Annotated in this window: 59 protein-coding genes and 8 pseudogenes; 18 read left to right on the top strand and 49 right to left on the bottom strand. The window is 43.1% G+C overall.

The genetic code is table 11. The annotated features are described in order from the left end of the window. Positions 1-106: 106 nt before the first annotated feature. The 16 genes and pseudogenes from CICURV3402_RS05405 to CICURV3402_RS06880 form a co-directional block, all read right to left on the bottom strand. Complete coding sequence (locus CICURV3402_RS05405) at positions 107-391, bottom strand: prepilin peptidase (RefSeq protein WP_158380157.1); 285 nt, start codon at positions 389-391, stop codon at positions 107-109. Positions 392-661: 270 nt separating this feature from the next. Beyond that, a complete protein-coding gene (locus CICURV3402_RS06910) occupies positions 662-844 on the bottom strand; it encodes a transglycosylase SLT domain-containing protein (protein WP_235667693.1) in 183 nt (60 codons plus the stop codon). A 404-nt stretch (positions 845-1,248) separates the two neighbouring features. Next, positions 1,249-1,410, bottom strand: coding sequence for a hypothetical protein (locus CICURV3402_RS06905; RefSeq protein WP_235667692.1), 162 nt, complete (start codon positions 1,408-1,410; stop codon positions 1,249-1,251). A 28-nt stretch (positions 1,411-1,438) separates the two neighbouring features. Then, positions 1,439-1,657, bottom strand: a complete 219-nt coding sequence (locus CICURV3402_RS06900; protein WP_235667691.1) for a hypothetical protein — start codon at positions 1,655-1,657, stop codon at positions 1,439-1,441. A 22-nt stretch (positions 1,658-1,679) separates the two neighbouring features. After that, positions 1,680-1,871 carry a hypothetical protein gene (locus CICURV3402_RS06895; protein ID WP_235667690.1) on the bottom strand — a complete coding sequence of 64 codons (192 nt, stop codon included), beginning with the start codon at positions 1,869-1,871 and terminating at the stop codon, positions 1,680-1,682. After that, positions 1,868-2,323: a type II secretion system F family protein gene (locus tag CICURV3402_RS06890; protein WP_235667689.1), complete on the bottom strand. Its 456-nt coding sequence runs from the start codon at positions 2,321-2,323 to the stop codon at positions 1,868-1,870. Before CICURV3402_RS06890 ends, CICURV3402_RS06895 begins: the two co-directional genes overlap by 4 nt. Before the next feature lie 575 nt (positions 2,324-2,898). Beyond that, positions 2,899-3,093, bottom strand: a complete 195-nt coding sequence (locus tag CICURV3402_RS05385) for a hypothetical protein (RefSeq protein ID WP_158380156.1) — start codon at positions 3,091-3,093, stop codon at positions 2,899-2,901. A 201-nt stretch (positions 3,094-3,294) separates the two neighbouring features. Further along, a complete protein-coding gene (locus CICURV3402_RS05380; RefSeq protein WP_158380155.1) occupies positions 3,295-3,429 on the bottom strand; it encodes an ATPase, T2SS/T4P/T4SS family in 135 nt (44 codons plus the stop codon). A gap of 9 nt (positions 3,430-3,438) precedes the next feature. After that, positions 3,439-3,846 (bottom strand): P-loop NTPase family protein, encoded by a 408-nt coding sequence (locus CICURV3402_RS05375; protein ID WP_158380154.1) that lies wholly within the window; start codon positions 3,844-3,846, stop codon positions 3,439-3,441. A gap of 334 nt (positions 3,847-4,180) precedes the next feature. Continuing rightward, complete coding sequence (locus CICURV3402_RS05370) at positions 4,181-4,324, bottom strand: hypothetical protein (protein WP_187306977.1); 144 nt, start codon at positions 4,322-4,324, stop codon at positions 4,181-4,183. A gap of 1,191 nt (positions 4,325-5,515) precedes the next feature. Then, complete coding sequence (locus CICURV3402_RS05360; protein WP_187306976.1) at positions 5,516-5,686, bottom strand: hypothetical protein; 171 nt, start codon at positions 5,684-5,686, stop codon at positions 5,516-5,518. 886 nt (positions 5,687-6,572) lie between these two features. Further along, a complete protein-coding gene (locus CICURV3402_RS05355; protein WP_187306975.1) occupies positions 6,573-6,899 on the bottom strand; it encodes a hypothetical protein in 327 nt (108 codons plus the stop codon). Between the two features lie 783 nt (positions 6,900-7,682). Next, positions 7,683-7,928 (bottom strand): type IV pilus biogenesis protein PilM, encoded by a 246-nt coding sequence (pilM, locus tag CICURV3402_RS07720; RefSeq protein ID WP_407079082.1) that lies wholly within the window; start codon positions 7,926-7,928, stop codon positions 7,683-7,685. Positions 7,929-7,943: 15 nt separating this feature from the next. Continuing rightward, positions 7,944-8,132 (bottom strand): type IV pilus biogenesis protein PilM, encoded by a 189-nt coding sequence (locus CICURV3402_RS07715; protein ID WP_187306974.1) that lies wholly within the window; start codon positions 8,130-8,132, stop codon positions 7,944-7,946. A gap of 637 nt (positions 8,133-8,769) precedes the next feature. After that, the gene (locus CICURV3402_RS05340) at positions 8,770-9,039 is read right to left on the bottom strand and encodes a cag pathogenicity island Cag12 family protein (RefSeq protein WP_158380150.1); all 270 of its coding nucleotides are present in this window, start codon (positions 9,037-9,039) and stop codon (positions 8,770-8,772) included. A gap of 329 nt (positions 9,040-9,368) precedes the next feature. Further along, positions 9,369-9,803 (bottom strand): annotated as a pseudogene (locus CICURV3402_RS06880) (type IV secretory system conjugative DNA transfer family protein). Between CICURV3402_RS06880 and CICURV3402_RS05325 the strand changes: the two are divergent. Beyond that, positions 9,802-9,960: a hypothetical protein gene (locus CICURV3402_RS05325; RefSeq protein ID WP_187306972.1), complete on the top strand. Its 159-nt coding sequence runs from the start codon at positions 9,802-9,804 to the stop codon at positions 9,958-9,960. The pseudogene CICURV3402_RS06880 and the gene CICURV3402_RS05325 overlap by 2 nt on opposite strands. A 374-nt stretch (positions 9,961-10,334) precedes the next feature. Here the strand turns inward: CICURV3402_RS05325 and CICURV3402_RS05320 are convergent, their stop codons facing one another. The 11 genes from CICURV3402_RS05320 to CICURV3402_RS07705 all read right to left on the bottom strand — a co-directional run bounded on the left by CICURV3402_RS05320 (position 10,335) and on the right by CICURV3402_RS07705 (position 18,295). Continuing rightward, on the bottom strand, positions 10,335-10,562 hold the full coding sequence (locus CICURV3402_RS05320) for a type IV secretory system conjugative DNA transfer family protein (RefSeq protein WP_158380147.1): 228 nt from the start codon (positions 10,560-10,562) through the stop codon (positions 10,335-10,337). Between the two features lie 426 nt (positions 10,563-10,988). Then, positions 10,989-11,156 carry a hypothetical protein gene (locus CICURV3402_RS05315; protein WP_187306971.1) on the bottom strand — a complete coding sequence of 56 codons (168 nt, stop codon included), beginning with the start codon at positions 11,154-11,156 and terminating at the stop codon, positions 10,989-10,991. A gap of 113 nt (positions 11,157-11,269) precedes the next feature. After that, positions 11,270-11,650, bottom strand: coding sequence for an ATPase, T2SS/T4P/T4SS family (locus tag CICURV3402_RS05310; RefSeq protein ID WP_487249581.1), 381 nt, complete (start codon positions 11,648-11,650; stop codon positions 11,270-11,272). A 482-nt stretch (positions 11,651-12,132) separates the two neighbouring features. Next, on the bottom strand, positions 12,133-12,600 hold the full coding sequence (locus CICURV3402_RS05305) for a TrbG/VirB9 family P-type conjugative transfer protein (protein ID WP_158380146.1): 468 nt from the start codon (positions 12,598-12,600) through the stop codon (positions 12,133-12,135). 428 nt (positions 12,601-13,028) lie between these two features. Beyond that, positions 13,029-13,193 carry a VirB8/TrbF family protein gene (locus CICURV3402_RS07710; RefSeq protein ID WP_158380164.1) on the bottom strand — a complete coding sequence of 55 codons (165 nt, stop codon included), beginning with the start codon at positions 13,191-13,193 and terminating at the stop codon, positions 13,029-13,031. A 336-nt stretch (positions 13,194-13,529) separates the two neighbouring features. Further along, on the bottom strand, positions 13,530-13,712 hold the full coding sequence (locus CICURV3402_RS05295) for a hypothetical protein (RefSeq protein ID WP_158380145.1): 183 nt from the start codon (positions 13,710-13,712) through the stop codon (positions 13,530-13,532). 520 nt (positions 13,713-14,232) lie between these two features. Continuing rightward, positions 14,233-14,445, bottom strand: coding sequence for a hypothetical protein (locus CICURV3402_RS05290; RefSeq protein WP_158380144.1), 213 nt, complete (start codon positions 14,443-14,445; stop codon positions 14,233-14,235). A 779-nt stretch (positions 14,446-15,224) separates the two neighbouring features. Continuing rightward, entirely contained in the window at positions 15,225-15,353 is a 129-nt protein-coding gene (locus CICURV3402_RS05285; protein ID WP_187306969.1) for an EexN family lipoprotein, read from the bottom strand. A 797-nt stretch (positions 15,354-16,150) separates the two neighbouring features. Further along, entirely contained in the window at positions 16,151-16,444 is a 294-nt protein-coding gene (locus CICURV3402_RS05280; protein WP_158380143.1) for a hypothetical protein, read from the bottom strand. A gap of 603 nt (positions 16,445-17,047) precedes the next feature. Next, positions 17,048-17,176 carry a hypothetical protein gene (locus CICURV3402_RS07245; protein WP_268904315.1) on the bottom strand — a complete coding sequence of 43 codons (129 nt, stop codon included), beginning with the start codon at positions 17,174-17,176 and terminating at the stop codon, positions 17,048-17,050. A gap of 807 nt (positions 17,177-17,983) precedes the next feature. Further along, on the bottom strand, positions 17,984-18,295 hold the full coding sequence (locus tag CICURV3402_RS07705) for a helix-turn-helix transcriptional regulator (protein WP_158380142.1): 312 nt from the start codon (positions 18,293-18,295) through the stop codon (positions 17,984-17,986). 535 nt (positions 18,296-18,830) lie between these two features. Here CICURV3402_RS07705 and CICURV3402_RS05270 point away from each other — a divergent pair. Together CICURV3402_RS05270 and CICURV3402_RS06875 are read left to right on the top strand one after the other, a co-directional pair. Then, the gene (locus CICURV3402_RS05270) at positions 18,831-19,124 is read left to right on the top strand and encodes a hypothetical protein (protein ID WP_222837052.1); all 294 of its coding nucleotides are present in this window, start codon (positions 18,831-18,833) and stop codon (positions 19,122-19,124) included. Positions 19,125-19,802: 678 nt separating this feature from the next. Further along, on the top strand, positions 19,803-20,012 hold the full coding sequence (locus CICURV3402_RS06875) for an Rpn family recombination-promoting nuclease/putative transposase (RefSeq protein WP_235667688.1): 210 nt from the start codon (positions 19,803-19,805) through the stop codon (positions 20,010-20,012). A gap of 706 nt (positions 20,013-20,718) precedes the next feature. Here CICURV3402_RS06875 and CICURV3402_RS06870 read toward each other — a convergent pair. The 3 genes from CICURV3402_RS06870 to CICURV3402_RS05250 form a co-directional block, all read right to left on the bottom strand. Next, positions 20,719-20,817, bottom strand: a complete 99-nt coding sequence (locus CICURV3402_RS06870; RefSeq protein WP_235667687.1) for a hypothetical protein — start codon at positions 20,815-20,817, stop codon at positions 20,719-20,721. A gap of 603 nt (positions 20,818-21,420) precedes the next feature. Then, positions 21,421-21,663 carry a hypothetical protein gene (locus tag CICURV3402_RS05255; protein WP_158380141.1) on the bottom strand — a complete coding sequence of 81 codons (243 nt, stop codon included), beginning with the start codon at positions 21,661-21,663 and terminating at the stop codon, positions 21,421-21,423. 560 nt (positions 21,664-22,223) lie between these two features. Continuing rightward, a complete protein-coding gene (locus tag CICURV3402_RS05250) occupies positions 22,224-22,400 on the bottom strand; it encodes a hypothetical protein (protein WP_187306966.1) in 177 nt (58 codons plus the stop codon). Between the two features lie 1,350 nt (positions 22,401-23,750). On the opposite strand from CICURV3402_RS05250, the gene CICURV3402_RS05245 reads away from it, so the two are divergent. After that, complete coding sequence (locus CICURV3402_RS05245; protein WP_158380140.1) at positions 23,751-24,692, top strand: replication initiator protein A; 942 nt, start codon at positions 23,751-23,753, stop codon at positions 24,690-24,692. A gap of 1,189 nt (positions 24,693-25,881) precedes the next feature. Here CICURV3402_RS05245 and CICURV3402_RS06860 read toward each other — a convergent pair. The 4 genes from CICURV3402_RS06860 to CICURV3402_RS05230 all read right to left on the bottom strand — a co-directional run bounded on the left by CICURV3402_RS06860 (position 25,882) and on the right by CICURV3402_RS05230 (position 28,937). Beyond that, positions 25,882-26,076 carry a hypothetical protein gene (locus tag CICURV3402_RS06860; protein WP_235667686.1) on the bottom strand — a complete coding sequence of 65 codons (195 nt, stop codon included), beginning with the start codon at positions 26,074-26,076 and terminating at the stop codon, positions 25,882-25,884. Positions 26,077-26,410: 334 nt separating this feature from the next. After that, on the bottom strand, positions 26,411-26,860 hold the full coding sequence (locus CICURV3402_RS05235) for a replication initiator protein A (RefSeq protein ID WP_320410074.1): 450 nt from the start codon (positions 26,858-26,860) through the stop codon (positions 26,411-26,413). A 146-nt stretch (positions 26,861-27,006) separates the two neighbouring features. Then, positions 27,007-27,228 (bottom strand): replication initiator protein A, encoded by a 222-nt coding sequence (locus CICURV3402_RS07240; RefSeq protein WP_268904314.1) that lies wholly within the window; start codon positions 27,226-27,228, stop codon positions 27,007-27,009. 1,550 nt (positions 27,229-28,778) lie between these two features. Then, positions 28,779-28,937, bottom strand: coding sequence for a hypothetical protein (locus CICURV3402_RS05230; protein WP_187306968.1), 159 nt, complete (start codon positions 28,935-28,937; stop codon positions 28,779-28,781). Positions 28,938-29,082: 145 nt separating this feature from the next. On the opposite strand from CICURV3402_RS05230, the gene tnpB reads away from it, so the two are divergent. From tnpB to CICURV3402_RS05205, 5 genes and pseudogenes are all read left to right on the top strand, one after another. Next, entirely contained in the window at positions 29,083-29,280 is a 198-nt protein-coding gene (tnpB, locus tag CICURV3402_RS05225; RefSeq protein ID WP_320410073.1) for an IS66 family insertion sequence element accessory protein TnpB, read from the top strand. Further along, positions 29,253-29,489: pseudogene (locus CICURV3402_RS07700) on the top strand (hypothetical protein); the annotation flags it as partial. The gene tnpB and the pseudogene CICURV3402_RS07700, both read left to right, overlap by 28 nt. Positions 29,490-29,795: 306 nt before the next feature. After that, positions 29,796-31,592 (top strand): allophanate hydrolase, encoded by a 1,797-nt coding sequence (gene atzF, locus CICURV3402_RS05215; RefSeq protein ID WP_158380162.1) that lies wholly within the window; start codon positions 29,796-29,798, stop codon positions 31,590-31,592. 2 nt (positions 31,593-31,594) lie between these two features. Next, positions 31,595-35,212, top strand: a complete 3,618-nt coding sequence (gene uca / locus CICURV3402_RS05210) for an urea carboxylase (protein WP_158380138.1) — start codon at positions 31,595-31,597, stop codon at positions 35,210-35,212. A 338-nt stretch (positions 35,213-35,550) separates the two neighbouring features. Beyond that, positions 35,551-35,727, top strand: a complete 177-nt coding sequence (locus CICURV3402_RS05205; protein ID WP_187306966.1) for a hypothetical protein — start codon at positions 35,551-35,553, stop codon at positions 35,725-35,727. Positions 35,728-37,012: 1,285 nt separating this feature from the next. Here the strand turns inward: CICURV3402_RS05205 and CICURV3402_RS05200 are convergent. Next, entirely contained in the window at positions 37,013-37,186 is a 174-nt protein-coding gene (locus tag CICURV3402_RS05200) for a hypothetical protein (RefSeq protein WP_187306965.1), read from the bottom strand. A gap of 1,253 nt (positions 37,187-38,439) precedes the next feature. Here CICURV3402_RS05200 and CICURV3402_RS06855 point away from each other — a divergent pair. After that, a complete protein-coding gene (locus tag CICURV3402_RS06855) occupies positions 38,440-38,715 on the top strand; it encodes a hypothetical protein (protein WP_235667685.1) in 276 nt (91 codons plus the stop codon). 1,038 nt (positions 38,716-39,753) lie between these two features. On the opposite strand, the gene CICURV3402_RS07235 is transcribed toward CICURV3402_RS06855, so the two are convergent. From CICURV3402_RS07235 to mutL, 3 genes and pseudogenes are all read right to left on the bottom strand, one after another. Beyond that, complete coding sequence (locus tag CICURV3402_RS07235) at positions 39,754-39,888, bottom strand: hypothetical protein (RefSeq protein WP_268904313.1); 135 nt, start codon at positions 39,886-39,888, stop codon at positions 39,754-39,756. A gap of 353 nt (positions 39,889-40,241) precedes the next feature. Beyond that, complete coding sequence (locus CICURV3402_RS05190; RefSeq protein ID WP_187306983.1) at positions 40,242-40,400, bottom strand: hypothetical protein; 159 nt, start codon at positions 40,398-40,400, stop codon at positions 40,242-40,244. Beyond that, positions 40,372-41,355, bottom strand: a pseudogene (gene mutL, locus CICURV3402_RS05185) (DNA mismatch repair endonuclease MutL); the annotation flags it as partial. The pseudogene mutL and the gene CICURV3402_RS05190, both read right to left, overlap by 29 nt. 298 nt (positions 41,356-41,653) lie before the next feature. Between mutL and CICURV3402_RS05180 the strand changes: the two are divergent. Then, positions 41,654-41,887, top strand: coding sequence for an RpnC/YadD family protein (locus CICURV3402_RS05180; RefSeq protein WP_158380137.1), 234 nt, complete (start codon positions 41,654-41,656; stop codon positions 41,885-41,887). Positions 41,888-42,064: 177 nt separating this feature from the next. On the opposite strand, the gene CICURV3402_RS05175 is transcribed toward CICURV3402_RS05180, so the two are convergent. The 10 genes and pseudogenes from CICURV3402_RS05175 to thiC all read right to left on the bottom strand — a co-directional run bounded on the left by CICURV3402_RS05175 (position 42,065) and on the right by thiC (position 50,398). Continuing rightward, positions 42,065-42,226: a hypothetical protein gene (locus CICURV3402_RS05175; protein ID WP_187306964.1), complete on the bottom strand. Its 162-nt coding sequence runs from the start codon at positions 42,224-42,226 to the stop codon at positions 42,065-42,067. A gap of 134 nt (positions 42,227-42,360) precedes the next feature. Beyond that, the gene (locus CICURV3402_RS07695; RefSeq protein WP_407079083.1) at positions 42,361-42,549 is read right to left on the bottom strand and encodes a hypothetical protein; all 189 of its coding nucleotides are present in this window, start codon (positions 42,547-42,549) and stop codon (positions 42,361-42,363) included. 729 nt (positions 42,550-43,278) lie between these two features. Continuing rightward, on the bottom strand, positions 43,279-44,082 hold the full coding sequence (gene thiD, locus CICURV3402_RS05170; protein ID WP_158380136.1) for a bifunctional hydroxymethylpyrimidine kinase/phosphomethylpyrimidine kinase: 804 nt from the start codon (positions 44,080-44,082) through the stop codon (positions 43,279-43,281). Between the two features lie 341 nt (positions 44,083-44,423). Beyond that, a pseudogene (thiI, locus tag CICURV3402_RS05165) lies at positions 44,424-44,738 on the bottom strand (thiazole biosynthesis protein); the annotation flags it as partial. 64 nt (positions 44,739-44,802) lie between these two features. Continuing rightward, a complete protein-coding gene (thiH, locus tag CICURV3402_RS05160; RefSeq protein WP_187306980.1) occupies positions 44,803-46,005 on the bottom strand; it encodes a 2-iminoacetate synthase ThiH in 1,203 nt (400 codons plus the stop codon). Next, entirely contained in the window at positions 46,002-46,787 is a 786-nt protein-coding gene (locus CICURV3402_RS05155) for a thiazole synthase (protein ID WP_158380133.1), read from the bottom strand. The genes thiH and CICURV3402_RS05155 overlap by 4 nt, the downstream gene beginning before the upstream one ends. Positions 46,788-46,790: 3 nt before the next feature. Further along, positions 46,791-46,991 carry a sulfur carrier protein ThiS gene (gene thiS, locus CICURV3402_RS05150; RefSeq protein ID WP_158380132.1) on the bottom strand — a complete coding sequence of 67 codons (201 nt, stop codon included), beginning with the start codon at positions 46,989-46,991 and terminating at the stop codon, positions 46,791-46,793. Further along, positions 46,988-47,794 (bottom strand): HesA/MoeB/ThiF family protein, encoded by an 807-nt coding sequence (locus tag CICURV3402_RS05145; protein ID WP_158380131.1) that lies wholly within the window; start codon positions 47,792-47,794, stop codon positions 46,988-46,990. Before CICURV3402_RS05145 ends, thiS begins: the two co-directional genes overlap by 4 nt. Positions 47,795-47,850: 56 nt before the next feature. Then, positions 47,851-48,498 carry a thiamine phosphate synthase gene (gene thiE, locus CICURV3402_RS05140; protein WP_158380130.1) on the bottom strand — a complete coding sequence of 216 codons (648 nt, stop codon included), beginning with the start codon at positions 48,496-48,498 and terminating at the stop codon, positions 47,851-47,853. Next, positions 48,488-50,398, bottom strand: a complete 1,911-nt coding sequence (gene thiC, locus CICURV3402_RS05135) for a phosphomethylpyrimidine synthase ThiC (protein WP_158380129.1) — start codon at positions 50,396-50,398, stop codon at positions 48,488-48,490. Before thiC ends, thiE begins: the two co-directional genes overlap by 11 nt. Before the next feature lie 272 nt (positions 50,399-50,670). Between thiC and CICURV3402_RS05130 the strand changes: the two are divergent. Next, a pseudogene (locus CICURV3402_RS05130) lies at positions 50,671-51,141 on the top strand (dehydroquinate synthase/iron-containing alcohol dehydrogenase family protein); the annotation flags it as partial. Between the two features lie 265 nt (positions 51,142-51,406). Here CICURV3402_RS05130 and CICURV3402_RS06850 read toward each other — a convergent pair. Further along, positions 51,407-51,743: pseudogene (locus CICURV3402_RS06850) on the bottom strand (recombinase family protein); the annotation flags it as partial. Between the two features lie 383 nt (positions 51,744-52,126). Here CICURV3402_RS06850 and CICURV3402_RS06845 point away from each other — a divergent pair. The 6 genes and pseudogenes from CICURV3402_RS06845 to CICURV3402_RS06820 all read left to right on the top strand — a co-directional run bounded on the left by CICURV3402_RS06845 (position 52,127) and on the right by CICURV3402_RS06820 (position 57,648). Further along, positions 52,127-52,357: a hypothetical protein gene (locus tag CICURV3402_RS06845; protein ID WP_235667684.1), complete on the top strand. Its 231-nt coding sequence runs from the start codon at positions 52,127-52,129 to the stop codon at positions 52,355-52,357. A 2,109-nt stretch (positions 52,358-54,466) separates the two neighbouring features. After that, positions 54,467-54,739 (top strand): annotated as a pseudogene (locus tag CICURV3402_RS07690) (relaxase/mobilization nuclease domain-containing protein). A gap of 456 nt (positions 54,740-55,195) precedes the next feature. Then, positions 55,196-55,438: a hypothetical protein gene (locus CICURV3402_RS06835; protein WP_235667682.1), complete on the top strand. Its 243-nt coding sequence runs from the start codon at positions 55,196-55,198 to the stop codon at positions 55,436-55,438. A 161-nt stretch (positions 55,439-55,599) separates the two neighbouring features. Then, positions 55,600-55,737 (top strand): hypothetical protein, encoded by a 138-nt coding sequence (locus tag CICURV3402_RS06830; protein WP_235667681.1) that lies wholly within the window; start codon positions 55,600-55,602, stop codon positions 55,735-55,737. 442 nt (positions 55,738-56,179) lie between these two features. Then, positions 56,180-56,524, top strand: coding sequence for an HU family DNA-binding protein (locus tag CICURV3402_RS05115; RefSeq protein ID WP_320410072.1), 345 nt, complete (start codon positions 56,180-56,182; stop codon positions 56,522-56,524). 753 nt (positions 56,525-57,277) lie between these two features. After that, positions 57,278-57,648 (top strand): annotated as a pseudogene (locus CICURV3402_RS06820) (reverse transcriptase N-terminal domain-containing protein). Positions 57,649-57,671: the final 23 nt, after the last annotated feature.

Genomic DNA, 57,671 nt, shown 5'->3' with positions numbered 1-57,671 from the left:
TGCTCGATGATTTTTTGAATATGTGACCTCAACATAAGTTCCTGTCTGTTTGACATATGCAATCGCTGCCACGCCACATAAAAAGGGAGCAAATGGTGCAGAACGATCATTGACGTTTTCTTGCCACTGAAACAGATGACGTGCTCTTCTTGCTAGCAACCCCCCCTGAAACGGCGGAAACACTGATAACCCAGACAACAGCAGGGAAGGAAAACCACATGCCAAAACCTGCTATCAGGTATACGTCTCCCACACCAAACTGTGTGCGATCATCACGACGATAAGAGAGGGTTCGTAGTGCCCATAGCACACCAAATATACTTAACACGGTGAGCAGGGCGGGTAATCTGCTCTCCGTGGACAATAGAAAACGACAGACGGCTCCGGTCATACCAAAGGCCAGCAGTGACTATCAGCCTTCTACCGATAGCTAATAGGGGCGCTCGTGATGAACATAAAGACAATGCCTGGCGACAATGACCACACTGCTTTGCATGAGAACGGCGCAGAGTCCCAGCCACACGAGACTCACCACGCTCACAGTTTTCTCCTGTCACCGCTGACCACCGGCCTGTAGTGTGCATAAATCTATTGAGCATAGTGCAGACAGTTTCTTGTTATTCAAGGAGTGGAAGCACGCGTTCTATGATCCCAGACAGTCCTAGTTCACGCCACATTCACGAAGACGTTTCACCAGTATCCAAGCGCCGATCTTAACGTTAAGGTAGGACTGATTAAGCAAATCCTCATGATGGCGGATCACCCCCATTTTCTGTAGTCTGTGGATATGCGTGGAATTCACCTGCATCAGCCCGTAATCCACGCTCAATACACACCCATTCACCGCTTTCGCAGACAGGCGACTTTCCTTCTGTGCAATGGCTGTAAGCAGTTTGGGTCAATCTGGTATATAAAACCCTCCCTTTATAAAATAAAATTCCTGTACCGCCGTGATCATGCTTATGGCAACCTAGAACGTCATCATTATCACGACATCTGCTCCTGAAATGCAGAAAAAGCCACCCATGCACTTTCTGCATCAAACGGCATTAAACATGAAATAAAGAATGGATTAATGATTAGATTTAAAGATGAGGCTATTCGCGCTGACAAAGCCGTTATCGGGTTTGCATTACGCCCCGGCTTTTTCTGCGGTAACTCTTCCCACGTTATGACTGATAGAAATTGTATCATGCACTGCCACTGAGTTTGGTTATAATCACGCTACAAGCTTCCTGCAGCACATTTTTATAGGTAACCCGTGTTATTAACAGAGCCATACACCTTTTCTGTCGCAATCATCACCTCACCGCCACAGCCGTTGGTGATTTTTGCCTCTCCCTTTGATTTCTCACCGTTAATGGTCATGTTGCTGTGCACACCGCCAAACTGCACTAGGGTGACCGTCATTTTTGCGCCATTGCTGAAGGGATATTCCCTATGTTTTTAACATGCTTTGTGATTGTGTCACTAATGCCTGTACGTTCTCAATTTCATCATTGAACGTGCTTTTATTAAACAGACTCGACACTGCCCCCACTGCTAGGACAATCGCAACAGTAATAATCGCCAGCACGCCCATCATTTTAAGACTTAAAATCCCAGATATAGTGTTGACTTGTTTTTCATACTGTCCTCTTGGGTGTGCTGATAACATGCCATTGAATTATTTTTCATTTTTACTTCATTTGATTGACCAGGGTACTCAAATCTCTGCTAGCCAATAACAACAGCAATATGTAACCGAACACCAATAAGCAGCAGAGTCTGGTTAAATAACGTGATGTTTTACTGACCTGTTGAATGGTGATAGACAACCATTGGTCGGCATACTGCTCAAGGCTATTTTCTGCACCCGTGCCCAGGTTCACAGCATCATCTGATTGACACAATCCCGTGAAGGAAAGTGGTCATCTGTACTTTTTAAGGCCAGCCCCATATGTTCGCCATGTCGCATATAATGTATAGTTTCATTGATGCGCATTTCCAGCCATGGACTAGTGGTTTCGCCGAGCATATGGACCGCCTGCATCACTGGGATATTGACCCGTAGCAACGCGGCGATGTTTAGCAAAAAGTAAACGCCCTGTACGACGCAACACACGGACCACGGCAGCATACTGTCGGCGATTTTTCGCCTTGTCCAATGCCACATTGACCAGACGATAAATACGCTTAGTGCCAGTAACCCGAACAGCAGTAACCATGCAAAGTGAACCATAAACTCCGAAATACTAGTTAACAGGCTTAATGCGCCCTCCTGTTTCTCACGCGATACCAGTCTGGCTAGCTTAGCTATAACATTCTCACACACCATATGCATCATCAGCACTACGATACCCATTAGCAAGCCGGGGTGGCGAGTGCGCCGAACATGGCGGAGACCATGGTTGTCCTGCCTTCAACAATCTGGCCGACAAGGCGAAGGGCATCTAAGATGCTTTCCGGATAGCATACCTAATCCAAGTGGATTCCTGAACCGGCACCCACTCGAGCAATACCTTCTCAAAAGCGCATTGCCCCTCATCCAGTGCAGACAGAGACAATCAGTCAACAGCACACCTACAAAGGATGATATTTACGGCAAAAATCGGTGACCACGTTACGCATATCGATAAAGGCGTGCTGTAAACGATTTGTTCTTAGATTTCTTATGATCCAGCAAAAGGCCAGCATGTCGTAGAAGGCAATGCGGTCTTTGGCTGAAAAGGTTTTCTGATAAATCCCTCTCACGATGCAAGTAATTCGAGGTTTGACGGTCATAATCAGCGAATTTAATGATGACCACATGATTTTTTTCTCAGGTTGAGTGGTCTATTTCACTGTCTCAAGACAACAACGTATAACTGTCTTTATCAAGCGGACAAATCAAATGGTCGGCCAGTGTGTCAACTGCTCCTACATGGATGTAGTGAAAAAGGTACTGATTACGCGTAATACCACCCATTTTACAATGCCAGTAGGTTTGCGCGACCGATTTACTTTTTGTCCGGTACAGTTCAAAAATGGGGCATCCGGAGTAATCACTTCGGCCACTACAATCCGCCCATTAATCCCGTGATAACAGTGTGCGCTGACTTCAACATGGCGCATAAACACCTTTTCAGAATGAAAGTGGTATTCAATCAGATTGAGATCGTCTATCTCAAGCTACCCGTCTACCCGCTGATAAGAGACTTTGTAGGGCGGGCATAAGCGCTGAACAAAGCGTTGACTTATCAGCCCCAATCAACAACTGCGGATCGGCCAGTAGCAGGGCGGATACCCCTTCTATTTACAGTCGCTAAAGGATATTCAGGCCATCATTGGCGGTGCAGTGTCGTCAAGATGCCAGGTCATGGCCGCTTTCAATGCGGTGAAGGCGGATTCCAAATCACGTATTTCACCGTTTAAAATCACATCCGGATCACATCGCAAGGCATAGGCCATCGACCGCAGCTATGCGCGTTTGATTTCTTTGGTGTTTTTCTTGTCCGAGATAATCTTGGACTGGATTTCGCCATCAATACGGCCTTCGGGTGGATATTCAATGGTTAACAGTCGTCGTACCAGTACCTGTTGATATAGCCCCATAGCGCAAGATAGGCGGCGGAGGCGGTGTCGAGCGTACTGGATTTCCCGGAGGTGCCCGGATAAAATAATCATGCCCTCTAGACGGTGCAACAGACGTTTCAGCACCCTAATTTGATCAGGCAAAAAGCCAAATGATTCAAAATCTGGGACGTCTTCGCCGTCCTCCTTAATCAGGCGCATCAACACATACAGATCCCCGACGGCAGGCATATGCGCATAACGTGCGCCAAATATCCCTAGTGGCTTTAAAAGCCGTTCAGCAACGGCTGCCATCCTGATGAAAATAGGGTAAAACTATTTTCCTGTGACATCAACACATCGACAGAATAATTGTGTACGCTAGCGCCATCTATTCGTCCTTGTCGATGCAGTCCAGACAGCACAGTTCACCGTGAACACGCGCCTCAATATGGCACACCTCCCATCCATCACGCCCAACGGTAAAATGCACGTCAGACGCTGATAGCACAATGGCCTTGCAGAAGTGGCTTGATGCACGCTGCTGGTTAACGCTGTGTGACGGGGTATCACCCGATGGCAGGAGGGAGACGTGGGCGATTTCATCCAGCGACAGGCTGACCCAGCGGGTACACACAGGAAATGCTTTCTATACCCTGCTGACAAAATGTTGAACCTTGAATTTTTTGCGGTAATTATCCGCAATAATAATATCAATCATGCCGTCCTCGGCCTGTGTTACCAGCACAAAACGGGCGATATCAGCATCTGGCTGCGGAAGGGGATTGGCCATCGGAAATCACTAGACACGCCATCAGCTGCTGACCCATGATGTAAATTTCCTCCACTGACGGGGTAATCCGCTATCGCGCTGTAATATTAAGATTTCCCGGTTATTGAGCAGTCAATTGGATCTATACTACTGTCTTCCAGTTCGTGCCTGAATCCGGGCGCAGGTCGCTTTCGCTTCCAGCAGGACGGTTTCGGCCTCTATCTGCTCTCAATGCGTTGCGGGATGTTGTCCTCTTCCATCAGGAGGCAACAACAATAACGGGGGTTTTCAGCATAGGTGGCTATGCTTAGCCACGAGGCAATAAACAGAGCACATTTATGATTGTGCATGTAATTTTCCTTCTATCAGGTAACGTAATCGCCCCTGAGTGAGCGTGATCTTGATGACGTGGAGGTGTAACCCAGATCATCCAGTTCATCAAACAACAGAGGGGTAGCGATTTAGAGTGAAAAACTAAAACTATGCCACGGCAAAATCCGCTCTTCCCCCTAAGCACTGAGCTAACGGTTGTCGTCTGCCTGCAGGTGAATCGGCCTTCGCATCCGTTGCACAAAGGTGGTGAATCGCTGTATCTGTCTATCGGCCTACAGCAAGGTGCGTCTATCCTTTGAGGCGATGAAAGTCACGGGTTGACTAAACCCGCCGGTATCGCCCTGACTAAGGAAATTGAAAGACGGCGTCGTTTTCCAAGCGTAACTCTGCTTTACCCGGTCGGCGAAGTCGCCAACGCTGGCCCCAACGGGTGTTTGCTGTACGCCAGTCGTAGTGTGGCCTTCCTGTGCGCACTGCACTTCTTTAAACCGCTAGGCCTGCCAGCGATAGGCGGGATTTTTTACCAGCGTTCGGTACAGGCGCTGATAAACGGGTTCAATCGCGGTGTGTCATTTCACGGCGGGCGCAGAGCGGGGACGTCTGCGTCTGTTGCTGTTTTAGCCATTCCGCCCGTATGGCCGCTTGACGTAACGCTTCCTCATGCGTCAACCCTACCCTCTGCTAGCCGAAGTAACCTGCCAAAATGAGGACTGATAGAGTGAACAGACCTAACAATCGCCGATGGCGTGAGGTCGCCTGAAAGCAGTCACTGGCCTGGACAGGCAGTCCATGATAGCAAACCGTCCGAATCAAACGGTAAACTGGAAAAAGTTTTTTGTGTCTGCACGATTTCGGCCTTTCCGCCCACCACATCGTTAATCAGCACCCCGTCAATGGTGCGCAACCCAATGCGTCTTGTCTATGGAGATAATGGCGTAAGCGGCCCACTTCCTGTGAGTTGGGGGCGATGAGCAGGGTGCCAGGGCGTAACTGTCCTGCAGCCTTTAGGCGACGCCAACGCTGACCAGTTGACCAGACCCATCCCCACACTGCATATTTTTCTGTCGATCTCGATAGCGGTAACTAACCACGCGGTCAGCCCCTTGCCCTCGCGCTTCGATTTTCACTTTCTTCCTTCCCTGCCCGCAACGTTACGGCAAGCTAGTCTATTCCGGCAAGAAAAACTCTTCTGCCCCGCCCGCACCATCGATGTAGCGGTCAACTCAGGTATTGTCGTCATCAATATCCCTCCTGAGACAGAACGGGGGTAATGAGGAGTAAGACTCCGATCACCGTTTTCTACCTGATGACCGACACCTAACCCAAAGAACTCCAGTTGAGCAACGCCCTGCTTACTCCATTTGCAGCTATCCTCCTGAAGGGCGGCTAACATAGTGTCTGACCGGTTTTCATTTTGACGCGCCCCAGGTGAAGGTGTTCAGTTGCGTATTGAGTAACTCGACCGCGCTTTCCTTGGCAGTAAAGGTATATTAGGTGGCTGGTCAGAAAGATTAATCGCGAATTGAAGCAACAGGTGCTGTCCGTCCGGTAGGATATTCGGCAGCAGATTGATATAAAAACCGGTGGTAATCGTAGCGGGTTGAATCGAAGTAGCGTTGCCGATATTCGCTGTTGATTGTGTCGTTACTTATGCCACATAATCCTCCTGTTCAGTCACCTGCATGGCGACTGGAGAAAGATTGGTGGTGGTAATAGATTGTTGGGTCATCACTCTTACCTTGGCCTGCTCTGCCAGAGCTTCAAGAAAGAATTTTGACCCCGCTAGTCAAGCATAGACGACAAAAAAGCCTCCCTGTATGATATTCTATGACACACCACCAAAAGCCTGACTCAGTGACAAACCCCAGCGACTGTTGAGCTCTAACTGGTCTTTTTGCCGTGCCTCAACGCTCAGCATTCCAATATTGAGCACCACCTATAGATTTAATGTTTGGTGTCGCTCGTCAACAAAACGCTTAACTGTATTCAGAACTCGTGGCACGTTGGTGACGGTCAGATTCCCGACAGATAGGAACAGGCGTCCCAACCACGGTGTCAGCATTGATTTCACCGCCACCAGTAAAGGCGCCGCAGAAAAAAATAGATCGCATGGGGCATCCTTAGGTTTTTGAACTTTTAAAGGAATGAGATGAGAGAATGCAAGTAATATTTTCTTACTTTCATGAATTAGGACGCAGTGTATCCATTGATGATGCGTGCACAGAGTATTTTCCCAGCAAGCTGGAAGAAAAAGGCGGTTCACTTTTTTCTGTAGTGATCGTAATTATGGTGTCACGATTACTGGAGTTACCTACGACACTAAAGCTGCAGTACACATATTAAAAATGCTCCAACCAATAAATACAACAGCGTGGTATATGGCGGTGCAAAATTTATTAAACGTTATAGTAAAGGATTTTAATTTCAATTCTTTGATAAATATAACAATATGCCAATAAAGTTATATGTTAATAAAGAAATTATAAAAAGAGAGAGGGTTGTCCACAATATTGATGAACTTCTCAAAACACCTAATGTTAGATATTGCACCATGTTTTTACTTAATCCTAAAGTTTCAGAAAGTGACAAATTTGGAAAACTCACCCTTAATATTTAAATATCAACGCTGAAGCAATCAGCTATCTATTTTGAATTAAAAACTAAAACATCTGATGATGTCTGATGCACTTCTTAAGTAAGGTTTTAACTTAAATTTATGAGCAAGTTTAGTTATAAGGATGAGTACGTCAGCAGCATTAGCTAAAGAGACTTGCTTATGATTCACCTTAATCTCTTTGTTAGAAACTGGCGAGAAATTTAAATCATCTGAAAAAATTGTTAAAAGCAATATTTTTTTCGTCGCTGTAATGAATAATGAGCTCCATGATAGCCGTGCAACCGCAGTTATAATTAACAAAACTTGTAGTTATTTTTGACATGTGTTGTTTAACACTGCACAAAAATTTATCCCATTCCTGACTCTGTTCAATTTCTTCAGTGAAGGTAATATCAAATAGGTCATCCGAAAAACATCCCATTTTTTCTCCTAATGAAGATAAACCATCGCCCCATCAGAGATACGTGCCGGTACAACCACCTGCATATCGCGCCCGCTATTCTCAAAAAGACGATGTTTTTTGACGCTACCAAATAGTGCGGAATATTGGGTTTGAGTTTTGAGCGCTGTCATTAATCCCCGTGAAACTGGTTGCCATACAAAAACACGTTCGCTGGCAATGAGGTGCTGCATTGGTGTATACGGCGAAATAGCGATTTGTGCCGATATGAGCACAACCTCATTAGGATTTTAAATCACATCAGGATGGCGATAGAGATAATCATTAATGGCGTTAATATCGTGAACCGTTTCTATCGCCTGTTGTATCGTAGTCTTCGTCATTTCGGTACTGTTGAGATTGTCGGCAGACTGCTGCTGATAAAATCCCGACAGAGATAACGTCACTAATAGAAAAGAAAAGATTAAATAGTCCATCATCCTCCTGGGGGGGTTATCGGTGATCTGTATCAGGCATTTGGAACTATAGATTTGAGCATAAACTGGATCCCTAGCAGGGAGGTATAACTTCAACACACTTCTCATACGGATTTAAAATCTACTCTGAAATGTAAGGGAGCCTCAATCTGATAATGGACGGGCGTTTTGCCAGTATACCATCCAGTTTTTTACCCACAGCCAGAGACAAGGAGCTTTGAGGGCCCATGCCATTATGCCCTCTAACGTCACCCCCTTTTTCTATCTGCTATGTTTGTGCTGGTTTTTGATGAGCCGTAAGTATCATCAACGTCAGCGGTTTATCTGTGAGCCCAGTTGTTATTTTTTGGGGTGAAACCATGGGTTGATCAAGAATAGAAAATTTATTCCCATGAGGGGGTAAATTATTTTTAACGCTGATAATCTTCGAGGATTGAGTCAGCGGTTTACTTGTGATTAACGGATTATCTTTGATGGGATTGTCAGATTACAACATTTGTTCAGGCGGTTTCTTTTCCGAAATAAGATGAATATCAACGGGTTTATCAATGCAATAGAAATAGATATCGGTGGTGCTACATCCGAGACATCCCTGCTTGACCTGATAGTCAATGACCCCTTTTGCACCCTGCGTTCTTATCTAGTGTTTGGCATTTAAATAGCCTTTTGATATTTGACTTAATACTACAATCTGATTGGCGTGGGTCACGGCAAAGTAATCACCTGGAAGATAGTTTCCTTTTTCTCCCTCAAAATCATACATCGCTTTTATCCAGTGACCTGTGATAACAGGTAAGGGTATGACCACATAGTTTTCTTTCCAGTCCGGTATTGTGCTGTTGATTTCAACCGAAGAGCCTGACCAGTTTACCGTCAGAGTGGGTATCGGTACAGAACACACAGCCAACATGATCCCCGCCACGGTTAGCAATTTTTCATGGATATTGCCGCTGATTGGTACTGTAGTTAGTTAAGTGATTAACATCACAGGGAACAATGTGAGAGTTATCAAAATTCACTTTATCTTTTTTAAGTGGTTAATTGATCTCTATCAATCTAATCAAAATTGATGGCTTCCAGTTCCCGGCGTAACAACGAATGAGCCAAGTCTAGCTTGCTTGAGAATTGTCCTTTTTTAGATTTGACTTTACATTTTGTAAATACAGAGAAAGGTCAATCAACTTATCCATAAATAAATTATCATTTTAATACATAGCCTTGTGGCACTTTATCGGGTGCTCACCTTATTAAAATAATAAACTGCTCTTCAAATTTCAGTGTCCCTAGTTCCTGTGGTAAGACTAATGCACGTTGTGAATCATTTTCTGATTCTCCCTGCGATGTACCAGTTTTATTGCGGCTTTTACTTTTTTCTTTGGCTTTTAACGTGGTATACCCCAATTTTCCAGACACTTCATCGGCATCATCTTTTTCACTTACGGCATAAATCACCCTGCAAGGGTGCATCGACATTAACGTTTTGACGCTATATACATCGTAAATCTCTATCAGTTGTGAAAGGTTCTAGTAAATAGTCAGTAATTTGAGTTTAAATCCGGCAATAAACCCAGATGTCTTTTTAATGTAGTGCATGGCACCAATCGCGGGAAATTCATCAAGAAGGGAAAGGACTTCATGTCGGTTATCAGGCGAAAAATCGGGGTTTTCGCCCATGTCCACATCAATGGCGACGTTAAAAAAACAAGTGCATGAATTTATCAGCAATATTGACATCATCTGCACTCATATCCGGATACACCGTCATTTTTTCTTTTCTGAGCAAGCGGCGATCAGAGTCGTTGCGATCGGTGGCCTTGCGAAACAAGAGTAAAGTAAATAAATGCAGCTGTTTCTAGAAGGTTTCTTCCATATTGGATTTAGCTTCCCCTGCTGACTCAAATAGCTGCTTGATTTTATTCAGTGCATCGGTAATAAGATAATAGTTATTATCATGTTTTACTTTTTTAATCTATCCCTCACGGTTATTAAGTAAGTCCTGCTGATTAACGTTGTAGTAGAAGTCTAGCATTGTGCTGATGGAGAACAGCGGTTTTACGTCGGCCGTTTCCAGATATTTACGGTCATATGTCATGGAAAAGTGCAATAATCCGATGCAAGCAATAAAAAAACGACCCGCACGACTCTTAAAATGTGCATCAGCTTTGGACAGTCCAACCACCGGCCAAAACGTGGTAGACAGGTTAATCAGGTTATAGCCCTCTTTTTATAATGCAGATCAACATAAAACAGCGGATTAAATCCATAGGGTTTTCTGGAAAAGGGATCAAGAAAAAATACCTTTTGTTTCAATACCTTTTGTCCGTATCGGCTGTTAATATTGTAGCATTCCTGCTTAGTGTCAAGAACGACTATCGAATCTTTAAAATCAAGGAGGTTAGGAATAACAATTCCTGCACCTTTACCTGCACCCATTGAGACAAAATCTGGGTATAACGTAATAATAGTTTGCCACTGTACATAACGATTATAACACCGCTTTTTTCCTCATTTCACCATGATATATATTTCGATTGACGAATATCAGCATCTGTCGCAAAGCGGGATCTCTATCAAGAGCGCGATCTTCGAGTACCGGCCATTAGAAATAGCCACATAATTCATACCCCCGCTTCCGCATAAACCCAAACCCAGAGATTTGATGCTATTAAATCATATATCATATCGAACATGACTATCTGTCAACACTTGTCATAATATCCAAAACCGCCATGTTTTCAGCAACTGAATCAGTCCGACACCGTTTATCTGATAGACAGCGTTGCTGTCTATCAGCCATGTCACCCTCAACGAGGCAATAAGCAGAAACAGAAGTTGACCTTTATCAATAGATTTCATCTTTCAATCTCCTAATATAATCGGCTTTATCTGCTTCCTTGAGGTAGATTCCCCCATATGACGTAGATCTCCCTCTATCTGGATGATAGCGATCACATCGACACTGTTTAATACTTTGCTCAATAACACGCTGTAGAGCAGATTAGCACTGCGGTATTCTGAAAGCACCATTCTACTCATACCTGCATCGCTGCATAACAGGATCCTGCATGAATACTAGTGACACATCCTTCATTCCCTGAGCCAATGATTTTTGTAAATTCCCATACCTCTCTGCCTCGGATCTAGTTAATCAGGATGAGGTCAGGATTCATACGGCAATTAGCGCAAACCAGAGAATCGGTGGTGATAATCGCTTTATTACTGTGACCACCTTCACTAGGGTAAAACAGATAAGCATAATTTTTATGGCGAGTAAAAAACACCACCGAGTTATCTTCAATAGTGGTAATACGCAAATAGAGTGTAATAAAATCAATCAGCATTTTTAAATACGTGGTTTTTCCCGATCCACTTTCACCACAAAACATCATCGTTTTTCCATATTCCATGCACTTTTCAATAAAACGCAGAATATTTTTATTATTGTAAAGTTGCAATAACTCCTTGTTATGTACTCCAGATGACGATTTCCCGACTACCCGGTCATCAAACCCGTTATCCATATAGCTTTGGTGAGATAATTGTATCGTTGAAGGTTTGCGTAACGTAATCGATACCGTGTCACGCTGACAGGCTGGCGGTAAAATAATCTGCCCTATCTCACCACTTTCAGTGTGACAGACAGCACGGGATTTATGTCAGAAATAAAATTCCCATTTTCATAAAACCGCCGTTTTTATGTTTTTCATATATTTTTACTTTTTCTCAACAAAACCAAGCACGATAATGGCTAAAATTAGGGCAATCATTTATTTAAAAATCGATCTTTATTTTCTTTTTTAAATTGAGTGACCTCTGGCTGGGAATCTGCTCTTTTCATTATTTTTTTCGCTTAATACTTTCTCTTTTTCTAATTTCAGCGTTTTTCCAACGTGACAGTCGTCATTGCGGCAGGAGTTCCGCTTTTATCGGATAACTTTATTTCCTGTGATTTTTTTAGCTAGTTCGAGCATGATTTTATCTGGCTTTTTATCATTTTGATCACTTATTCTTTTTTCTCCATACGCTCAACCGGTAGCAATACCGTATTACCATCATGCACTTTCACTCGTCCAAATCCTTTATTAACGATACCAATAATGGCATTGCCATACCGTAGTACAAACGACGGGCTCACTTGCTGAATGACTAGTACCTTGTAATTACCTTGTTGCTCTACCGTGCTGTTAACAATCTGTTCCCTGCCATCAATAAACAAAACAGCCCCCGGGAATTTTGTAACAGGGGAAAAACTCAGATAAGTAACCCGTCCATCATCATAGGCAAAATCTGGGATGATCATACCGCTGTTTTGACCCGGCTGCATCAAGTATTCCCAATTTCGTGGAGCCTGAGAATTTTTGATCGCCTTGATGATGTTTTTGCTCAAAAACCTGCTACATTTCGTTCTGACGTGCTTCTTCCCTTTTTTCGGCTTTTTTAAGCTCTTTCTGTGGATAGCTGTAGTGCACAAATAAGCTTGCTGCCCTGCTGTTTTACTAGTTCATTTACCCGTCATTCCATTGAGTAATTACGTTGGGTAGTCACTACAAACAGAGATTGGTTGTCCAGTTCTCAAACCCGCTCTAGGCGCGTAATATTACCGTCTCTGCCCATCACTTCCTCGGTCTGTGTGACAGGTACAGGAGTGATATAAACTAGATTAGCATTATTCTGGACATCCCAGCCTTTTTTAATTCCTGTCCGAGCATCGAGTACGACTGCCTCGTCATTAAAAAGAGTGTTGATAAAAAGTCCACCCGCGTGTTGATGACGGTCGTGTTATCATCGTTATAGCTTACTGCTACATCCGGCTATCAAATCGGCTTCCCTGCGGAAACGCTGCCGCCTACACTCCATTAATAAACAGCCACAGGGTAAATCTCGCTATTTTTCGTTGCATTAGTTTATCCCTTGCTCGCGTTCAGTGGTGTAGGTTGTAACGATAAAGCCCAACAAATTAACTTCACTCTGGCTTTCTGTTAGTTCTTTTTCCGGTATATAGCGAACTGTCAAACGCGCTACCCAGAACTTAACCTTCTCTAAACGTGTCTTAACATCCCTGATGGTTTTTTAAAATGCACGGTAGCCACTTTATTTGTCGCTTTGGCCTCGGTAATAAAATCAGACACAATCCGTTATCAGTACCAGTGATTGCGCATTCTGATAAGACGTATCCGACGAGGTTGAGCCAGATAAAATATCGAGGTAGGCATTATTAATTGACATCGATGCTGTTAAATTCCTGCGTCACGTCATAATCATTTTAAAGCGAAAAATAATTATATCCTTCCCTGCGTTTGATGTACTCTGCCCGCCAAAACTTTTTGGTGAACTCACTTGCATTAAATGTTACACGATTAACCAAGGTGCCGCACTCTATTCGTCCAGTCATACCATCCGTCACATACAATGCGGTGTCAGTCTGTGTAATGGTCGTATAATTACTGCGGCTCTCACCAAAATCGCTCTAATCCACAGAAAAATCCCGACAAAAAATCCCTCTTTTCGGTCACGCCAATCCTGTTCAAGCATATGTTGCTTAAAGTTCTTTGCCGTGCGCGCTACCTGCTCGACTTCAGACATAGTAAATCACCTCCGAGGAATTTATCGGAACCAATTCGCCAGATACACCGCAGGGTTTTTGATATGACGAGACACATCTCTCCAATACGCTAATTAGCGAAAACAAAATAAAAGTTTTCATGATTATGATTACCTGATAGATACGTTTTTATGCGCGAATTTTTGGAGGGATTTTATAGGACGTAATAACTGATTAATTGAAATCCATGAAACATCACGCAAAAAAAGAACATAAAAACTCACACCACTAATTCCGGCTAGCCACAACAATTGATTTGCAATTATTCCTGTCACCTTGGACGTCGTTTCTGAATCTTCTGCACTACAAAACGGATCGCTCTCACCACGCCATATCTAGCCATTGCAGCCTAACACAGGGATTTTTTTCATCGAGCGCACGGCTACTTCAATCTTCATAGCTCTTGTGAATTAATCCATTCGTACTACTGATCTCCACTTTAGTTGAACCCATAGCCCCCTTTACTGCCATCCCCGTACTCATGCCCCAGCATTACCATCTTTACACTGCCGCATTCACACTGACACCGGCAATTTGCCGAGCAGCTTTTGACGAAAATACTACGAGCGCATCCGCAATCACTTCAGCAACAAAGAACATTAATCCCATTGTCATTAAATTAGACTCGGATGCTTGATCAACCATTTTTGTGAAAATAAGATTGATAAATCGAATGACCCCCATCATCACAATAGACGCAAACTTGATAGCCAATATGGCGGAAAATCGCCTGTAACCAGTTATTTAATATCTGTTCGTAAAAAACCAAACATCAAACCAAATCCAAAGATTGGCGCAGTAACAGACATCAGCACAATAGTATACTCAGCCGACAGATAAACTAGAGCAGTAAAAACAAGTATTACTCTCCCGCCAATTAATGTTAATAATGCACCGATACCCAGCCATTTTTACATATTTTGAAGTATCGAATTTTAATAATCTAGCTGATATATGTTGCATTCTTATCCAAAGGTCGTCTAGATAAGTCCACGGTTCACCCTTGCTAATCCCCTTTTTTAATCTTTTCATTGCCATAATAGAGAAATCGAGCCATCCTCCCGCATTGGTAATAAACAGGGTGATTACACACATTTTATCAACATTGTAGATTCAATCTTCCAAAGGCTTTTGATACTTACCCGCGATAATTTGATAACCCGTCACTAAAAGATATCAGGTAAATGACGCAGTCAACAGCGTAGAAAACAAACTTCCATAAAAGCCCATCTTCCACAGCGTGGCTGTGGTTAGCGCTGAAATAATAAATGTAGCCATTGACTTAAAAAACCTGATCCCATATTTATTCCTTCATCATTATAAAAATGAGTGATTACGAATCATTTAGTAATCACCCTAAATGAGGTGTTGAATTTAACTTTTTTCAATAAATCTATGAATTTATCACTTGCTTCTTTTAAATTACCTAGCGGATTAGCAAAACCTAAAGCAGCATGATGTGCGTCATCATAGTTGTCATTATTACCGCCTATTTACAGGCATTTTTTATAATCCTTATAGGTTTCATCAGGATGTTGTTTATACCACGCTTCAGATTTCTCCTCTTCTTTTTCTTTACATCCCGATATTATTAACACACTAAACAAAGCCAGTAATATCATTCCTGTTTTTCATGCGCCTACATCTCCAAAATGTGGGATGGTGTCGTTATACGTTTGCTCTGCAAACGCCTTTCTCTTTTTCTATTCTAACAATTTATCACGTTGTTCCGCTGCTTTAATATTCATTTCCCATTGGCAAATTAATGAATGCAGTTGAATACTCTTCGCCTACACTGCGTTAGCCAGATCTTGTGATTCCTTAGTATCTTTGGCATAAGCAATGCGATTGGTCATTTTTCCTATTGTATATAACGTCTTGTTGGCTTGATTTTACACATCAAGTGTTTGTTTTCAGTGATAGCCTTTGTTGATTGCTTCTTTTTCACACAATGTCGAATAGCGTTTTGCGCGGGCTTTTACTTTAAGATCGCAGTCATTAAAGTCACTAAATTTCTGGTAAAGATGCTTCATATCTCCTGTAATCGCGCCATCACGAATTACTAGATCATTGAGACTGAGTCCCTGCTTCTGAAAGTCTTGAATATCATATTTCAGACCCTTAGACTACGATACAAAACCTTGAATATCGCGTAAGCCCGTTGCAGTTGCTAATTGATTTTATCAGCGTTTATCTGGGCCTTGTAGTGCGCTTCCATCCACTGCTTATCTTTAGCCCATTGTTAGGCATTTAACAGCTTTGCTACAGGGTCAAAAACAAGGATCCCTTCCGCAGAAATTGTAATAGAAAGCGACAGGAGGAATGCCGAAATAAATGTAGATCTCACCTTGCGATTCCCCTCTTATCACGCCTTTTCCAGATAGCTGTCTAGCTAATCCTCCGCCTGCATCTGCAGTTGCTAGATTTCATCAAATATTTTAAGGTTAGATTCGCCGGCACTGAGTACCTTGAAATAATTACCTAACACGACCAGATCAAAAGAGATCAGCCCCGCAAACTTTTTTCTATCTCCGCATCTCAACGTACTTTTCACCAAGAGAAACTGAGAAGAAGCCGTGTCAAGGTTCCTGATCACCTTAAAGTGCGCTAGAACAACCTTTGCTTTTAGCACGTAATCGTCATAATCCGCGGCTGGGTTCGGCAACCAAATATCTGTTTCAGTCACTTCCAGCGCATCTTTAAGGCCACCCATAAACCGGCAATCGTCGCAGTGGCAATAGAAATAGAATGCATACCGACAATTAACGCTTTCAGGAATTTATGTACTGGCTCAAATCCAGCTGAAAATGTCGGCGCAGCAAACAGGTAAAAATAGCCACAGAGCAGTCTGTGCCGAACGATTCATTACATTTTTTAGTTTCAATTGGATACTTTAATGATTTCAATATTGTACGTCTGCACGTATAAAGTGAGAGGGATAGATAACAACCGACGTGGAGTCCATTAATAGTATATTGACTCTTTGGTTGAATGATTTTGTTAATTCGCCTTTATCTTCTATTACTTGTAGGATAGTGAGAAATAACACCGTTATTGCTAGGCTTGCGTTCCGCTTATGGAATAATTTCAGCAAGGGCGTATAGATTAAAATCGTACTTCTACTCGTGCAATGTCAAGTGTAGGGATGAACCATTGTTGCGCACTGCATCACCATTTTGATCAGGCGGACTTTCCTGAGTGATATAGACGTTATAAGTTGGTTTTCTCATTGTGAGTTTCTCATTTTGAATTATTCGTTTATGTCATTTCTATGGTCGGTCTCTTTCTTCCTCCGTTCCCAAAATATGTTTTAAATTCATCTTTTTTTATGACTATCTCGTTCAACGACATAGTGAATAAACTCAGTGATAGTCACGGGACGTCCAATATAATAACCGATATTAAGCACGATTTTACCGAGACGATTACGTAATACCTCGCCCATATAAATCTTTTTTCCAGGACGCAAAAAGTTGTTTAAACATTAACTTTTTCCTTGATAAGGATGACTATCAGCCTCAGAGCTTCACCGCATAGAGGTAAGTCTTGGCTAAGCAACGGTTGGTACAGCTGGCTTCTTCTTTGCTATTTATTATGTTTACTCTTTTTGTAAGAGTATCAAGACAATCGACCAGTCTATCAATGTTATCTCTTTTTTGATCTAACGTTTTCCTTCTTATTGAATCAATTATGTCTTCGGTTAAACGGGTCATTTTTTCACCCCGTAGAAAACGAAGTCTTAATAGCCGTATTTCATCTTCTTTTTTACACTATTCATAATAGCGCATTTGACGACGCTTACAGCAGCGTTGGCGAGCGTTCATTCATTCCCCCTAAAAGAAGATTAATGGTAAGTACACAAGAAGATACTTACTACAAATCCCCCTGTTGATGATTTATGTAAACCTGTGTCTGCATACATCCAGACAGCAAGTATTATAAGCTCCGCCTTGAGCGTAAAAATCAAGGCTATCGGTGATCACTGCATATAACTTAACTGTTTCCCGCCATGCCGGACCACTCATACTGATTTATTAAAGAGCAGGCGCCACGGTTCAGATAATAGGCGCTTCTACCAACACCGGATGTTTTCAGTATCAGGTTGCTAGAAAACGGTGAGTGAGGGCAGATGATGACAGAAAATTTTGGGATCGGGCATCACCCTGAGGGTGATTTTTGGTTAAAATTTAATCAAATAACACGCTGTAAAGAATAAAAATACTTTGGTAGCCTTTATCTAATTACAAAAAAATCATTTACAGCAACAGAAACGACAACAATGACAGCAATCGCATGAGCACCCTCCTTTGTAATGATTAATCAAAAAATGAAATAATACTTTTAGCTCTGAGGTGTGATCTGTATTAAGCTTTTGTATGTCATTGCTCCAATGTGATTTAACTGTGTTAATCGATATATTTAATATCAAAGCAATTTTATTGCTTTGATATCTAGAACAATAAAGAAAAACAACCTTAACCTCTTTAAATGAAAGTTCTGATAAGATTTCAGCATAAAATGCAAAATCTGCGGCCCTTAATTTTCTTATTTCTCTCTCTTTCATATTAGCAATTATTCTTAGAGCACGTCGCTCTGACAATGACTCTTAAATGATAATGACGTGACTACCAGAAGGAAGAAATTCAGGAGGAAGGTATCGATTTATACCGTTATCGTGGCAATAGTTTATAAATTGTCTACAATTATATACCCTGTCTATTGGATAAGTAGACTGCAAGTTGTTTTCTATCACCCAATAAGACAAATTCAGTTTCTTGCCAACTTCCTTACTACTTAATCGCTCTACCAAACAAAATATAATTTGTTGCTCTCGCGGGATAAACCTGTTATTTGACTGAATAAGATTAATGAGATAAGGGGGATCCTCATTCGATATATTCAATCACCGATAAAAATAGGAAGGGCTTGGCATAAAAAAAGGCTCCTTGGTAAATATTCTTTTCATCGAATCGTGGTAAAAAATTAAACCGACAAGGTTGAGGGGGTTATTTATAAGCAGTGAGTGGTGTACTCAAAAGCGATAACGGCAATCTCTTCTCGCGCATAACCTCTTACTGTGGATAAAAAACGTCTAGAAATTGAGAAGACGCCGCCGTCATCCCCAGAATATCTATCATCGCGGCATTGGTATAAACCTGAGATTCCGCATCAGTAAGGACACAGGAGATCGTGAAACTTTGCAACATTGCTTGATGGAACTATTCATGCGACATCCCTCTATCTTCAGAATGGATGCACGTTGGCGAGGCGTTAAGTTTTTAGAAATGCGGCAAATTTCGCCAGGATGGCGGGTAGAGCGTTACAGATATGCTGTCAAATGGGATGCAGACTTTCTTGAGGTCACTAGATTCTGCTACTACCGAAGGCGCTAATCTTATAGGTGGTAGACCAGACGGGGTTAGCACTACCGGACTTCAAGGACACCGGCTATCCTTAGGTATTCCCAGACTGAGGCATCATAAATTACAAATATGCTAAAGGCTTCTTTGACACATAAAAAAGACGCTTTTGTCATCTGGTGTCGCCTCGAAGAGACGCGGGATGCTAATCTCTGTTAACCATGAACGGTTAACATCTCAATTATAGAGACTGGTCTAAAAATCGGCAAGAAAATATTAATGGAGGTGGATGTACTTTGAGGTTCTGGAATCATCTCTAACTATGAAAGCCAAACAGGGGAGAACAGTAAGACAAGGAGAAAAGGGATTTTTAACGGTCTATGATGTATTTTGTGATAAACTAATCAATCACTTAACTATTGATAATGATAACAATGACTAAAAAATTTACCCAGACTCCCCATAACGCCGTTTTTTGCCAATTTTTCCATGAAAAAAAGACGGCGCAAAACTTTTGAGATATTGACTGCTAGATCAAATTAAAGCCCTGTATCATTTTGAGGCGCTTAAAGTCGAGGCGGGGTCTTTATCTATGAAGACATGAAAGCGCCTCAAAATGATATTCTCTATTCATTGAGTACCGAAAAAGGAAAGTAATACCTCTTCATTGAGGCGAACTCAACCCCGAATAAGCTGAGTGCGTGGCGATTAATGCGGTATAGGTATAGCATGGTGGCGATGCAAAAGCATCTCGACTCGGGGAATAAAACGCTACCATTGGTCTTTGCAGTTTTATTTTATATGGGTAAGAAAAATCCCTATCCTCATAGTACCCATTGGTTAGATTGTTTTGAAGACAGGGGATTAGAGGAGCGTATTTATACCCAGCCCTTCAGACTGGCGGATGTGACGACACTGTAGGATGGGGAAATTCTGCAGCACCGCTGGATGGCATGGTTATAATTAGTACAGAAACAATTCTCCGACGGGATATGAGCGAGTTACTCAATGAAATTATGGCCATTTTATCGTATAATGAGTATACGGATAACCAAGTTATGATGACGATGAATTATCTAATTAAAGAGGGGATTCAAAAAGTGGAAAAAAGGCTTTAATGAAAATCGCGATTTAAATGTTGAAAAGTGGTATAAATAGACGATCTGTGATGAAATTTACTAAATTGACGAGAGAATAGATCAATACGCTGTGCAAACATAATAATTAATTTTTTGTAGATTTCTCTCTTACCTTTTTCACGTTGTTACTCTTTTTTCTCCTCCTATGGAGTCAGGTTACGATTTCTGTTCTACTGTAAGTCTAATCTGAGTCACTCGGTGTCTGGTGAGAAACCTTACTACGATAGAAGGGTGAACACGGAACAGGCGGGCTGCATCAGCGTCTTTTTTCTGCCCCGATGTGACGAGAGAGACAATTTCTTTTTCTGCGGGGGCGTCGTCCACCGGCACGACTATCCTGATGTGCCGACGCAAGTCTGTTCTTTGTCCGTTAAAGAAGCATGGCGTGCTCAAATTCGAAGGAGCCAACAATCTGCATCGTCACCACATCCTGCTGGAGTGGATGTGTCAATATTTGTGGTAATGATGCAGAAATCAGCTCCCGTGTTTCACACCTTTTCCAGCGTCAGCAATAAATCCTTCAGAGAGCGTGAAATACGGCCTAGTTTTCGTACAAAAACTAGTGCATCTTTGCGTAGCTTCAGCAAAAGTCGTTGTAATTCGGGACGATCCTATCGTCCGCCTGATATTTTTTCTTCGAATATCAATTCACGCCCAGCTGACTTTGGTGTTGATAGTTAAGCTTGAGTATCCTTTTCTTGTGTTGAAACTCGTGCATAACCGATGAGCATAATTGCGATTTCCTATTGCCATTTATTTTTACATTGCAACATATTTTTACAATGCACAAGTCCGCATCGCTACGTTGGGATAGAATAGGTTGCACAAACATTCGTTTATGCGTCGTATTTAAAGTGAAAAAAGTTGGCAATTATCTCAGCTACCAGGTCATTAACTTTCATCAATTATGTGAAAACACGCTGTTGCTTCAGCAACTGCTCTAGGGTATCTAGCAGTTTCAGCTTGTCAAACGGCGCAGGTTTGATTCCAATTGCCCCCTGATTTTCGGTGCACTAGTTATTGCGCTTGTGATTTAATCATCCCTGCTTGTTGCCATTACCATTGGCCAAAGGCACTGTTACTGTGGTTTAACCTTCCTTGCACATTTTTTTCACGCTGTCGACTTTTACTCCTGTACGCTTGATTTCAAATGTAATTTTGCTACTTGTTTTGTGAATCACAAAGGTAATTTATCCGACTAAAATTAACCACTTCAAAAAGATTCGGTAGACGATCAGGATCACATTTAAGATCTTCTTTCTTACCGTACCTATATTTATGGGTACATTTAACGTTGTAGACCATCTTTTCAGCTTTCCGGAAAACTTCTCGTGTAACTCGAGCAGGTCTTTTTTACGAATATTAATCTGCTTACCACCATTATCAGGAATGCGAAGTAATGTATGATCATGTGGGTGATGTGCTTTATCCATATGGCATGCCTAAGCCTAAAAAGCGATTTTCAGGATATTTTTGCTTTAGTGTCTCCTCTATTGCTTAAAAAATATCTTTTTCTGATACCTCTGCTATTTTGGGGGATGTAAACACCATGTTATGCACCAGATTAGGTGATCTGCCATGGGTCTGCTTTTTATCTTCATCATCGATAAGAGATTCGTACGCTTCTTTTTTTGTTCACGGTCAGCGATGTGATATTCTACCCCATTATTATCACGGAAGGTAATTACCCCTTCTCGTGCAATATAGTTTATTTCATTTTTACCCCGCGATGCGCTAGCCGGCCTCGCGGGGACTTTACCATTATCTCATGGCCTTCTCCCTTCTGCAACATCTGGCTAGTGATAAGGGGGTCGTCTGGCCTGTTCGTGTTGCCCCGTAATTTACGCGATTTATATTCAACATCCAATTTTTACCTATTCTTTTTGACATAAAATCCCCTTGTCATTTTGGCGTATTACGGATTTTTAAGCTACATACATTCACGGCAGCATTAGTCAATTGTCTAACGGATTTTTTCACGGTCTCAACTTCCCTATGAAGTTTTTACCACCCCCCATAACTCAGTGTCTTTTACATCATGATACTGACGTTGACAAATAATCGTAGCCAGATTACGAACTGCCGTATTGACGGCATTTCTTACCCGGCATAATTCTTCCACTTCCTCATCTAGAAGAACAGGCTCTGTAGTCATGGCAAGATTTAACATAAATCTGATTTCTTTAGATACTAATCAATGCCGGAAATCAGCTTGTAGAGTCAACTGGTTAAGCATCTTGTTGGATAAACGGATTTGCCTCACATTTGATAATGTCGACTCTTTTCTGGCAATGTTATCGACTTCTTCATGTTTTGAAAAATAATTTCATTTGTAAACACATAAAAAAACGGGCGGTGAGAACGACAAATATGCATATTTGTCGTGGCTACGCATATCCGGTATCGTCTGTTTATATTGTTGGTGATTTTGACTTTTTGTTACTAGATGGTTTTCCTCGTGTCAGGATAAGCCAAACAATGCCTGTCAGCGGAAAAAGTTATCTAAGTGGAATGAAGAAAAATATTTGGATTACGGCTATAATTCTTTTATTCATCATCTGCAAGAAATTCGTATTTAAGTTACTATGACATTGTAAAATTTGATGAAAATTTTGTACTAGATTTTTAGTACAGAATCCCAATTGATTTTAGTACAAAAACTGTGTTGATCTGCAAATCGCGGCTTCCCTAACCTTCAAAAACCCTCTTAAACCGTCCTGTATTGATTTTAGTACAAAAACTGTGTTGATCTGCAAATCGCGGCTTCCCTAACCTTCAAAAACCCTCTTAAACCGTCCTGTATTGATCTATGAGAAGAAATCTCCTTTTGGTAATGCACATAGAAGGGGTTTTTATTTGATGCTCTTTAAAATGGTTTTTATGAGGTTTTAGAGGCGTTTCGTTCAAACACGTCTAATGTCTAAGAATTTTAAAAAAATTGTTTTTACTTTTAACAAAGAAATCGCGCTAAAGCGATGGAACGGGAGATTCTCTTTTGTCGAGAAGAGCACGGTCATTCTTTAGCTAATATCTGGCAATGAGGTTTTTTAGTATTCGAATTTGCGCCTGTTAAAATAACAGGGTAAGAACTGAAGTTATCCACAAGATTTAAAGGGGAAAACGTGGTTAAAAGATCAGTTATGTATAGTTAAAACAAGTTAAGAAAATTTAGTTAGATAAAAAATATTATATATACAATAGTTTAAAGTGTTTTTTTCAACGCTTTGGTTTTTAAATCCCAGTATTTAGTTTCTAAATCCCAGTATTTAGTTTCTAAATCCCAGTACTTTAGTTTCTAAATCCCAGTTTGAAAGCTGGGTTATCCACAGAAAAAGGACATTTTTATGCGATTTTTATCATGCTTATTGACTTGGTTTTTAAATCCCAGTACTTTAGTTTCTAAATCCCAGTATTTTGAGGTTTTTTATAGGTTTTTAAATCCCAAAACGATCGAGTCAGTGCTGAACGGTCACTCAGCACTGACTCTTACCAGCAACCCTGATAACACAGGATTGAGGCTATGGTAAATAATATAATTAATCAGAGAGTAAGCAACTTGAGAACGTTACGACCACGTAAACATGAACTGGAGTTTTTTATTGCCGATGAGATTGAGCTTTCAAGTTTTAGGGATGAAATAGCAAGCATGGAACATCCTTTTTTTGCTATGAAGGGAGGGGATACAAAGACTAGAAAATATAAAAATGGAAATATAACCGTTACTGTAGAACCGACATCATCAGGTATGGCAACTATCTTTGATAAGGATGTATGGATTTATAGCATATCTAAGCTACAGGAAGCCATGAATAATAACGAGGAGATAAGCCGAACTATTTGTTTTACGCCTTATGATTTTTTAGTGACAACGAATAGAGAAATAGGCGGGAGAACATATAATGAATTAGAAAAATCTTTAAAAAGATTATCTGGTACAAGAATAACGACGAACATTGTATATTCTGATGAAAAACATGAATCTATAGGATTTGGACTTATTGATAGTTGGCGAATTCTTGACGCACAGAAAGGTAAATTGGATATTGGTATGATAGAAGTCACCCTACCTGAATGGCTCTATCAGGCTTTGCATAAAAAGAAAATGCTAAAAATTAGTCCTGACTATTTTCGTATCAGAAAAGCGACAGATCGACGCATTTATGAGATTGCTAGAAAACACTGTGGCCATCAAGGAGAATTCAATATTTCTGTTGAAAAACTACATTTAAAAACAGGCAGCACCGCCTTGTTAAAAATGTTTCGACATAATATCAAACAACTAGTTAAATCTAACGACTTACCAGATTATGAAATGCGCTATGATATGGAACGAGACAGCGTAGTTTTTTATAATAAAAATTTAACATCTAAGAAAAAAGAAATAGAAAGGCAACGTGAAAAAGGTAAAAAAGAAATTTATAAGTTAAAAAATTTACTGTCCGCAAAGAAAGGTGGAAAATAAAAAATAATATTTATCCGTTTCCACACGGTTCAGAACGTCAAGTGTTAAAAAATCTATTAATACGGTCAAGTGTAAGGGAAAATTAGGAAAGGTAGGTCAAATTTTGATAATCAGCCTTCGCTGGTTTTTGTTTGCTTTGCGTATCATCATTGCAAATATATTGCATATTGCCACGGTCGCATTCTTTGCCTTTTTACATGCGTTCAAGCGATTTATTCTTGTGATGGGCAGAGATTGGATTGCATAATAATACATTATTATCTTGATAAGCATTTTACTGTATCGAATAACTGTACCATTCTTTTTTGGTGAGGATTTGGGTGATGGTTTGTACAGATAACGTCAATGATTCACTTAACGATGCCTTTTCATCGACTCTTTTCGATTTTGGTCAGAGAAGAAGAGAATAGCGACGCATCACTATTAAGATGCCCCTGTTAAAAATATTCAAGAATGGCCTCATTACTTTTTTTATGGTTGAAAATACCAATACCCTTTATTGATGAGCAAGGTTAGCTGTACTATAAAACAGGAATCCTGTATCACGTGACTGAGCATGAGGCCATCAATCTTTCTGTGGCGCGTTAAAATATTCCAGGCGTCGGCGTGATCTGAGTCGAGCGATTCGCCGTTGCAAAATAGCGGTTACAGATATGTAAAATACATAACCCTATTAAACAGTTCAATCGACTACCATTTTGCAATAAGGTGTAAACTTATGCAACGCAGTAAACCTTAGCCGCAGGTGCCTTCGGTAACTCATCGTCGGTTTGAGATATCTCTTGAACAAACTAGTTGTCCAGATGGGCTCTTTTTTGGACTAAGAATTGACTCATTATTTCTCGGAGGGACGTGATATCTTGAGCTAGTATTTCCGTTAGGTCCGCACGCAAGAGTAAATCGGGTGAGGGGGAATATTCAATGCCTAGATGGCTTTCATCTGAAAGCGACTCAGTCCAATGTCTTATCATACGCAGGCCGTTGTCTGTCGAGCAATTCAGGCAGTAAATCATGGTGGCTTCGGACGAAATGGCGTCATGGAGAAATTCTTTTTGGGTATACAACACATCCCCGGAAATCAACCCTTGATTAATGAAGGGCTTAGCAAACTCTTTCTTATTATAGTTATAGTGCTTAAGCGATAACAATTGATGCTATACCCGCCATCGGCTACTTTCCATTTCTTGTATCACCAATACGTCAGACGGTTTAATATGAGGGCCAATACCACCGCCGGGTACTGAAAAAATATCGTCAATTCTTCTGTGTACCAATCTGGAAAAATACGGAAAAGCAATAAGAATTCTTCAGCAGGCTCTTTGCCAATGGTTGATCGCTTCCACTCGTAGTGCCCAGTTCCTTTGTCCCAATGACCCATACCCATGAAAAGCTTGATACCCTAATTGACATTTTCCGTGACGCCTTTAAATGAGTTTCTATTCGAACGATTTTTTATCACTAGTCTTTCCAACTCTTTAGGAGAAATTGGGCTCACAAAATCATAAATCGCTTGAACGCATGTAAAAAGGCAAAGAATGCGACTATGGCGATATGCAACATATTGGCAAAGATGATACGAAAAGCAAACCAAAACTAGTGAAGGCTGATTATCAAAATTTGACCTACCTTTCCTAATTTTCCATTACGCTTGACCGTATTAATAGATTTTTTTAACACTTGACGTTCTGAACCTTGTGAAAACGGATAAATATTATTTTTTATTTTCCAACTCGCTTTGCAGACAGTAAATTTTTTAAATTATAAAGTTTCTTTTTTACTTTTTCACGTTGTTGTTCTTTTTCTTCCTGCTCCGGTGTGAGATTACGGTTATTAAAAATTACCATATTCGCTTTGGCATAGTAACAAAGGCGGTAATCATGCAAGTCATTGGTTTGAATCGGTTTTTTAATGTTATGTCGGAACATTTTCAACGAGGCGGTGCTGCCCATTTTTAAATGTAGTTTTTCAATGGCTATCGTAAACTCTCTCTGATGATCACAATGCTTACGCGCGATCTCATAAAGTCGCCTGTCTATTGTTTTTCTGATACGGAAATAGTCTGGACTAATTTTCAGCGTTTTCTTTTTATGCAATGCCTGATACAGGCAATTAGGTAAGGTTACCGCAATTATACCAATATCGAGCTTTTCTTTCTTTTCCCCTAACATAACCAACTTATTAATCAAACCAAAATTTTATGTTTTTCTAGAGTCTTCAGAATAGACTACATTTGTTTCAATTCTTGTCGCAGCAAGGCGAGATAGTGACTTTCTTAAATCTTCATATGCCATACCACTCTTCGCTCTATTCGTTATCAAAAAAAATCATAGGGTGTCAAATAAACAGTACGCTTAATTAACTGATGATTATTAATAGATTCTTGTAGTTTAGAAATAGCGTAAATCCAGGCATCTTCATCAAAAACGGTTACCATCCCATATTCAGCATTAGGCGCTAAAACTATTATTGTGTTAACCCTTTTGCACCGCCGCGTGTAGATATCACTCTGTTTTAAAGCAAAAAATGGGTTTTCCATACTCGCCATTTCGTCTCTAAAACTTGAAAGTTCTATTTCATCAGCAATAAAAAATCTATCTCATGTTTTCAATGGCGTAAACGTTTCAAGTTTTTTTCTTGCTCTTTATCACTACTATATGTCATCGCTTTAATCCTATCGATTCTAGGGTTGTTCTTAGAGCTAGGCAGATGTGGCGAACACTTAGCTAGCTCATGTTTTGACTTTTAAAAACCGTAAAACATGATAAAAAGATAGATATTTAAAAACTAATTATCGACATTTAAAAATTAACATGTCGTAAAACTTATGATATTTCATATACCTACAGACAAAAAATCCATTTAACTTATTAACTTATTTTAACTATACCTAACTGATTTTTTAACAGGGATTTTCGTATTTTATCCGTGGATAACTGCACTCCTGAAAAACCCACGAGATAGCGGATTCTCACTCTTTCTTGATAAAATCTATGTACCAGGATCATACATCAGTGTGACCGTACTCTATTCTACAAAAGAGGATCTTCCGTTTCCTCGTTTTGGCTGTTTGTTCCTCTGAGAAAAGCTCCTTCGGTACGCCTTAGCCAAAGACTGAGGCGAGCATTCTTGTTTGAAATTAAAATTTTTTTGAAATGCGTATACTTTAGACGTGCTTGAACGTAATGCCTCTAAAACCGCCTAAAAACCATTTTAAGGAGAAAACCCGCCACGGCACACGAGATGTCTTCACACAGAGAGATAGAGGACGTTTTAAGAGGGTTTTTGAAGTCTAAGTAAAGCGGGATTTTCAGATTAACAGATTTTGCAAGACGGCGAGGATTGTTAATTACCTTTTGTCTTTTTCTTCTTCACGTTCACGCCTAGAAATTTTAAAGTGATTTCGGTTAAAAAGTGACCAAAAAATACAAAGCAGATCACCAATAACTGACCAAAAAATATAACGCAGATCACCAATAACTGACTTTTTACGCTGGTAAACCTTTGGAATAGATAAAACTCCGTAGTAAAAAAACAGTAAATATCACCGACTGTGATCCCTATTTTTGTGACCTCAGGATCTTAAAATTCCTCAGTTTCGAGGGTTACAGGGGCCTTAAAATCAATTGCTGAGCCAGATCTTTGGCACAGATCTATCAGATAGCAATTTGCAGCCGTTAGGCTACTTCGTTCATATCCGCTTCGCGATCGGCCACGTACACTAGGCGTGTGTTTGATAGCTATGAAGCGAGTTCAGGAACTCGTTTGTATCCCTCGATCCGGCGTGTGCTCTCCTTAATCTCATCGCGTTTTCCGTCTACATCATTCGGCACAGTTGCGGAATTCTGGCTTCTAAATTCTCAGCCAGCCGTCCGAATCACGTGTCATTTTGCATCGCCCTAAATGGGGAGAGCACACGCCGGATTTACTTCATTTACGTAAGCGTCATTGGAACTATATTTGTTTTTATGATCGCTCAGCCGCCATACTTTTGCTTTTAATCATTACGAGGAGCTTATGCATGAGAACTAACCTTACACGCGATGAGTGGAATAGCATTTTTAGTTCGCATGCGCGTTCCAGCCTGAGCTAGAATAAATTTTGCCGCAATTGGGGCATCACCCCCGTATTCTCTAACGCAAAACAGCGTATTTTTGCAGCCCAGTCGCATAAATCAGCCTTTGTTCCAGTATGACCACCGTAACCGTGCACAGAGGAGCCTACGAGCGTTGATACCGGCTCAGCCATATGAACTGATGCCGTCAGGCAGATCCGCGATATCTACTTCGCAAACAGTTTCTCCGATTTCAGTTTTTCTGCATAGCGACATACTTTGCCTATCAGCCGATATTTCACACCGCTGTCTGGCAACGTTCATCTGAGAGATGGCGCAATGAAAATGTTTATTGACGCACCCGCCATCTATCTCTATCCCGGCCACGTGTATTTTCGAAAGAGCATCAATGGACTGGCCTTGATTGTCGAACAAGAGGGCAGGTACTTCCCCTTCGGCGATGTTCTGTTCGTCTTCTTCAACCGCAACCGCGACAAGGTCAAGGCGCACTACTGGGGAATGTCAAAAACGCCATAACAGGCACTTACTACGAAATTTTTGGTTAATATACACTTCGTTACCTGGCCGAATTTGAGTATCTATTTAACCGACGTGATGACTTGGGAGCTCTGATATTACGCTTCTTGGTAGCGGGATTGAAAGCACCGCAAATTCCATATGGTCTGTTCAGTCTAGTGTCTAGACACGAAAAAATTAACTGGATTTTCATTTCCATGTATTTTTAACTTTATAGCATATCGATGATTAACAGCTATCTAAAGGGAAAAGTAGTACGTTTGATTGAATTTTTGCTATGTTTTCATCTGTCTATATCTTTTCTATTTGTGTCATTTTTGGCATATTGTTTAGTTAGAGCACTTTTCATCTCTTACGGTTTTTTTCGCATACAGCACTACACTAGTAGATAGAATACATAACCGATTGGTGAACCGTAAGAGATGAAAAGTGCTCTAACTAAACAATATGCGTAATCAGGAAAAATTTTACAGACTCTATTTGCATATCATGCACAAAAACCGATGGAATTCATTATGGCATCAACCTTTGGTTTTACACTCAAAGATTGGCATCTGCGCTATCAGCAGGAACCGCAGCAGATTACTTCGCTGCTAGAAGCCCATCTCGCCGCAATTGATCCGCAGGATAACGCCTGGATTTATCTCGCCACCCCCGCGCAATTACAGTCGCAGATTGAGCCTCTGTTGGCAAGTTACATACGTAATCCAACCGAGTTACCACTGTTTGGCGTGCCCTTTGCCGTTAAGGACAATATCGATGTCGCTGGTTGGCCGACTACCGCCGCCTGCCCGGCGCTGACCTACACTGCCACTGCGGATGCCTTTGTTATCGCTCAACTGAAAGCGGCTGGTGCCGTGGTGATCGGAAAAACTAATCTAGATCAATACGCCACCGGCCTAGTTGGTATCCGTTCCCCTTTCGGAGCGGTGAGCAATACCTTTAACCAGGAATACGTCAGCGGCGGTTCCAGTTCCGGCTCCGCATCGGTGCTGGCTCGCGGACTGGCGGGCTTCTCTCTTGGCACCGATACTGCCGGTTCCGGACGTGTCCCAGCCGGATTTAACAATATTGTCGGTCTGAAGCCGACAAAGGGCTGGTTATCGGCTAGTGGTTTGCTGCCTGCCTGCCGCCTGAACGATACCATTTCCGTGTTTGCCCTGACGGTGGAAGATGCCTTTGCCGTAGCCAGTATCGCCGGTAACTATGATGAGGTAGATGCCTACTCACGTATCAATCCGCATACCGCCCCGGCTAGCATGAAGGCGCATCCAGACTTCGCCATTCCGGCTAATCCGCAATTCTTTGATGATAAACATGCCGAATTTGCATGGGGCAACGCGCTAGCGAGCCTAATAGCCAGCGGTGCTACGCTGCACCCGATTGACTTCTCTCTGTTCCATCATCTGGCCGAGCAGCTTTACCACGGCCCTTGGGTGGCGGAACGTACCGCAGCGGTAGGTGAGATGCTAGACCGCCCGGAAGAAATGGATCCTGTGGTCTATGGTATTGTCAGTAGCGGTCTGAACTACAGCGCGGTTGATGCCTACAAAGCTGAATATCTGCGTGCCGATCTGACGCGTCAAATCCTGCAAACCCTAGCACAGTTCGATGCGATGGTGGTACCTACTTCACCAACCATTCATACGATAGAAGAGATGAAACAGGAACCGGTACACTACAATTCGCAGTTAGGCACCTACACCAATTTTACTAACCTAGCAGATCTCAGCGCGCTGGCGCTGCCTGGCCCGTTCCGCTCTGATGGCCTGCCCGCAGGCATCACCCTGATAGCACCTGCCTGGCATGATCGTGCGCTATCTGAGTTTGGTCTGCGCTGGCAACAACAGCTGGCGTTGCCGCTCGGGGCTACGGGTAAAGCGCAACCGGCGCAGCGTGCTGTACTGCCGCCTTCTGTAGAACACGTGCGTATGGCAGTGGTTGGCGCTCACCTCACCGGCATGCCACTTAACTTTCAGCTCACCGCCCGCCACGCAGTTCTTGTTGAGCAGACCACCACCGCCAGCAACTACAGGCTGTTTGCCCTGCTGGATGAGCCGATCAAGAAACCCGGCCTGCTGCGTGATGAGCAAGGTGCCACAATCACCGTCGAACTGTGGGATATCCCGCTGGCGCGTTTTGGCGAGTTCGTGGCCGAAGTTCCACCGCCGCTTGGTATTGGTTCACTAACGCTGGCTGATGGCCGCATCGTGAAAGGCTTTATCTGTGAACCGGTGGCGCTGCAGCAGGCACTGGAAATCACCGAATTTGGCGGCTGGCGTAACTGGCTGGCAGCCCAGAAGAGTAACTAATTATGTTCAGTACCGTTCTAATTTCTACCCGTGGTGAAATCGCCTGCCGTGCTATCCGCACTGTGAAACGGCTCGGCGTGAAAAGCGTTGCGGTTTACTCCGATACAGACCGCAACGCGCGCCATGTTAAAGAAGCTGACGTGGCGATTGCCATCGGCGGCGACAAGGCCAGCGACAGCTACCTGCACATCGACAAAATCCTTTCCGCCGCCAAAGATACCGGGGCGCAAGCCATCTGGCCGGGCTACGGTTTTCTCTCCGAAAGCCTGTCGTTTGCGGCAGCATGTGAAGAGGCGGGCATTGTCTTTGTTGGCCCGACCGCCCAGCAGATTGGCGAATTCGGGCTCAAGCACCATGCGCGTGAGCTGGCGGCCAGTGTTGGGGTGCCGATTACGCCCGGGACCGCGCTGCTCAACTCGCTGGACGAGGCGTTGAGTGCCGCAAAAACTATCGGCTATCCGGTGATGCTGAAAAGCACCGCAGGCGGCGGCGGCATCGGCCTAACGCGCTGCGCTGATGCCGATACCCTTCGCAACGCCTGGGAGAGCGTTTGTCGTCTCGGCGAACAGTTTTTCAATGATGCAGGCGTATTTCTTGAAAGCTGTATTGATCGTGCACGTCACGTCGAAGTGCAGATTTTTGGTGACGGTAAAGGCAAGGTGGTATCCCTCGGCGAACGCGATTGCTCTCTGCAACGCCGAAACCAGAAAGTAGTAGAGGAGACCCCGGCCCCCAATCTGCCGCAGGCGACCCGCGAAGCGATGCTGGACTCGGCGGTGCGTCTCGGTGAGCTGGTCAGCTACCGCAGCGCGGGCACCGTGGAATATATCTACAATGCCGAACAGGACACCTTCTATTTCCTTGAGGTCAACACCCGATTGCAGGTGGAGCATCCGGTCACCGAATGCGTCACCGGCATTGATCTAGTTGAGTGTATGCTACAATTGGCCGCAGGCGACAACCCCGACTGGGATCGGATGCAGCAGGCACCGCAAGGCGCATCAATTGAAGTTCGCCTGTACGCCGAAGATCCGCTGAAAAACTTTCAGCCCAGCCCTGGCGTACTGACCGGTGTCAGCTTCCCAGATGACGTGCGCGTTGATGGCTGGATCGACATCGGTACCCAAGTCTCAGAGTATTACGATCCGATGCTTGCTAAGCTGATCGTCCATGCTGACTCCCGTGACGCCGCGCTAGCAAAAATGCAGCAGGCCCTCGAGGCCACCCAATTACACGGCATTGCGACTAACCTCGATTATCTGCGTCAGATCGTCGCCACGGACGCCTTTCGCAGCGGCCAGGTATGGACCCGTTTTTTCGACAGCTTCACGCCCTCCGCTAACGTGATTGAAGTGTTGAAACCCGGCAACTTCAGCACCATTCAGGATTTCCCAGGTCGCCTTGGCTACTGGGATATCGGCGTACCTCCATCAGGCCCGATGGACGATTTCGCTTTCCGCCTCGCTAACCGCCTCGTCGGCAACCACGAAGCCGCTGCCGGACTGGAATTCACCCTACTGGGCCCGACGCTGCGTTTTCACAGCAACACGGTGATTGCCCTGACCGGCGCGAATTGCCCGGCAGAACTCGACGGTGAGCCGGTCAACTACTGGCAGCCAATTGATGTAAAAGCCAGCCAGACTCTGACGCTCGGTCGCGCACAGAGTGGCTGCCGCACCTATCTGGCTGTTCGAAACGGTTTTGATGTACCGGAATATCTCGGCAGCCGTTCTACCTTCTCACTCGGCCAGTTTGGTGGCCATGCCGGCCGCCCCCTGCGTATGGCGGATATGCTCTCCATCTCCCAGCCGCAGCTGCCGGCATGCACCACGCCTGCTCCGGTTAGCGAACCACAAGCGCTAGATCACGCGCTTGTGCCACATTATAGTAGCGAATGGCGCATCGGCGTGATGTACGGACCGCACGGTGCACCGGATTTCTTCACCCAGGCCGCCATTGACGAGTTCTTTGCCAGTGACTGGCAGGTACATTACAACGCTAACCGCCTTGGCGTGCGTCTAGTGGGACCGAAACCAAGCTGGACGCGTGCCAACGGTGGTGAAGCCGGTCTGCATCCCTCTAACGTGCACGACTGCGAATACGCCATCGGAGCGGTGAACTTTACCGGCGACTTTCCGGTGATCCTGACCCATGATGGCCCGAGCCTTGGTGGCTTTGTCTGCCCTGTCACCATCGTTACAGCAGAAATGTGGAAAGTAGGCCAGGTCAAGCCGGGCGATCGCATTCGTTTTCACCCGATCAGCGCCGACGAAGCGGTCGCTCTGGAGAAAATCCAGTCGCACAGAGTGAAAACCCTGCGCACTGCCCATGCCCCCGCATTTGAGGTTCCGTCGCTGGCGGCCACCGGCATTGGTTCCGCCACGCTACTAGCTGCATTACCCGCCAGCGCTACCACCCCAGCCGTGTGGTATCGTCAGGCCGGTGACAAAAACGTGCTGATTGAATACGGCGACAACGTGCTGGATCTGGCGCTACGCTTGCGTGTGCATCTGCTGATGAATGCGCTGCGTGAGCGCGCAGTGGCAGGCGTGACGGATCTGTCGCCCGGCGTGCGCTCGCTGCAGGTACGCTACGACAGCCTGATCCTCAGCCAGCAGCAGCTGATGATGTTGCTGCTGGAGTTGGAATCCGGACTCGGTGATGTCAGTCAGCTGAAAGTACCGTCGCGTATCGTCTGTCTACCGATGGCGTTTGAAGACAGTGCTACACTGGGTGCAGTCGATCGCTACAAAGAAACCGTTTGTTCCAATGCTCCCTGGCTGCCGAATAACGTCGACTTTATCCAACGTATTAACGGATTAGACAGCCGTGAAGCGGTACGCGATACTATTTTCGACGCTAGCTATCTAATTCTTGGCCTCGGCGATGTCTATCTCGGCGCGCCCTGCGCGGTACCTGTCGACCCGCGTCATCGCCTGCTGAGTTCAAAATATAACCCATCTCGTACCTTCACTCACGAAGGCACGGTGGGCATAGGTGGTATGTATATGTGCATATATGGCACGGATTCCCCGGGCGGCTACCAACTAGTGGGACGCACGCTGCCGATCTGGAACAAATTCCTAAAAAATGATCAGTTCGCCGATAACGAACCCTGGCTACTGCACTTCTTCGATCAGGTACGTTTCTATTCGGTGAGCGAAGAGGAGTTAACGCGGCAGCGCGACGATTTCCGCGAAGGCCGTACGCGTATCCGCATCGAAGAAACGCTGTTCGACTTCGTCGCGCATCAGCAATTCCTCACCGCACACGCCGATTCAATCTCGGAATTCCGCACCCGCCAGTCCGCCGCCTTCAAGCAGGAAGTGACGATGTGGGCACAGGAGGAGCAAAACGCTCTACTGATCAGTGAGGAGACGTTTGTAATAGTCGAAGAGGATGACGATGCACTGGCGGTATGCGCCGATATGAACGGTAACATCTGGAAAGTGCTGGTGCAGCCTGGTGATCAGGTAGAAGCCGGTCAGGCTCTAATCATCGTCGAAGCGATGAAGATGGAACTTGCAATTTGCGCGCCGCAGTCCGGCATTGTGAAGCGCATTGCCTGCCAGGCAGGCCGTCCGGTCAGCTTGGGCGATACCCTCCTGTGGCTGGAATAAGGAGACACATGAGTATAACCCCGCAACGCAGAAAAGGCCGTCCGGAAGCGCTGGAAGAGAGAGTCTGCCAGGTGACGGAGGATGATGTTTTTAAATTTCTTCTGATGCTCGGCGACCGCACTTCAAAGAGAATGTGCACATTTGTCGTTCTCGCCCCCGGTTTTTTCTGTTTTTGCAAATAAAATTATTTTTCAAAACATGAAGAAGTCGATAACATTGCCAGAAAAGAGTCGACATTATCAAATGTGAGGCAAATCCGTTTATCCAACAAGATGCTTAACCAGTTGACTCTACAAGCTGATTTCCGGCATTGATTAGTATCTAAAGAAATCAGATTTATGTTAAATCTTGCCATGACTACAGAGCCTGTTCTTCTAGATGAGGAAGTGGAAGAATTATGCCGGGTAAGAAATGCCGTCAATACGGCAGTTCGTAATCTGGCTACGATTATTTGTCAACGTCAGTATCATGATGTAAAAGACACTGAGTTATGGGGGGTGGTAAAAACTTCATAGGGAAGTTGAGACCGTGAAAAAATCCGTTAGACAATTGACTAATGCTGCCGTGAATGTACGTAGCTTAAAAATCCGTAATACGCCAAAATGACAAGGGGATTTTATGTCAAAAAGAATAGGTAAAAAGCATATTTTTGGCATCGAGGAAGCAAGAGAACGACCACAGCAAATGACATAAACAAATAATTCAAAATAAGAAACTCACGATGCGAAAACCAACTTATAACGTCTATATCACGCAGGAAAGTCCGCCTGATTAAAATGGAGATGCAGTGCGCAACGACGGTTCATCCTGATATTGCACTTGACATTGCACGAGTAGAAGTACGGTTTGAATCCCTACGCCCTTGCTGAAATTATTCCATAAGCGGAATGCAAGACCAGAAATAACAGTGTTATTTCTCACTATCCTAAAAGTACAGATGAAGTTATCAGCATCATTGACCGGATTGCAAACAAAAAGCGTTTTTATTCGGTTAGGTTAATGCAGATAACCCGTACCAACTTTAGCCGTTATGGCATTAGCGCCCGTGATGTATTGACACCCTGTACTAATCTTTCTATTTTTGAAAGTATTATCACGGATTGCTACTAGAGAGGCGGTATGCTAAAAATGGCACTGAGTTGCTATTACGCATGGAATTTCTCAACGGGACAGAAAAAAGAAGAGACGTTTAATCGGACCCGTTATATTGAAAAATATGGTATAAAAACACGACAATATTTCAGTCATTTCTTTGAAAAAGCGAGATGCCTAGAGGAGACTGACAGTCAGTCTTTAAGTAGCCTATCTATCAGCTTTTTACTGATAAGCATTTTTTATTCTCAATAAAGTTTTTGTTACAATGTCATTAACCCAGTTTATTTTTTACAGACTCGTTTTATCTTCATTAAAAACCAATAAGGCATTCCTGTCACTTAAATAGAATTTAAAGAAGGTATGCCAATTTTAAATACGATGCCAACAATAGTTCCTAAAATAAAAGCCATAATGACTGACTAACTAATAAGTGGCATAGATGAATCGTCCGGTAATAATTATTTTTCTCTTGTTTCATCGAATTAATGATTGTCTGTTTTTTGTAAAAATATAATAATCAATTAATATAACCCCCGCTATTGGAGGAAAATAATACCAAGCATTAATAAAAATAAAGTCAGATGTTTTAAAATACCCACTTATAATAATGTTCAAAATAATCCGTAGAAAATAGTTATTCCCGCATAATTAAATCTTCTGTAATTGATAGCTTTTAATAAGCCTCACATATGAATGAATGAAGAATTAAAGGTTTGTATCATTAACTTTAATTGCTAATAAAATAATAGTAAGCAGACTAATAAAACCTGCACTATTTAACATGGTTTTTACAACATCATCAGTACCTAAAGCATGAGCAATAAATATAAAAATCTCATTAATAAAAAACTTACCAACAATAATAGAAATAAATATCATCTAAAAAACATATTTACCATTTTTACAATACCTACTGATATCTAGTGTAATTGAATCTTCAATAATAAATCATCCGGAGACCATTGTATTACCATTGTGAACAGAGAGTCATCCCCCCATTTAGATATAAAAAATTAAAATGATTAATGGTTTTTAAAAATATTTCATTTAAACTGATAAATGATATCATCATCAAAAATAAAAGTACTGTCACCTTATCTGTAATATTCAGAATTTTTCTTTCCTGTATCTCCATTGTAGGTTTACAATATAATTTATCTAATTAATTTTAAAATTAGAAGGTAAAAAACATGAAAAATATTGGAGATAAGATATCATTATATGTGTTACCACCTTAATCATTAATGTCCTTTATCAAAAATAGTTTAGACAATTGTCTTATAAAAGATAGCGAAGCTAGATATATTTTTGTAAATGACCTAGCATTTAATTTTTCAGATGTCTTAAAAAATGCAATCTATAAGGAAAATCTGATAAAGAAGTTCCAACTGATATATGTGAAGAGCTCTGGATTAAGAGAAAGACGATATAAATAGATGCCGCTAATGATTTTTTCCCAAAAGAGAACTTGAAGTCATTTTTTTGGCACAGCAAAGGCTCACTTCTAAAGAAATAGCTATACGGTTATATATTTTTTTGTCAAACTGTAGAAGGGCATTTAAAGAGAATTTATAGAAAGGCAGATATTCACAGTATCTTTCAGCTTATTGAATACTGTAAACATACTGGTCTTGATAGTTATATCCCTGCTGATTTTATTTGCAAAGGTGTAGAGATTATAGAGCAAGTTTATTATATATTTATAATATCTGTTTTTAATAGAAAAATTAATTAATTTTATTGATATTTTATAGAGATATTAGTGTAATCAATATTAAGTTTTTAGCTATAACTCTTATATTTCTGCATATTTTATAATGCATAATATTTAGGTATGTTTTATTGAGTAATGTTTACTTATAATTAAGCTACATAGAAGTTTGAATTAATAATAAATGACAATCAAAAATTTCATTTCAACACTATAAAAATATTGAAACACAGTAACTGAATCACTGCATATTTTTACTATCGATAATATTTATTATAAATAGAGGAGAAATAAATTTTTCTAAATATTATGTATTTAAATTATTTAGAGTATAAAAAAATAAAATCACGGATTTGTCATGAATCACTTACATCATAACACTACAAATTAAACTTTTTTATATCACTAACACTAGAACACTATGGATTTTTTTCTGCATCGACCGCGCGCTATTCTTATGGGGCACTCTGATATTAACGCCCCCTTCAAAAAAGGGAGGGGCGAGATGCACGCGAATCCAAAAGACATTTCTCCGCAGAGAAATTATTTACTGAAGCATCATCCTCATCCCAACCACATCCGAGATAAAGAATACCATTATCTTTATATGAATCTCGAGATGGATGAATTATTCAATGTACCCGCCGATTTTCCTATTGCAGGGAAAGGGTTATCTGGAGTTGGCGGGATTTTTTAAGTTATCAAGAAACAGGAGGATAGGGTCATACAAAGACAAACCTCGGTCTCTTTACTGATAACATGTCATTTTGGAAAGCAACCCGTCTTCAACCCACTATTGTCTATATTCATCCATTCTTTCATCAAGACAGTCAGCTTATGAGGCCCTCTCATAAAGCAAGACAATATCAATTATCTCACCCTTGGAGTATATGCAGTGAAAATTATCAACACATTCATCTCTTCACTGCCAAATACGATGTTAACTCAACACGAACTTGACATCATTTTTTATTTTTCTCAGAGGTTAAGTCAAAAAGAAGTGGCAAAATGTTTACATCTCTCTCATAGAACGATTGAAAATAAATTACAGGGGATTATGAAACAATGGAGGTTAATCATCAGGAAAAATTCAAAAAATATATTGAAGAGTGCGGATTGAATCAGTTTATTTTTCCGCATTTATTGGTATCGAATATTAGAGTCATTAGTTGAGTATAGAAAAGATATTTTTTTGCCTTTATTTATCTTGTATTCTTGAGTAATAAATCAAAATAGAAAAAACCCTCTGAAACATGCTTTTCAAATAGTTTTTTAAACTTAATATTAGAGCAATGTTAAAGTAACATATAAAAAGAGTCACTTCTTCACTTCTTCTTATGGAACAGTTGATAAACTTTTTTAAACATACCGCCCTGAATGAGGTCGCTCCTTTGTTGTAAAAGGTGAGCAGTTTCTCAATGTCTCTTGTAATCACTTGGAGTGAAGAAGACACTTTATGCCAAAACATCACATCAAAGCGGTTTTGCCAGAGGTGGTTAGCTAAAAAATGAAAATGACTGAAGTAAAATTCCATTATTTTTAATGATTCATCCTCTCTAATGCGGGTTGAATATCTATCCGTTGTAACAGTTTTTCAGAGGATGCCTTAATGAATTCAGTGCAAAAACGTTCGATATCCGTTCATAATTAGATGGCTTGTCAGATGGTCCATTCATGATGCAAAGACGGAAGTTGAGAACCCCACCAATCGGCCAGATTTTCTGGCAACAGGGTGTCATGGGTTGACAAATAGACCAATAACACTCGGATGGAGCTGTTGCAGATTGTAAGCCCGTAATGATAAAGAAATCCCACGAAGCACGGCTGTCTTTTTTTCTATGGCTAAGTCAATTCCGATTACTGTGAGCAAATGTTGATGCTTCTCTCAAGCTATAATTTGAACTTTTTCTAATGTCAATTAGATAGAAATGAGCAGAGGCTGTATGCGTGATTTTTCCGATAGAGGCGTCAACTTGACTTTTTTGAGCAATCACTCTACTTCAGGTAATGATAATAAAGCAATGTGATGGGCATATTCTATGAGTGCATAGTAAGACGCAACAATACTGAGGACTCGTCCAAAATAATCCAGATTGACTTTTCCTAAACTATTTTTTTAAAAGATGTCTTCTCGTGCTCTATTTGACTGTCGTCATGAAAAGACAAGGCCGCTTTATAATTTTTTTTGTTAAAATTTGAGGTTCATTGAACGCGCTATCAGGTTCAACATAATAGTGTTTCCATGCCACAAAACGGATTGTCTTTAGGCATTAGCGTACTGTCTTTAATAGCCTCGGCGTTTTGTTCTATATCAGAAGCGTCAGAGGATGAACATCCTAAACGATTCAAACCCCGCGGTGACAGCATGATAAATAAAATCATGAACAAGCCTCGTTTGATGAAAACAAACTTCTTGTTTCTTCGGATGCACATTTACATCAACTTGACGAGGATCTATATCTATATAAAGAACGTAGATCTGGTTTTTCACCCTGTTTAAATGACTTCATAGGATTGGCGAACGACATGATTTGCGACCCGATCACGAATAATCTGACGGTTAATAAAAAATACTGCATATCTTTTATTTTAGGACTCTGCGCATCCGCTATCCAACCCTGAAAACTTAAGCCAGCGTGATCGAAAGAAAGTCCGTGCGCCTGTTTTAAAAATGGGGCGCTCCAATAAACGAAGAAGGTGCCGTTTATTTTGTGAAGCCGACTGGATCCCGACGTATTGACGTAATAATTTTCCGTTATGCAACAGATCAATGGACACATCAAACCGCGATAAATTCAGACGCCTAGCCACCTCATCAATATATTGCCATTCTATTTTGTCTGTTCTCAGAAATTTTCTTCGAGCGGGCGTATTATTAAATAAATTTAAAACCTCAATCGTACTGCTAAAAGGATGTGCAGCCGGCTTTAATGTGACCCTCATGTCTCGCCTCTCTGTATAGGCTTACGAAGCTTCCTCTTGTTCAGCGGGGCAGGAAGTTAACTGTAAGCGTGAGATAGAGCTGATACTGGTCAGAGCTTCTCCCCGAAATCCCATACTAAACAGGCCTGTAAATCTTCTAAAGAGTCAACTTTATTCGTGGCATCTCGCGCCCCAGTGCTAAGGGGAGATTTTCTTGACTGATCCCATAGCCGTTATCCCGGATCTGGATCTGTTCGATGCTTCCTCAATGAATGTCAATCTCAATCTCAATTTTTGTGGCCCCGGCATCCAAACTTTTTTCAAGCAATTCTTTGACTACAGAAGCAGGTTGTTCTACTACTTCACCCTCGGCAATTTGATTCGCCAATTCAGGCGGTAAAATCTTAATAGGCATGGACAATTCTCTGTTCGGTTCTTTCGCTTAAAGATTTTTAAATTTAGATAGCCCATGAGATTGGGGTTGAGTCTGCCAGATAAAACGGACTCTTGTGCTCAGTTGGGTGTTCGTAATGTGACAGAGGCGTTTTTCAAAATCACCGTAAATACTTTTAGCAGCGGATGAAAGCGCGGTCCTGAAGTTTATAAAAGTTTAGTCGTTCGCGTCGCTCACATCTGGGCGTGCTTCTATTTATCTTGATCCTTTCATAACCATAATGAATTATCTGATTCAAAAGGGGAACGCGAAAAATGCGATGCAGTTTATCACTAAAATCGCAAAAAAATCAGAAAAACACGAGAGCATACTGATGACGATAGCTCAGGCATTAAGGCAAGAAGGTATGCAACAAGGCATTCAAAAAGGCAACATGGAAGGTGGAAAAGAAACGACTGTAAAACTAGCGAAACAGTTTTTGTCTAAGAGTGTGGACCGCTCTATTATAAAGAGTGTTACGCGTTTATCTGATGATGAACTCAATAGACTCTGAGACTTGCTCACATTAGAATGGGGATTGTGACACCTTATAAAGGCATGTCATTAGCTGTTGAAAATAAACGACTGAGTTTTTACGTGAATAAATGCCTGTATGTACATTCAAAAAGCTTACAAAAGGAGACCTCTCACATAGCACAGTAAAAAAAGATTGTAAGGCATTTATAATAATCTAAAAACCAGTTCTCTGTAACAGATAATATTGCAAAAACAATGGAGGTATAACCCCTGTCGCGGGTCGACAGCCCACAACGCCTGTTCTAACGCATCTAGGACGAGTGACGTCTTCTTTGTTGAGGATATTCACTATTCCACGATGACGCAAAAAAGACATTAATCATGAAGACAAATAAGCCGCCCCTTTTCTGCCATCACGTAGGTGAAATACCCGACCACAGCTGATTAGGGCGTTCAGATATGGAAAAGCTTTTCTAGACATGGCCACAGAATAAAAAATCTAGACTCTATTTATTGAAAATATAAATACCCTTGATTAATCGGCACAGTTAACTGTGCCATAAAACAGGAGTCGTGTGTCACGTGACTGAGTATAGAGCCCCTAATCTTCCTGTGACGCGAGAGAAGATTCCATGCAGCGGCATTATTTGAGGAAAGCGACTCGACGTTGATAAAATAGCGGTTGCCGATGTGTAACATACGTAGCCCCATTAACCGGTGTAATCGACTTCCCTGTTGCAATAGGATTTAAACTTGTGAAGGAGAGTACATCTCTGTCTCCGGTACCTTTGGCAACTCATAGGCGGTTTGAGACATCTCTTGAGCACACTAGGTGTCCAAATGTTCTCTCTTATGCAGTAAAAATTGATTCATCATATCTTGGAATGCGGTGATATCTTGAGGCAGAATTTCGGTGTGGTCCTCACGCTGAGGTAAATCTAGCGATAGGGAATACTCAATGCCTCTATGATTGTCATCTGAAAGTAACTCAGTCTGATTCCTAATCATACGCAGGCTGTTGTCTATCCAGAAATTCAGGTAGTAACTCATGCGACTTCGGACGAAATCACTTCATGGGGAAAGCCCGTTTGAATATACAATATATCCCCGGCGCTCAGCTCTTCATTAATAATCATCGCTTCAGAAAAATCGTTCTGACCATACTCAACCAGCGATGACCCATGATCCCCGGCACGCTATCGACTCCGGTGCATAGCGCCTGACTTTTTCTACTCGTTGATCTAGTAACTTCATAAAAATTCTTTTAACATTTTTCCTCTCGCTCATATCAATATAAATACTTTATATTTTACTATTAAGAAAATGAAGTTAAAAGCCATAGGGGATATGGCCATCTCAATGTGCTGTCAACAGTCTGTTACGCCACCAATTTTATTTTTCCCCGACAGATGCGATATCAAGGGAGCCTCACCACCACTCATGGAAATGATGGACAGGCCCGATTCCTTTTCCTACGGTTAAATCGTCCGCATGCATCAGCGCCTGCTGTAGCCATGCCTTGGCTGCTTGAAGCGTCTGCGACCAGTCCTCGCAGCAGGGCCGCTTTGCGGCCAGGGCGGCGGACAGAGTACAGCCTGTGCCATGAGTGTGTAGGGTATTGACCCGCGGACTATCAAAGCGCAATTCTCGAGCTGGAGTTATAAGCCAGTCAGGACTCAACGCTCCGGGTAAATGACCGCCCTTCATAACCACCGCTTGACAGCCCAGTGCCAGCAGATTGCGCCCCTGCTGCAGCATTTGACTTTCATCCTCCGCTGGCTCGCAGCCAAGTAGTACGGCCGCCTCAGGCAGGTTGGGGGTAATAACCGATACCAGCGGCAATAACATCTCTCTCAGCGTAACTACTGCATCCTCATCTAGCAGTGTATCTCCACTTTTGGCTACCATGACAGTGTCCAGTACAAGCCAAGGAATGGGATATTCTCTGATCTTATCGGCCACCACACGGATAATGTCGGACTGGCTGAGCATACCAATCTTGGCGCTATCGATACGCACATCGCTGAGCACCGAGTCCAGTTGAGACGCTACAAACTCTGCACTGACAGGGTAAACCGATTGCACTCCCTGGGTATTCTGTGCCACGAGTGAAGTGATGACCGTGGTACCATAGGCACCCAACGCCGAAAAGGTTTTTAAATCCGCCTGAATACCGGCGCCGCCACTGGGATCGGTACCGGCAATGCTTAACACATTACAAATCTGGCTCATGACTGATCCTCCATACCCTGGCCATACAGCACGATGGTGAAAAATGCCAAAACCTGCCGCTTTATCAGGATCTCTGAGGCGTTGCAGCGCAACGCACCACCAACTGCGTCATGTTCCTAGTGCATGGTGATATCGACGAGACAAATTAGCGAACGGCCCTACACTCACTGGACCTATAGTTTTTATCATTTATATTTCTACTTTTATAGAAAGTTATCCGCTTAATCAAGGGGCATCACTCATAGATGACATAGTAGTTTCGATCTTGTTTTAGCCGGATATGCTCTGACATGGAATGAAGTGACGCGGTTTCCCCCATTTTTACTGACGACGTAGCTGCATCAGGGGCGGTAGATCTTAACATTTCTGAAACCCCGCTCACGTAAGTAGAGCACCTGCAGTCGGCTCATTACTCCGCGCTCACAGTAGAGTAAATAGGATTTACGCTGATCCAGATCGCCAAACTGGTTGGCTAGATTGTAGAACGGCAGAGCCTGTACCGGCACGTTATCCAGTACGAGAGGGTGCTCTTCCTGTTCATCTTTCGGACGGATATCCAACACGATACACCCTGGACCTAACTCGCCGACGGTCTCCACTGCGGTAACCTGATGAATCTGAAGATCATCTTGGACGATCATCTCTGTGATATCCAGCATCTGCACACCCTTTCTCTACGCTAACATGTTAATTCACCTTGCTGCCTTTTTATCACGTTCCTCAAGGCTCGATAACATTCCCAGTCTGCGATTTAGTATGATCGCCGAAAGTTCTCTCAGAACCCCCCCCGCCGGCGGAATAGCGCCCCAGATGTGGATCCCAATCTTTCCATATCGGCTGTAGCCCAGCCAGAGATAGTATCTGCGCCACCTCCTGCGGCGAACGGTTATCGTGTGGTAGAAATTGCTCTAACTCCAGGCGGTCGTTGGCATATCCTCCCGGCTGTGTTTTTGATCCCGCACTGACGTTGTTAACGACGATTGGTACCGCATGATCGCGGAAATGCGAAGATTCGCGGGTCGATAGGGAGATCTCTACCTCTGGCACTAGCAATCGGAACGCGCACATCACCTGTAACAGCTGAGCCTCATCCATGATTGAGGCCGGCACCACCACTCCGCCGGCGCAGGGTCGTAGTCGTGGAAAAGACAGCGAGTAGCGGCTTTTCCAATAGGTATTGCGTAGATAGAGTAGATGACAGGCTACCATATAGCAATCGGTGCGCCAGTTATCCGATAGTCCGATCAGCACGCCCAGGCCTATCTTATCTATCCCTGCGCGTGCCAGACGATCTGGTGTTTCAAGCCGCCAGAAAAAGTCTTTTTTCTGACCGCGCAGGTGGTGGTGGCTGTAGGTCGGCATATGATAAGTCTCCTGATATACAAACACGCCGTCCAGCCCTAGTCCCTTCAGTTCCGCGTATTCCTGTTGCGACATCGGCTGGACTTCCATCATCAGCGAACTAAAGTAGTGGCGTATTAGAGGCACATATCGTCGAAAATAATCAATCCCGACTTTGGTCTTGTGCTCACCGGTGACCAACAGTAGGTTGTTGATGCTTTTGGCGCGGATGGCCTCGCATTCTCGGATGATCTCCTGTTCGTCGAGTGTTTTGCGTCGTATGCGATTGCTCATGGAGAAACCACAGTAGGTGCAATCATTGGCACACAGATTGGAAAGATAAAGGGGCAGATAAAAATTGATAGTGTTACCGAAGCGCCGGCGGGTAAGCTGCTGGGCCCTTTGGGCTAAGGGTTCCAGATAGGGCATCGCCGCCGGCGATAGCAGCGCTATAATCTCCGACAGACCGGGATTTTCCACCGTCAGCGCCCTCTCTACATCCTGTGCAGTCTGGCTGTCAATACACAGGCTGACGCTATCCCAGTGGATTTTCTGCCAGTATTGAGTAAAGGTCTCCATTATATCGCCCCCATGGGGGGGGATAAGAAGCCGGTCAGAGGGCTGGAAGCGCTGGCCTGCTGACAGCGCGGTGCCAAACCTGCCTGTCTGGACTGTTCACCCGCCTCCATCGCCAGCCGGAAGGCGTGAGCCATGGCCACTGGATCCTGTGCGACGGCGATGGCGGTATTGACTAGTACCGCATCGGCACCCATCTCCAGGGCTTCCAGTGCTTGACTCGGCGCACCAATGCCGGCGTCCACTACCACCGGTATCTTCGCCTGTTCAATGATAATTTGCAGAAAATCGCGGGTTTTGAGCCCCTGATTTGAGCCGATCGGCGATCCTAGCGGCATCACCGCCGCGCAGCCCGCTTCTGTTAGCCGACGACACAGCACAGGATCCGCGCTACAGTAGGGCAGGACCACAAACCCTTCTTTCACTAGCCGCTCGGCCGCTTTCAGGGTTTCTATCGGGTCTGGCAGCAAATACTGCATGTCGGGATGAATTTCGAGCTTTATCCAGTGAGTGCCCAGTGCTTCTCGCGCTAAACGTGCGGCGAACAGTGCCTCGTCGGCGGTTTTGGCACCAGAGGTATTCGGCAGCAGCCGTACTCCTGCCTGACGCAGCGCCGGCAGCAAGGCATCATTACAGGCGCCGTCGAGCATATCTACCCTACGCATTGCTAAGGTGACCAGCTCACTGCCGGCGGCGGCGATGGCTTCTAACATCAAGTTCGTGCTGGCGAATTTACCGGTGCCGGTGAATAACCGAGACCTGAAAGGAGTATCAGCAAGGGTAAACATGGTTCAGCCTCCGGCGATGACCTGGAACAGAAGAATTTCATCACCATCCTGTAGCTGATATTCAGGCCAGTGCTGACGCGGAATAATTGTTTGATTAACCGCCAGCGCACTGCCGGAAGCAGTGCCGTACCACCGGGTGAGCATGGCATCAAGGGTCATCGATTGAGCCAGCTCCAGCGGACGGTCGTTAAAGGTAATTCTCATTGCGGGGGTCTCCTTTTTTTTGTTGCCCCTTCTGGCTGGGTGGTTTGGCTGGCGTTCTCTGTCCCCTGCGCGCAGACATGGCAGTGATTGTCCCTGCTTAGACGCAGGGTACGCCATTGCAGGAATTTTCCGTCGAACAGCCGCAGCAGGCCGTCTTCAGGCTGCAGGCCGCACAGCAGTTTGATCGCCTCCAGTGCCTGCAGGGTACCCATCATCCCCACTACTGGCCCCAGTACTCCTGCGGTGCGACAATTGCGCTGCACTTCCTCCCTGCTGGGAAATAAACAGGCGTAGCAGCCGTATCTCCATGGGGGTAGCAATACCAGCATCTGACCGCTAAAACCGACCGCGCTGGCGCTGATAAGTGGCTTTCTGTGACGTACACAGGCGGCGTTAATATCGTGGCGTGTAGCCATGTTGTCGCTGCAATCCAGCACCAGATCAGCGCGCGCTACCTGCTCATCTAGCCAGGCACCCTCCAGCCTGCACGGTAGAGAGATATAATGGCCGTTGGGATTAATTGCCGACAGATGGCACTGAGCCACCTTCGCTTTCAACCGTCCAAGTTCGTCGGTACGATAAAGTATTTGCCGCTGCAGATTGGTGATATGCAGCTTATCGTCATCCGCGAGTAGTAGCATGCCGACACCGGCCGCCGCCAGATAAAGTGCGGCCGGTGAACCCAACCCCCCCAGACCAGCCAGAAGTACGGTGGCGGCCTGCAGTCGCTTTTGACCCACCGAGCCTACCTCATCTAGAAGTAGCTGGCGGCTGTAGCGTAAAAAAGCCTGGTCGTTAAGCATATGTCTTCCGATCCCCGCAAGACTCAAGTCTTGCGGGCGGCGTGCACAGCCAATCATTAGGCATGGCTATGCTCCCACCCTTCAATTTTCGCCAGCAGGGAGGCGGTCGCCTGACGCCAGTTTGGCATACGGGTGATGGCGCTTACCACCGCCACGCTGCCAACGCCGCAAGCCAGAACCGCTTCCACCCGATCGAGAGTGATACCACTAATGGCCACTGTCGGAATATGCGTCAACCTGGCGGCCAGCCGCCGTAACGTCTCCAGTCCCTGTGGGCGAGATGGCATCTCTTTTGTGGCGGTGGGGAAGATGTGGCCGAGTGTAATGTAGGAGGGATGCCATGTCAGTGCGCGTTCCAGCTCTGACTCATCATGGGTAGACAGACCCAGCCGCAGGCCAGCTCTGGAGATGGCAGCGGCATCTACATGATGCATGTCCTCCTGGCCCAGGTGCACACCGTAGGCACCATAGCGGATGGCTATGCGCCAGTAGTCGTTGATAAACACCCTGGCACCATATTGTCGACCCAATAGCACTGCCGCCTCGATATCTGCAGTCACTCGTGCTTCCGGTTGATCTTTTATACGCAGCTGCACTGTAGTGACGCCGACATCCAGCATGCGCACCAGCCAGGCTAGAGAATTAACTACTGGATAAAGGCCCAGCCGGTGTGGAACCGGCGCAAACCTCCTATCAGCGTTCATCGGCCCCTCTCTGTGCGACTGCAGGCAGATAGATTTCACCGCCGCGGTCGCGGAATTCTGCCGCCATGCCGGCCATCCCCATTGACTTAGCTTCCGACGCCTGGGCGTCGGCATAATCACGGACCTCTTGGGATATTTTCATCGAACAAAACTTAGGTCCGCACATGGAGCAGAAGTGGGCTACCTTACCGGACTCTTGTGGCAATGCCTCGTCGTGGTAAGCGCGGGCGGTAATAGGGTCCAGTGCCAGGTTGAATTGATCCTCCCATCGAAACTCAAAGCGTGCCTTCGACATAGCGTTATCACGAATCTGTGCACCGGGATGTCCCTTGGCCAGATCGGCAGCGTGGGCGGCGATCTTGTAGGTGATTAACCCCTGTTTTACATCCTCTTTATTTGGCAGACCGAGATGTTCTTTCGGCGTGACGTAGCACAGCATGGCGCAACCAAACCAGCCGATCAGAGCGGCGCCAATACCGGAGGTAAAGTGATCGTAGCCGGGAGCGATATCGGTGGTCAGCGGCCCCAAGGTATAAAACGGTGCTTCATGACAATGCTGCAATTGTTCGGTCATGTTTCGCTGGATCATATGCATCGGCACATGACCCGGGCCCTCGATCATGACCTGTACATCGTATTCCCAAGCAATTTTGGTCAACTCTCCTAGGGTATAGAGTTCGGCGAACTGCGCTTCGTCGTTGGCGTCCTGAACTGAACCGGGCCGCAGACCGTCCCCGAGCGACAATGACACATCATAGGCTGCACAGAGTTGACAAATGTCGTGAAAGTATTCATAGAGAAAGTTTTCCTGATGATGCGATAGGCACCATTTAGCCATAATCGATCCGCCACGCGAGACGATACCGGTCAGCCGCCTTGCAGTCATTGGCACGTAACGCAATAGTACGCCGGCGTGGATAGTGAAATAGTCCACCCCCTGTTCTGCCTGCTCCAGCAACGTGTCTCTGAATACCTCCCAGCTGAGGTTCTCCGCGACACCGTTCACTTTTTCTAGTGCCTGATAGATGGGGACCGTGCCTATGGGAACGGGGCTGTTTCTCAGGATCCACTCTCTGGTTTCATGAATATAGCGCCCTGTGGAGAGGTCCATCACGGTATCCGCTCCCCAACGAGTGGCCCATACCAGTTTTTCTACCTCTTCTTCGATGGATGAAGCGATTGCCGAGTTGCCGATATTGGCGTTTACCTTCACCAAAAAGTTACGGCCGATAATCATCGGTTCAGACTCCGGATGATTGATATTCGCTGGAATAATGGCACGACCCGCAGCCACTTCCTGTCGGACAAACTCTGCAGTGATGTTCTCTGGCAGAGAGGTGCCGAAGTCTTGAGCGGGATGCTGATGAAGTATGCCCTCGTCGTGAATTCGTTCGCGACCCATGTTTTCGCGCAGGGCAATAAACTCCATTTCAGGTGTGATCACCCCTGCGCGAGCGTAGTGCAGTTGAGTGACGCGGCGGCCTTGCCGCGCGCGGCGGGGTTTATGCGGGGTAGCAAAACGCAGATTCTCCAGTCCTTCGTCGATGCTTCGGTCTCCACTGTAGCGGGAGCTGAATGTATCCAGGGATTCGCTGTTCTGTCGGCTGTCGATCCAGTGTTCACGCAGTCGGTTGATCCCAGCGCGCACGTCGATAACCACCGAGGGATCGCCGTAGGGACCAGCGGTATCATAAACTGGCACTGGCTCATTCTCCTCATATAGGATATCCGTATGTTTTCCGCCACCAATAGGCGTCGGGCTTAGCTGTATTTCACGCATCGGTACCCGCACATCGGCACCCTGCAGATAGATGCGTCGGGAGTTGGGGAAGGCGCTGCCGGTCAGGGTATCAATGAAGTTTTGCGCCTGTGCGCGGTTTTTACGACGTGATAACGACATAGCAATTCCTCAGTAATGTTAATTGGAGTTTGCTTGGTAAGGGTGACTTGAAAAGATGGTGCCAATATAGGGCAAAGACCAAGTAAATTGTGACTATACCAAAGTATAAAAGCAAATGATACTTATATATGACTTTTTATCAAAAGTCATTCATTAAATGCATCTTTCTTTTTTAATTCCTTCAATTTTTAAACCTTTCCTGTGGAGGATATCAAGCCCCTAAAAAACGGCTTAAAATCCCACCATCGCTAGTATGCCCATCGCTGTCGCCTCTGTGTGAAGAAACATTGCTCACCTATGGCTACAGCGCCTATCAGGTGGTGAAAATCATATCATCATACCGGACGGTAGAATCAGTGATAGAAGCAAACACCTTGCTCTCCGGTCTCGGTTTTGAAAACGCGGGTCTGGCGGGTGCCCATGCCATCCACAATGGATTTGGCGCAATCCAGGGAGATATCCACCATCTAACCCATTTGGAAAAAGTGGCCTACGGCACCCTGACTCAGATGGTTTTGGATCAGCGTCCAGATGAAGTAATCCATCCTGATATCCGTTTTTACCGCTCCATCAAAATGCCAACCACGCTAAAAGAAATCCACTTAGAAAACGAATCTTTTAACAATCTGTTGAGAGTAGGGAAACTGGCCTGCAGTGAAAAAGAAACTCTACCTCATCTTAATCCCTTCTTGAGTGTAGAGGACGTGGCGCAGGCAATCTATCCTGTTAAAGATGAATTTTGACCTTATTTTTAGGTTATCTCTGGCTCATTCATCAGCGACAAAATAACCCGCAGGTTACATGACTATATCTTTTTTCAATTTAACGAATAGTCTGTTCTGTAGTGTTAACACCTCAGCTCACTTCGTCCGCTTTCCGGCCAATGTCGTCGCAGTAGTACTTTTCACAGGTTATGGAAAATCATGACAAATGATTAACATCATTTCCCTTTTTATGAGAAATAAAATGCTAATTTAGACTTTTCTGTCGATAAAGATTTTGTATCTGCTATACCTGAGAGCAGCTATAAACTTTTGCCTGAGAGGTTTCTTCGATATTGAGTTTTTTCATCTTCCGGTAGTACAAGATTTTTTGATGTCGCTGATGATCAACCTATTTTCCTCGTACTTTCCCTATGCATGGGTTTTCTCAATCCCCTGTTTTTGTCTCAGACGTCGACTCAGCCAGTTTTTATGTGCTATCACCGACATCAGATCTATCAGAATATTATTGATAGCGGCCTGGTACGTGTGATCGGATCGTTCTGTGATATTTCTAAATCAGACAAGGCTTACCATGAAGTGGGCACATCTAGGCGGACAATTCGCAGTTCATGTTGTTCAATATCTCATCTAACAGAGTAGTGGCATGACATGTGAAAATGCGGAAGAACACTGGCTGTTGACGTTAGCCGAGCGCGAGTTAGTTATGACTAAGAATTGGATGAACCGTCTGGGCTTCTTGAATTGTTTTTTAATTTGAAATTTATTGATTTATTCAGGAATACTCACGGTAAGTAATAACAAAACTGATGATCCTGTCTTATTTAAAAATTTGGTAAATTTTTATTATGTTTATAATTTATACTTCATAAGTATCACTTTATTTCTTATTTCTTATCAAGAATAAGAATTAAGCATGAGTATTTATATTGATAACTATCATAAGCTATAATAAGGAGGCGCCGCTAAAACAACGACTGCTATAGTTATTGCGGTCGTATTAGCATTGCGTGGAAAAGATACGTGTTTAGTAGACGCCGACTTTAGGCGTTCGGCATCTCGTTGGCATTCAAAAAGCGAACAAAGTCAGATTTTACCATTAATCACATTAGTTGAAAAACGTGACAATATCTTACAAATATTGAAAAGCCTAGATGCAACATACACTCATGTCATAGTTGATGTTGCTGGGCGAAATAGTCGGGAATTTATCACTGGTAGTACAGTCGCTCATTAAATTATTACTCCTCATCAATGTTCCCAACTTGATTTATATATATTCATAGAATTACAGCAAATACTGCACAGTATGCGTGATTTAAACACAGAACTTCAAGCCTATTGTTCTCAAAGTATGGCGACTACTAATCCCATTTTACGTGAAAAGAACGCACTGAATTTCTTGATTTTGTCAAGGACTGCAAAGAAGTCATACCCCTAAGTTCTGTGGCACATTGTCGTAAAGTGTACAGGGATGTGATGACAGAAGGAAAATCTGTATTGGAGTCTTCTAACGAGAATATTAAATATGAAGTATTGAGTTTGCTTGAGGAGGTTTTTAAATAATGGTTAAAAACTATACACAACGTCATGAAGTCATATCAGAAGATGCGGTTTTTAGCTAATAAGCTTGCAGATAAACATTATGGAGAAGAAAATAATAAAGGAGAAAAAATACACGCATCTCAACATGAGAGGTTAAAGAATACAATATGACTTCCTTAATAGCCTATTAAGAGAAATTGAAGACAAAGCGTTATTTAACAAACATTCAGGAATTGAACCAAAAAATGTCAGTGAGATCATTAGAATGATCTTGAATAAATATTTTTCTGAATAATATTTCGATTAAATGTTTTATTTTTGTATTAAAATTTTAATCAAGAAAAAAGACTAAGTCTGATGCAATCATCAGACATTTTTTTGAAAATGTGATTATTTTTACAATTTCTCTAATAGTATGAACTTGTCGGTGACAATAATTTTTTAAAATTAAGTTTTTAGATCTCATGCAGTTACTAGAAACCATTATTCATTAAGTAAATAACTCATATGCAAAGCACAGTCTTTTCCAGAAATTATCTTGCTTTTTTAAATAAAGCGGTTTCGTACAGATATAATTATGGATAACAAATTTTATAGAGGTGGCTGTAAAATAGTAAAAAAGCAACGAAGTTTATTCTCTCTCTGAGAGAATAAATAAAACTATTCGAATCAGTAAAGTTTTCGAGAAAAAACTTAAATAAAATGCTTTTTATCTTTCAATGAAAGATAATCGCAGAGTCACTTCGTCTGATATCATTGACGAAGCTTTAGAAAAATATTTAATTTACATTACTCAATAAAAAGCAATTTTACCAGACTAATTTTTAATACTCATTGTTTATTTTTTACATTTTATAATTTCTACTCATTTTTTACCTGATTATTTTAATCCTCTTTACTATTATTTTTAAAAAAATTTAATATTAAAAATTTCAGTAAAACCGACTGAAATTTAATCATCATTTAAAAAAATTTCTAGTACAGAACAGATTTTTCTTTGACCGAATGACATTAGAAAAAATTAAGCCATAATATCAAAATTACCCTTCAACAGAAGGGTAGGATATGTTTTGTTAAACCGACAGCCCGCAGTCGGCCCAACAACCGTTCCCTTGATTTACTGACACTCTGGTCATGGCCTCGCCCAAACACCCGATTCATCAAAGACATCAAAATCAACTCCTAATAAAAAACGCCATGAGCTCCATTGAAAAAAGAAAAAACCTGGTTTATTCCCAGTATGTGTTGCTTTTCATAAAAAAAACTCATTCAAGAAAAGGAAAAAGTTTTAGGACTGCGCCTAGGTGAATACTTAATTCGTTGTGAATGAAATCGCCGAATCAAATCTAGAGTTGAACTAGAATTGCTGATGGAATTGAGTCACCTAGGTTATTTACAAAGACCACTTTTTAACGAAGGTAATGGAGTTTTGAGTCAAAAATACGCCCAAATTTTCGTAGTATTTAAGAAGCTATTTTGACTTTAGGACGGGAGGAATAAATGATTGTATGCAAGGCAAAAAAAAGGCAAGATGAACAATCAAGTTTTCTGAAACTGGTGTCTTATCTCTCTTTGCGTGAATAGAAAGCAGGAAATATGTACGTACACTCTGAGTCATTCTCATCGTCCTTCCACTTCTAAAATCGCTACTTTTGATCGTTGAATTGATTATATTAATCGCAATTCCTACCATGAATCACAGAAGCGTATCACGCACCTACCCGATGGGAGTCATCGGATTCTTTGTGAAGGCGTTTTATGTCAAACGAACACGTTGAGTTTGGAAACAGCCTCCTCTGAAATGAATGCGGTGGCCTCGAATAATCGTCGTTATCTCGATCCCGTTTATCATGTTATTTTGTCTTGGCCTGAGGAAGAAAAGCCGGAAGACAGTCACATTTTTGACAGTGTGATTTTTTGTTTAAAAGAAATGGGGCTGGTCGATGATTAGTATGTTTTTGCGATTCATCGTGACACAGATAACCGCCATTTTTATATTGCGGCTAATCGTATTGATCCCATCTCTTATAGTGCAGTGAACCTCTATAACGACGTTAAAATTTTGCATAAATAAAGCATTCCGACAGTTAGAGCTGAAATACGGTTGGAAACCGGATAATGGCGTCTGGGAAAAAGAGACCCAAAATCACATTGTTTTATCTCAATGTCAGTTTACTTCGGCCCCCAGAGCGGTGACTCAATTCGAATATCATGAAGATAAAAAGAGCTTTTATTTGTATGTGCCTCATACGTGTCAGAGAGACGTGGCTTCTGTTTTAAAAGGGTTCCTTCAAGACTGAAAGGTGGTGCACGCTGTTTTTTAAGGGCACATCTGGAATTGAAAAAGAAAGGTTCAGGGTTAGCGATTTATGACAAAAATTCTCTGAAGAATTCCCCTTGAAAAGCCAGTCGTTTACATCCTCAACTCACTCTGTTGAAATCAGTGCTTCGCATTGGCAAATTTGAAAGGGCGCCCAGAGTGATTGAATTTAAAAATAAACAAGGGTAGGTGACCTGAACAAACTATATTGTGAGTTCACATTATGATGATCGACTTCATTTGCGTGATCATCAAGCTCGAATGACTCACCAATTAGAACGTGCTGAGGCACGAGAAGATTTAAAATTGCGTTATAAAAATTATAAAAAAGAAGCGAAATACCCCTCTTTTGATGCAAAAAATCGTTTCAGAACTCTTTCCATGATCTCTCGTTTTCGAAGAGCCCATTTGTGTGTTGCGGTGCCCGATTCTTTACTGAGAAAACTGGCCTAGCATGTGGTTGCTTTTCAGTGATAAAAATCGATGGATCAATTGCGTTTACAATTAAAACAAGACAGGGCGCACTAGTCAGAAAATTGGCAACTGTCTCATCTCGCATGGGTAAAACAACAGGCATTAACAGGAGATAAGGGGGCGATTAGCCAGTTAAGAGGGTGGGGTTACTGGGCGAGCGCACGGCTTATCTCAGTGATACTGTCATTGAATGTGCCGTTTCAGATTATATTGCACCGGTTGAGCTCAAAGGCTATACTCATCATATCAATCGTGACGGTGTGATTTTATACAAATAGTAAGGGGTCACTACAAATGATTGACCGAGGAGAAACCATTGAGATGGCCATACCGTTTAAAAACTAGTGTGGCAATATAGTACCGGGTTTACGTTCGGCAGAGCAAAAAAGTGGAGAGAAACGGGTTTTCTCTGGTCGCCTGAGTAGATCGAAAAAGCGTGTTCGTTGGTTCGAGATTTTAATAAGAAGTGTCAGAATTCCTTCACGTTCACAGACCCATGTCTGCTGAATGGGGTCCGTGAAATGTGCCATCAAGATAAACCCGATCCCACTGCGTCTGACTCTCCGAATTTGACTCCCTGAGCGTCATCACCCCTTTTTATTTTTACTATTTTGCTGTAAATGGCTTGTTGTTTGTTGATATTTCGTTAAAAATCAGCCGGGATAGCTTATTTATCGGGCGGTAAATTTGATAGCAATTTAAAAAAATAAAGGATAATTGATGAATAAAACTGAGTTAATTGAGGCAGTACGAGATAAGTCTGGACTGACGAAGGCGCAATCATCCGAGGCGGTCACCGCTGTTTTTTCGAGTATTATAGAAGCATTGGGGAACAAAGAGCCTGTCCAAATCATCGGATTTGGGATTTTTAAAGTCCGCTATCGCCCAGAGCGAATGTCTCGTAATCCCAAAACGGGTGAAACAATGAAAACACCTGCTCGTGAAGTCGCTGTATTTTCTGCGGGGAAAAGGCTGAAAGAATCGGTTCATTTAGAATCTCCCAAAGGAATCCCCGTGGCTAAAAAATCAAAAAGCGTAGCTAAAAAATCTTCGGTCTCTTCATAGAGGAAAAAGTAAATTCCATTAAAATGTTTATGCCGCACGATGCCCTTTTAAAGCAGTTTTTTAGGGACATTGCCCATTGCGCACAATTTTTTTAAATTCATCTTCCGGCGTCTGTTTTGAGTTTTGAATCAATCTCATTCAGATACGCTGTATTGGTTTGAATACACTGACGGGAAATGACGGGTATTTATATTGTTTACTGGAGCATGTGCGACGTGAAAGTTGCACCACAGAAGTCCCTTGAAACAGTGTAAGGTTGATCCGAAACCTTATTGCCACCTTCTCGGTGCCAGGAGAGGATTTTTTGTGCTAAGAGAGAATGAAAGCCTAACTAAAGTATTAAGCTGAATAAGAAATAGGGGCGAGGTGAAATTGAAATTGGCTTGAATAAAGTGAAGCTCTGTTATTAAAACGGGTAAATAAGAGTGTTCGTTCGTTCTTTACAACGTATCCTTTTCCCCTGCATAGAAGAGGCAACCCATTCAATGTATCTTCATGGCGTGAAACACGGTAACCCCCTTCATCTCTGAATTTTCATGTAAATATGTAAGAGACAGTGGGCATAAGACGTTCCAAAAAGCGAAGGCAATCATCCGAAAAAACTAGAAATCATAATAGAGGTAACTCCCTCACTCTGAAAAGAGACTGACGTGGAACGGGTGATTTACCCATAGAATCCTTTATGAAGATTATGAATTGATGAAGAAGAGTTAGATGTCTATGGTAAACGTAATAAATCCAAACCATGAGTAATTGGAATGGCATGCTATTGATTGGCGTGCTTTGACAGCCACGATTAATAATCTAAGGCGCAGGATATATAGGGTTTCAACAACTGGTGACTTAAATAAAGTCAGAAATTTGAAAAACTCATGATGAAATCAAGAGCTAACCATCTTATGGCGATCAGGAAAGTCACACAGATCAATCGGGGAAAACATACGGCTGGAGTAGCTAATCAGGGCATTGATGACCATAAAGGACGAGAACACATTTATGAGCTATTAAGCCAAACAACTTCAAAAAAATTTTATCCCGCAAAACGGGTATACATAGCAAAAAAGAATGGGGGAACCGCCATCTCGGGATCCCTACCATTCTCGACCGCTGTAGACAAGCTATAGTCAAATCAGCTTTAAATATTTAT

It is taken from the genome of Candidatus Williamhamiltonella defendens (genome assembly GCF_900699045.1).
GTDB lineage: Bacteria > Pseudomonadota > Gammaproteobacteria > Enterobacterales > Enterobacteriaceae > Hamiltonella > Hamiltonella defensa_A.
The sequence above is the reverse complement of the archived record's forward strand: the minus strand, read 5'-3'. Positions and strand labels throughout refer to the sequence as shown.

Excerpts from the sequence above, each read along its gene's own strand:
- CICURV3402_RS05405 (WP_158380157.1), bottom strand. The coding sequence starts at position 391 with ATGACCGGAGCCGTCTGTCGTTTTCTATTGTCCACGGAGAGCAGATTA.
- CICURV3402_RS06905 (WP_235667692.1), bottom strand. The coding sequence starts at position 1,410 with ATGACGGTCACCCTAGTGCAGTTTGGCGGTGTGCACAGCAACATGACC.
- CICURV3402_RS06900 (WP_235667691.1), bottom strand. The coding sequence starts at position 1,657 with ATGTTATCAGCACACCCAAGAGGACAGTATGAAAAACAAGTCAACACT.
- CICURV3402_RS06890 (WP_235667689.1), bottom strand. The coding sequence starts at position 2,323 with ATGCATATGGTGTGTGAGAATGTTATAGCTAAGCTAGCCAGACTGGTA.
- CICURV3402_RS05385 (WP_158380156.1), bottom strand. The coding sequence starts at position 3,093 with ATGCGCCATGTTGAAGTCAGCGCACACTGTTATCACGGGATTAATGGG.
- CICURV3402_RS05380 (WP_158380155.1), bottom strand. The coding sequence starts at position 3,429 with ATGGCCTATGCCTTGCGATGTGATCCGGATGTGATTTTAAACGGTGAA.
- CICURV3402_RS05375 (WP_158380154.1), bottom strand. The coding sequence starts at position 3,846 with ATGGCAGCCGTTGCTGAACGGCTTTTAAAGCCACTAGGGATATTTGGC.
- CICURV3402_RS05370 (WP_187306977.1), bottom strand. The coding sequence starts at position 4,324 with ATGGCCAATCCCCTTCCGCAGCCAGATGCTGATATCGCCCGTTTTGTG.
- CICURV3402_RS07715 (WP_187306974.1), bottom strand. The coding sequence starts at position 8,132 with ATGATGGACTATTTAATCTTTTCTTTTCTATTAGTGACGTTATCTCTG.
- CICURV3402_RS05340 (WP_158380150.1), bottom strand. The coding sequence starts at position 9,039 with ATGTTGGCTGTGTGTTCTGTACCGATACCCACTCTGACGGTAAACTGG.
- CICURV3402_RS05325 (WP_187306972.1), top strand. The coding sequence starts at position 9,802 with ATGTCCACATCAATGGCGACGTTAAAAAAACAAGTGCATGAATTTATC.
- CICURV3402_RS05320 (WP_158380147.1), bottom strand. The coding sequence starts at position 10,562 with ATGGGTGCAGGTAAAGGTGCAGGAATTGTTATTCCTAACCTCCTTGAT.
- CICURV3402_RS05315 (WP_187306971.1), bottom strand. The coding sequence starts at position 11,156 with ATGGTGCTTTCAGAATACCGCAGTGCTAATCTGCTCTACAGCGTGTTA.
- CICURV3402_RS05310 (WP_487249581.1), bottom strand. The coding sequence starts at position 11,650 with ATGGATAACGGGTTTGATGACCGGGTAGTCGGGAAATCGTCATCTGGA.
- CICURV3402_RS05295 (WP_158380145.1), bottom strand. The coding sequence starts at position 13,712 with ATGTCTGAAGTCGAGCAGGTAGCGCGCACGGCAAAGAACTTTAAGCAA.
- CICURV3402_RS05285 (WP_187306969.1), bottom strand. The coding sequence starts at position 15,353 with ATGATATTACTGGCTTTGTTTAGTGTGTTAATAATATCGGGATGTAAA.
- CICURV3402_RS05280 (WP_158380143.1), bottom strand. The coding sequence starts at position 16,444 with ATGGGTGGCCTTAAAGATGCGCTGGAAGTGACTGAAACAGATATTTGG.
- CICURV3402_RS07245 (WP_268904315.1), bottom strand. The coding sequence starts at position 17,176 with ATGGGCGAGGTATTACGTAATCGTCTCGGTAAAATCGTGCTTAATATC.
- CICURV3402_RS07705 (WP_158380142.1), bottom strand. The coding sequence starts at position 18,295 with ATGAAAGAGAGAGAAATAAGAAAATTAAGGGCCGCAGATTTTGCATTT.
- CICURV3402_RS06875 (WP_235667688.1), top strand. The coding sequence starts at position 19,803 with ATGCGGTATAGGTATAGCATGGTGGCGATGCAAAAGCATCTCGACTCG.
- CICURV3402_RS05255 (WP_158380141.1), bottom strand. The coding sequence starts at position 21,663 with ATGGATAAAGCACATCACCCACATGATCATACATTACTTCGCATTCCT.
- CICURV3402_RS05250 (WP_187306966.1), bottom strand. The coding sequence starts at position 22,400 with ATGTTAAATCTTGCCATGACTACAGAGCCTGTTCTTCTAGATGAGGAA.
- CICURV3402_RS05245 (WP_158380140.1), top strand. The coding sequence starts at position 23,751 with ATGGTAAATAATATAATTAATCAGAGAGTAAGCAACTTGAGAACGTTA.
- CICURV3402_RS06860 (WP_235667686.1), bottom strand. The coding sequence starts at position 26,076 with ATGGGTATGGGTCATTGGGACAAAGGAACTGGGCACTACGAGTGGAAG.
- CICURV3402_RS05235 (WP_320410074.1), bottom strand. The coding sequence starts at position 26,860 with ATGTTAGGGGAAAAGAAAGAAAAGCTCGATATTGGTATAATTGCGGTA.
- CICURV3402_RS07240 (WP_268904314.1), bottom strand. The coding sequence starts at position 27,228 with ATGGAAAACCCATTTTTTGCTTTAAAACAGAGTGATATCTACACGCGG.
- CICURV3402_RS05230 (WP_187306968.1), bottom strand. The coding sequence starts at position 28,937 with ATGGCTGAGCCGGTATCAACGCTCGTAGGCTCCTCTGTGCACGGTTAC.
- tnpB (WP_320410073.1), top strand. The coding sequence starts at position 29,083 with ATGAAAATGTTTATTGACGCACCCGCCATCTATCTCTATCCCGGCCAC.
- atzF (WP_158380162.1), top strand. The coding sequence starts at position 29,796 with ATGGCATCAACCTTTGGTTTTACACTCAAAGATTGGCATCTGCGCTAT.
- uca (WP_158380138.1), top strand. The coding sequence starts at position 31,595 with ATGTTCAGTACCGTTCTAATTTCTACCCGTGGTGAAATCGCCTGCCGT.
- CICURV3402_RS05205 (WP_187306966.1), top strand. The coding sequence starts at position 35,551 with ATGTTAAATCTTGCCATGACTACAGAGCCTGTTCTTCTAGATGAGGAA.
- CICURV3402_RS05200 (WP_187306965.1), bottom strand. The coding sequence starts at position 37,186 with ATGATATTTATTTCTATTATTGTTGGTAAGTTTTTTATTAATGAGATT.
- CICURV3402_RS06855 (WP_235667685.1), top strand. The coding sequence starts at position 38,440 with ATGGATTTTTTTCTGCATCGACCGCGCGCTATTCTTATGGGGCACTCT.
- CICURV3402_RS05190 (WP_187306983.1), bottom strand. The coding sequence starts at position 40,400 with ATGATTTTATTTATCATGCTGTCACCGCGGGGTTTGAATCGTTTAGGA.
- CICURV3402_RS05180 (WP_158380137.1), top strand. The coding sequence starts at position 41,654 with ATGCAGTTTATCACTAAAATCGCAAAAAAATCAGAAAAACACGAGAGC.
- CICURV3402_RS05175 (WP_187306964.1), bottom strand. The coding sequence starts at position 42,226 with ATGTCTTTTTTGCGTCATCGTGGAATAGTGAATATCCTCAACAAAGAA.
- CICURV3402_RS07695 (WP_407079083.1), bottom strand. The coding sequence starts at position 42,549 with ATGTTACACATCGGCAACCGCTATTTTATCAACGTCGAGTCGCTTTCC.
- thiD (WP_158380136.1), bottom strand. The coding sequence starts at position 44,082 with ATGAGCCAGATTTGTAATGTGTTAAGCATTGCCGGTACCGATCCCAGT.
- CICURV3402_RS05155 (WP_158380133.1), bottom strand. The coding sequence starts at position 46,787 with ATGTTTACCCTTGCTGATACTCCTTTCAGGTCTCGGTTATTCACCGGC.
- thiS (WP_158380132.1), bottom strand. The coding sequence starts at position 46,991 with ATGAGAATTACCTTTAACGACCGTCCGCTGGAGCTGGCTCAATCGATG.
- CICURV3402_RS05145 (WP_158380131.1), bottom strand. The coding sequence starts at position 47,794 with ATGCTTAACGACCAGGCTTTTTTACGCTACAGCCGCCAGCTACTTCTA.
- thiE (WP_158380130.1), bottom strand. The coding sequence starts at position 48,498 with ATGAACGCTGATAGGAGGTTTGCGCCGGTTCCACACCGGCTGGGCCTT.
- thiC (WP_158380129.1), bottom strand. The coding sequence starts at position 50,398 with ATGTCGTTATCACGTCGTAAAAACCGCGCACAGGCGCAAAACTTCATT.
- CICURV3402_RS05115 (WP_320410072.1), top strand. The coding sequence starts at position 56,180 with ATGAATAAAACTGAGTTAATTGAGGCAGTACGAGATAAGTCTGGACTG.